The organism is Streptomyces sp. CB02980 (assembly GCF_014451325.2).
GTDB lineage: Bacteria > Actinomycetota > Actinomycetes > Streptomycetales > Streptomycetaceae > Streptomyces.
The window spans coordinates 177,638-226,805 of sequence record NZ_JACSCH020000001.1; the positions used below are offsets into that span (position 1 = coordinate 177,638).

At 71.1% G+C, this 49,168-nt stretch carries 41 protein-coding genes and 5 pseudogenes (1 of these 46 only partly in view); 20 read left to right on the forward strand and 26 right to left on the reverse strand.

The annotated features are described in order from the left end of the window. Positions 1 to 426: the beginning of a hypothetical protein gene (locus E0F75_RS00890; RefSeq protein WP_187620478.1), read on the reverse strand. It extends 702 nt beyond the left edge of the window; the window shows 426 of its 1,128 coding nt (coding positions 1-426); the start codon lies at positions 424 to 426; its stop codon lies beyond the left edge, outside the window. Positions 427 to 1,007: 581 nt separating this feature from the next. Beyond that, on the reverse strand, positions 1,008 to 1,847 hold the full coding sequence (locus E0F75_RS00895) for an SDR family oxidoreductase (protein ID WP_187620984.1): 840 nt from the start codon (positions 1,845 to 1,847) through the stop codon (positions 1,008 to 1,010). Between the two features lie 114 nt (positions 1,848 to 1,961). Between E0F75_RS00895 and E0F75_RS00900 the strand changes: the two genes are divergently transcribed. The 3 genes from E0F75_RS00900 to E0F75_RS00910 all read left to right on the forward strand — a co-directional run bounded on the left by E0F75_RS00900 (position 1,962) and on the right by E0F75_RS00910 (position 3,867). Then, positions 1,962 to 2,309, forward strand: coding sequence for a helix-turn-helix domain-containing protein (locus tag E0F75_RS00900; RefSeq protein WP_187620479.1), 348 nt, complete (start codon positions 1,962 to 1,964; stop codon positions 2,307 to 2,309). A 408-nt stretch (positions 2,310 to 2,717) separates the two neighbouring features. After that, positions 2,718 to 2,840 (forward strand): hypothetical protein, encoded by a 123-nt coding sequence (locus tag E0F75_RS40645; protein WP_374115354.1) that lies wholly within the window; start codon positions 2,718 to 2,720, stop codon positions 2,838 to 2,840. Positions 2,841 to 3,222: 382 nt separating this feature from the next. Then, positions 3,223 to 3,867: a flavoprotein gene (locus tag E0F75_RS00910; protein ID WP_308189528.1), complete on the forward strand. Its 645-nt coding sequence runs from the start codon at positions 3,223 to 3,225 to the stop codon at positions 3,865 to 3,867. Between the two features lie 845 nt (positions 3,868 to 4,712). On the opposite strand, the gene E0F75_RS00915 is transcribed toward E0F75_RS00910, so the two are convergent. Together E0F75_RS00915 and E0F75_RS00920 are read right to left on the reverse strand one after the other, a co-directional pair. Then, a complete protein-coding gene (locus tag E0F75_RS00915; protein ID WP_187620480.1) occupies positions 4,713 to 5,285 on the reverse strand; it encodes a hypothetical protein in 573 nt (190 codons plus the stop codon). Between the two features lie 246 nt (positions 5,286 to 5,531). Beyond that, entirely contained in the window at positions 5,532 to 6,506 is a 975-nt protein-coding gene (locus E0F75_RS00920) for a hypothetical protein (RefSeq protein ID WP_229312409.1), read from the reverse strand. Between the two features lie 588 nt (positions 6,507 to 7,094). On the opposite strand from E0F75_RS00920, the gene E0F75_RS00925 reads away from it, so the two are divergent. Further along, positions 7,095 to 8,141: a hypothetical protein gene (locus tag E0F75_RS00925; protein ID WP_187620481.1), complete on the forward strand. Its 1,047-nt coding sequence runs from the start codon at positions 7,095 to 7,097 to the stop codon at positions 8,139 to 8,141. A gap of 113 nt (positions 8,142 to 8,254) precedes the next feature. Here the strand turns inward: E0F75_RS00925 and E0F75_RS00930 are convergent, their stop codons facing one another. The 8 genes from E0F75_RS00930 to E0F75_RS00970 form a co-directional block, all read right to left on the reverse strand. Further along, entirely contained in the window at positions 8,255 to 8,446 is a 192-nt protein-coding gene (locus E0F75_RS00930; RefSeq protein ID WP_187620482.1) for a ferredoxin, read from the reverse strand. 13 nt (positions 8,447 to 8,459) lie between these two features. Beyond that, a complete protein-coding gene (locus E0F75_RS00935; RefSeq protein ID WP_187620483.1) occupies positions 8,460 to 9,650 on the reverse strand; it encodes a cytochrome P450 in 1,191 nt (396 codons plus the stop codon). 299 nt (positions 9,651 to 9,949) lie between these two features. Next, the gene (locus E0F75_RS00940; RefSeq protein WP_187620484.1) at positions 9,950 to 10,378 is read right to left on the reverse strand and encodes a VOC family protein; all 429 of its coding nucleotides are present in this window, start codon (positions 10,376 to 10,378) and stop codon (positions 9,950 to 9,952) included. Between the two features lie 387 nt (positions 10,379 to 10,765). Beyond that, positions 10,766 to 11,227 carry a DoxX family protein gene (locus E0F75_RS00950; RefSeq protein WP_206706099.1) on the reverse strand — a complete coding sequence of 154 codons (462 nt, stop codon included), beginning with the start codon at positions 11,225 to 11,227 and terminating at the stop codon, positions 10,766 to 10,768. A gap of 82 nt (positions 11,228 to 11,309) precedes the next feature. After that, entirely contained in the window at positions 11,310 to 11,744 is a 435-nt protein-coding gene (locus E0F75_RS00955; RefSeq protein WP_187620485.1) for a YdeI/OmpD-associated family protein, read from the reverse strand. A 43-nt stretch (positions 11,745 to 11,787) separates the two neighbouring features. Then, positions 11,788 to 12,453, reverse strand: coding sequence for a glyoxalase (locus E0F75_RS00960; protein ID WP_187620486.1), 666 nt, complete (start codon positions 12,451 to 12,453; stop codon positions 11,788 to 11,790). Between the two features lie 241 nt (positions 12,454 to 12,694). Then, positions 12,695 to 13,282, reverse strand: a complete 588-nt coding sequence (locus E0F75_RS00965; protein WP_187620487.1) for a GNAT family N-acetyltransferase — start codon at positions 13,280 to 13,282, stop codon at positions 12,695 to 12,697. A 106-nt stretch (positions 13,283 to 13,388) separates the two neighbouring features. Next, complete coding sequence (locus E0F75_RS00970) at positions 13,389 to 13,967, reverse strand: transcriptional regulator (protein ID WP_187620488.1); 579 nt, start codon at positions 13,965 to 13,967, stop codon at positions 13,389 to 13,391. 57 nt (positions 13,968 to 14,024) lie between these two features. Here E0F75_RS00970 and E0F75_RS40295 point away from each other — a divergent pair, with 57 nt between their 5' ends. Next, positions 14,025 to 14,930: a S41 family peptidase gene (locus tag E0F75_RS40295; protein WP_187620489.1), complete on the forward strand. Its 906-nt coding sequence runs from the start codon at positions 14,025 to 14,027 to the stop codon at positions 14,928 to 14,930. A 485-nt stretch (positions 14,931 to 15,415) separates the two neighbouring features. Here the strand turns inward: E0F75_RS40295 and E0F75_RS00980 are convergent, their stop codons facing one another. Beyond that, positions 15,416 to 15,766: a hypothetical protein gene (locus tag E0F75_RS00980; protein WP_187620490.1), complete on the reverse strand. Its 351-nt coding sequence runs from the start codon at positions 15,764 to 15,766 to the stop codon at positions 15,416 to 15,418. A gap of 309 nt (positions 15,767 to 16,075) precedes the next feature. Here E0F75_RS00980 and E0F75_RS00985 point away from each other — a divergent pair, with 309 nt between their 5' ends. Both E0F75_RS00985 and E0F75_RS00990 read left to right on the forward strand, forming a co-directional pair. After that, the gene (locus tag E0F75_RS00985; RefSeq protein ID WP_187620491.1) at positions 16,076 to 19,057 is read left to right on the forward strand and encodes a LodA/GoxA family CTQ-dependent oxidase; all 2,982 of its coding nucleotides are present in this window, start codon (positions 16,076 to 16,078) and stop codon (positions 19,055 to 19,057) included. After that, positions 19,054 to 20,280, forward strand: a complete 1,227-nt coding sequence (locus E0F75_RS00990; RefSeq protein ID WP_187620492.1) for a tryptophan 7-halogenase — start codon at positions 19,054 to 19,056, stop codon at positions 20,278 to 20,280. The genes E0F75_RS00985 and E0F75_RS00990 overlap by 4 nt, the downstream gene beginning before the upstream one ends. On the opposite strand, the gene E0F75_RS00995 is transcribed toward E0F75_RS00990, so the two are convergent. Further along, positions 20,267 to 20,983: a hypothetical protein gene (locus E0F75_RS00995; protein ID WP_187620493.1), complete on the reverse strand. Its 717-nt coding sequence runs from the start codon at positions 20,981 to 20,983 to the stop codon at positions 20,267 to 20,269. The two genes, E0F75_RS00990 and E0F75_RS00995, sit on opposite strands and share 14 nt — an antisense overlap. A gap of 320 nt (positions 20,984 to 21,303) precedes the next feature. Between E0F75_RS00995 and E0F75_RS01000 the strand changes: the two genes are divergently transcribed. Genes E0F75_RS01000 through E0F75_RS01010 form a run of 3 tightly spaced genes read left to right on the forward strand, consistent with a single transcriptional unit; the run spans position 21,304 to position 24,189 of the window. Then, entirely contained in the window at positions 21,304 to 21,966 is a 663-nt protein-coding gene (locus E0F75_RS01000; RefSeq protein WP_229312411.1) for an SARP family transcriptional regulator, read from the forward strand. Next, positions 21,890 to 22,954, forward strand: coding sequence for a ferritin-like protein (locus tag E0F75_RS01005; RefSeq protein ID WP_187620494.1), 1,065 nt, complete (start codon positions 21,890 to 21,892; stop codon positions 22,952 to 22,954). Before E0F75_RS01000 ends, E0F75_RS01005 begins: the two co-directional genes overlap by 77 nt. A 47-nt stretch (positions 22,955 to 23,001) precedes the next feature. Continuing rightward, on the forward strand, positions 23,002 to 24,189 hold the full coding sequence (locus tag E0F75_RS01010; protein ID WP_187620495.1) for a hypothetical protein: 1,188 nt from the start codon (positions 23,002 to 23,004) through the stop codon (positions 24,187 to 24,189). A 174-nt stretch (positions 24,190 to 24,363) separates the two neighbouring features. On the opposite strand, the gene E0F75_RS01015 is transcribed toward E0F75_RS01010, so the two are convergent. The 3 genes and pseudogenes from E0F75_RS01015 to E0F75_RS01025 all read right to left on the reverse strand — a co-directional run. Then, a complete protein-coding gene (locus E0F75_RS01015) occupies positions 24,364 to 26,121 on the reverse strand; it encodes an NAD-binding lipoprotein (protein ID WP_187620496.1) in 1,758 nt (585 codons plus the stop codon). A gap of 444 nt (positions 26,122 to 26,565) precedes the next feature. Continuing rightward, positions 26,566 to 27,666 (reverse strand): annotated as a pseudogene (locus E0F75_RS01020) (SpoIIE family protein phosphatase); the annotation flags it as partial. Positions 27,667 to 27,888: 222 nt separating this feature from the next. Beyond that, a pseudogene (locus E0F75_RS01025) lies at positions 27,889 to 28,617 on the reverse strand (ATP-binding cassette domain-containing protein); the annotation flags it as partial. A gap of 694 nt (positions 28,618 to 29,311) precedes the next feature. Here E0F75_RS01025 and E0F75_RS01030 point away from each other — a divergent pair. Together E0F75_RS01030 and E0F75_RS01035 are read left to right on the forward strand one after the other, a co-directional pair. Then, on the forward strand, positions 29,312 to 31,381 hold the full coding sequence (locus E0F75_RS01030) for an RICIN domain-containing protein (protein WP_229312412.1): 2,070 nt from the start codon (positions 29,312 to 29,314) through the stop codon (positions 31,379 to 31,381). Between the two features lie 234 nt (positions 31,382 to 31,615). Next, positions 31,616 to 32,239: a hypothetical protein gene (locus E0F75_RS01035; RefSeq protein ID WP_187620498.1), complete on the forward strand. Its 624-nt coding sequence runs from the start codon at positions 31,616 to 31,618 to the stop codon at positions 32,237 to 32,239. Positions 32,240 to 32,313: 74 nt separating this feature from the next. On the opposite strand, the gene E0F75_RS01040 is transcribed toward E0F75_RS01035, so the two are convergent. Continuing rightward, positions 32,314 to 33,195: an arginase family protein gene (locus E0F75_RS01040; protein WP_187620499.1), complete on the reverse strand. Its 882-nt coding sequence runs from the start codon at positions 33,193 to 33,195 to the stop codon at positions 32,314 to 32,316. An 88-nt stretch (positions 33,196 to 33,283) separates the two neighbouring features. Here E0F75_RS01040 and E0F75_RS01045 point away from each other — a divergent pair, with 88 nt between their 5' ends. Beyond that, entirely contained in the window at positions 33,284 to 34,492 is a 1,209-nt protein-coding gene (locus E0F75_RS01045) for a hypothetical protein (RefSeq protein WP_187620500.1), read from the forward strand. Positions 34,493 to 34,579: 87 nt separating this feature from the next. Here E0F75_RS01045 and E0F75_RS01050 read toward each other — a convergent pair whose 3' ends face one another. Both E0F75_RS01050 and E0F75_RS01055 read right to left on the reverse strand, forming a co-directional pair. Continuing rightward, positions 34,580 to 35,128 carry a DUF1062 domain-containing protein gene (locus E0F75_RS01050; RefSeq protein WP_187620501.1) on the reverse strand — a complete coding sequence of 183 codons (549 nt, stop codon included), beginning with the start codon at positions 35,126 to 35,128 and terminating at the stop codon, positions 34,580 to 34,582. A 200-nt stretch (positions 35,129 to 35,328) separates the two neighbouring features. After that, a complete protein-coding gene (locus tag E0F75_RS01055) occupies positions 35,329 to 36,432 on the reverse strand; it encodes a tRNA-dependent cyclodipeptide synthase (protein ID WP_308189529.1) in 1,104 nt (367 codons plus the stop codon). Positions 36,433 to 36,650: 218 nt separating this feature from the next. Here E0F75_RS01055 and E0F75_RS01060 point away from each other — a divergent pair, with 218 nt between their 5' ends. The 4 genes and pseudogenes from E0F75_RS01060 to E0F75_RS01075 all read left to right on the forward strand — a co-directional run bounded on the left by E0F75_RS01060 (position 36,651) and on the right by E0F75_RS01075 (position 41,530). Continuing rightward, positions 36,651 to 37,652 (forward strand): helix-turn-helix transcriptional regulator, encoded by a 1,002-nt coding sequence (locus E0F75_RS01060; protein ID WP_229312413.1) that lies wholly within the window; start codon positions 36,651 to 36,653, stop codon positions 37,650 to 37,652. 213 nt (positions 37,653 to 37,865) lie between these two features. Continuing rightward, positions 37,866 to 38,417 carry an RICIN domain-containing protein gene (locus E0F75_RS01065; protein ID WP_187620504.1) on the forward strand — a complete coding sequence of 184 codons (552 nt, stop codon included), beginning with the start codon at positions 37,866 to 37,868 and terminating at the stop codon, positions 38,415 to 38,417. A gap of 89 nt (positions 38,418 to 38,506) precedes the next feature. Further along, positions 38,507 to 38,611: pseudogene (locus tag E0F75_RS01070) on the forward strand (GPP34 family phosphoprotein); the annotation flags it as partial. 576 nt (positions 38,612 to 39,187) lie between these two features. After that, positions 39,188 to 41,530, forward strand: a complete 2,343-nt coding sequence (locus E0F75_RS01075; protein WP_187620505.1) for a M9 family metallopeptidase — start codon at positions 39,188 to 39,190, stop codon at positions 41,528 to 41,530. Between the two features lie 47 nt (positions 41,531 to 41,577). Here the strand turns inward: E0F75_RS01075 and E0F75_RS01080 are convergent. The 4 genes and pseudogenes from E0F75_RS01080 to E0F75_RS01095 form a co-directional block, all read right to left on the reverse strand. Continuing rightward, a pseudogene (locus tag E0F75_RS01080) lies at positions 41,578 to 41,765 on the reverse strand (xanthine dehydrogenase family protein subunit M); the annotation flags it as partial. Between the two features lie 25 nt (positions 41,766 to 41,790). Further along, the gene (locus E0F75_RS01085; RefSeq protein WP_229312414.1) at positions 41,791 to 42,009 is read right to left on the reverse strand and encodes a hypothetical protein; all 219 of its coding nucleotides are present in this window, start codon (positions 42,007 to 42,009) and stop codon (positions 41,791 to 41,793) included. Positions 42,010 to 42,239: 230 nt separating this feature from the next. Continuing rightward, positions 42,240 to 42,641 (reverse strand): hypothetical protein, encoded by a 402-nt coding sequence (locus tag E0F75_RS01090; RefSeq protein ID WP_187620507.1) that lies wholly within the window; start codon positions 42,639 to 42,641, stop codon positions 42,240 to 42,242. A 320-nt stretch (positions 42,642 to 42,961) separates the two neighbouring features. Beyond that, positions 42,962 to 43,675, reverse strand: a complete 714-nt coding sequence (locus E0F75_RS01095) for a TetR/AcrR family transcriptional regulator (protein WP_187620508.1) — start codon at positions 43,673 to 43,675, stop codon at positions 42,962 to 42,964. Positions 43,676 to 43,707: 32 nt separating this feature from the next. Here E0F75_RS01095 and E0F75_RS01100 point away from each other — a divergent pair. The 3 genes and pseudogenes from E0F75_RS01100 to E0F75_RS01110 all read left to right on the forward strand — a co-directional run. Continuing rightward, a pseudogene (locus E0F75_RS01100) lies at positions 43,708 to 43,842 on the forward strand (nitrilase); the annotation flags it as partial. A gap of 68 nt (positions 43,843 to 43,910) precedes the next feature. Continuing rightward, positions 43,911 to 45,176 (forward strand): saccharopine dehydrogenase family protein, encoded by a 1,266-nt coding sequence (locus E0F75_RS01105; RefSeq protein ID WP_187620509.1) that lies wholly within the window; start codon positions 43,911 to 43,913, stop codon positions 45,174 to 45,176. A gap of 452 nt (positions 45,177 to 45,628) precedes the next feature. After that, positions 45,629 to 46,198, forward strand: a complete 570-nt coding sequence (locus E0F75_RS01110) for a TIGR03086 family metal-binding protein (RefSeq protein WP_187620510.1) — start codon at positions 45,629 to 45,631, stop codon at positions 46,196 to 46,198. A gap of 135 nt (positions 46,199 to 46,333) precedes the next feature. Here E0F75_RS01110 and E0F75_RS01115 read toward each other — a convergent pair whose 3' ends face one another. Together E0F75_RS01115 and E0F75_RS01120 are read right to left on the reverse strand one after the other, a co-directional pair. Further along, complete coding sequence (locus E0F75_RS01115) at positions 46,334 to 47,671, reverse strand: alpha/beta hydrolase (RefSeq protein ID WP_229312415.1); 1,338 nt, start codon at positions 47,669 to 47,671, stop codon at positions 46,334 to 46,336. 313 nt (positions 47,672 to 47,984) lie between these two features. Next, positions 47,985 to 49,025: an NAD(P)-dependent alcohol dehydrogenase gene (locus E0F75_RS01120; RefSeq protein ID WP_187620511.1), complete on the reverse strand. Its 1,041-nt coding sequence runs from the start codon at positions 49,023 to 49,025 to the stop codon at positions 47,985 to 47,987. Positions 49,026 to 49,168: the final 143 nt, after the last annotated feature.

Consider the following 49,168-nt stretch of genomic DNA (forward strand, 5'->3'; position numbering starts at 1 on the left):
GGGCAGCTCGACCGCGCTCCAGGCCTTGCCGTTCCAGTGCTGGAGCAGCGCTCGCCCCCGGTCCCAGTCGTCCTCGCCGACGGCTTCGTGGCGGGTGCCCACGGCCCACACCTGGTCGGGCGCGCCGACGGCGAGGTCCTCCAGGCGGCCGTGCTCGGCGGGCTGCGGGGGCGCCTGCCAGCGGGTGCCGGTCCAGCGCAGCGCGACCGGCGCGAAGGGCCGGGTGGTCGCGTCGTCGTGCTTTCCGACGGCCCAGGTCGCGCCGCCCGCGGTCTCGACGTCGAACAGCACGCTGCCGTTGCTGCCCGGCGGGCTGACGTTCCGCCAGTTCTGGGTATCCGCGGCGGCGGGGGCCGCGGCGACGGCGACGAACGAGGCGAGGCCGACGGCGACGGCAGTGGCCGCACGGGGCAGGGAAAGGTTCATGACGGGATTCCTCGCAGGGAGTTGAATGTTGTACGTGCTCTCACCCCATTGACGCGCCGACCCACGGGAGATGTTTCATGATTCTTCGAAACAGCTCAGGGCAGGGAGCGAGCACAGGTCGGGAGCGGCGCCGGGGGGCGGTCCGCGGCGGAGGGCGGCGAGCTCCGCGGGCCGGAGCGGGCCCCGGGCAACCTACGCACCCACCTCCCCGTGAAGTACAGGCGTCCTGTCGCCTTCCGCGGACGGCGCTTCACCCTCCTTCGCGGGCGCTCGTCCTGGCATACGGCGCACCCTGTGGGGAGCAGCTCTCAGTCCACTCCCCACAGGTGAACCCCTGGAGATCCGTCAGGCTCGCCAGCAAGGCACGCACCTTGTCCTCATCCAAGTCCTCATCCAAGTCCTCATCCAACGGCAGGGTCTCCCCCCTCCTCGTCCACCCCACCTGTCAGGAGAACCGGACCGTGTCAACTCTGGTACGTCCGGCCGAAACGCCGGGCGAGCAGCGTCGCCAGCCGGTTCACCGGCTGACGGCAAAGACCCTCATCGTCCAGCGCGCAGCAGGCGCGACGGCCTGGCCGACCTCAGCGGAACGCGGCGACATTGCGGGCCGCCCAGTCGGCGAACCGGCGCGGGGCTCGGCCGATGACCTGCTGGACGTCCGGGCTGACGCGCAGCTCGGCCGGGCTCGGGGAACCAAGGATGTCCAGGGTGTCGTCGGCGAGTTCGGCCGGCATGCTCCGGGCCATGGCGGCCTTGGCCTCGTCGCGGGTGAGGTCGTCGAACCGTACGGGCGAGCCCAGCGCGGCGCCGATGGCCTCGGCCTGCCGGCGCGGCGTGATGACCTCCGGGCCGGTCAACTCGTACACGCCGCCGGCGTACCGGTCGTCCAGCAGGCACGCAGCCGCCACCTCGGCGATGTCTGCCGGGTCGATGACAGGCACTCCGACGTCACCGTAGGGCGCTGCGACGACCCGCCGCGCTCGGACGGACCCGGCCCACCACAGGGCGTTGGAGGCGAAGCCGCCCGGCCGCAGGATGGCCCACTCGACTCCTGACTCCCGCAGGGTGTCCTCCACCGCGCGCAACGCGACCCGTGTAGGGCCGAACGGCCTGGTCGCCACGCCCTGTGAGGACAGCAGAACGATCCGACGGACCCCGCCGGCGGCAGCTTCGCCGATGATGGAGGCCGGGGTGGCTCCGGCGGCATGCAGATCGCCGGAGAGCAGCACGAACAACGCCTTCGCACCGGCCAACACGGGCTCAAGGCCCGCCGGCTCGGCCAGGTCGGCCACCACATGGCGGACGCCGTCCGGCATCGCCGCCGCATGCCGCGAAACCGTCGTCACTTCCCGGCCCGCCTCGACCAGCGCCCGCGTCAGCGGCCGCCCCACGTTCCCGGTAGCTCCGGTCACCACGATCATGATCAGCTCCTGATTCCGTCGTCCTGTGTTGGTCTTCACGCTAGACAGGGGGCTAACCTTCAGTAAGGGCATACCTTTTGGTAAGCCCATAACGCGGCGGGAGGCGCGCAGCTCATGCAGACCGAGACAGGCAGGGCGTATGAGGTGTTTCACACCGACTGCCCCGCACGCGACACGGTCGACCACGTGACCAGCAGATGGGGCGTGTGGGTGCTGATCTCCTTGCAGGCCAACGACCTCCGCTTCTACGAGCTGCGCGAGAGCATTCGGGGCATCAGCGAGAAGATGCTCGCCCAGACCCTGCGCACACTCGTGCAGGACGGCCTCGTCTGGCGGAATGTCCAGCCGACCACACCGCCCCAGGTCACCTACGGACTCACGGAGTTCGGCCAGGACGTCGGCGAACCCCTGAAGGAGCTTTTCGACCGGATCACACGGCGGCTGCCACCACGCGACGTGTGACAGCCAGTCACGGGCTGACCTTCGAACCCCGTCTGTCGGAGCGTCGGCGAGGGCGCGGTGCCGGTCCGGTCGGCGGGTTCCGCCGCTACCTTCCCGTCGCCCACCCCGGCTTGCCCGTACGCCCGTACGCCCGTACGCCCGTACGCCCGTACGGCATCATCCGAGGTGAACTGAGGGGAAAGACGGGGGTGGAGCCGGACGAGGCAGTGACGGAACCCGCCGCGGCCCGGCTCGGCGCCGATGGCCCCTCCGAGCGCCTGGAGACCCTGCGGGCGAAGGCCGGGCGGCCACTTCCTTCCCGACCGGTGAGCCGATCGCACCGACATCCCGGCCGACAGCGGCTACGCCCCGTTCGCCGGGCCGGAGCGGCGGGCGGGGCGCAGCCGCGCCTGCCGCACATCCACCGCCGTGTCCGAGCCCGCGCCGAGCGACGGCGGCGCAGTCGACGAACGGCTCGGGGACCATGCCGGCCGGGAGCGCCGGTTCCCCGGCGACCAGCGGGGCGTGGACGAGGCCTCGTCGAAGTCCTGAGCGAAACTCGACGGTCGCAGGGCGGTCCACCCAGTGCCGAGCGACGTACCGCATCCTCGACCGAACACATGTCCAGGCCGAAGGTGGAGTCTCGCCCCGGATATCGGCGCCGCGCCCGGAGAGCAGGACCAGCCGCTGCACCCCGGCGCATTCGGCCCGGGCCACGAACTCGTGAACCGGGCCCGGCACGCTGGGGGCCACCACATGGGCGACGGGGATGCCCGGCAGGGCCGCATCCCAGCCTCCGGGGTCGGACCGGTCGAACCGGGTCGGACTCGATCGGGAGGCAGCGCGGACCGGTGCGCCGCGCAGCCTGAGCCGGGCGGCGATCCGCCGGTCGATCTTGCCTGATGCTCCGAGGACGAGAGTGATGCCGTTGCCCATGACGTCTGAAACACCACTCGCGCCCCACACCGCGCGAGACGATTTCGACCCCGACTCCCCCACTTCGGAGGCATTTCCATATGATCAGATAAGGATCATGAGCACTAGGATCCTGTACCTGTTCAGCAGCGCGGCCACACCGGTCTTTGACGTCGCCCGGGTCATCGAGGAGGCGCAGGCCGACGGCTGGGACGTGTGTCTCGGCCTCACGCCGACGGCAGCGCACTGGCTCAGCGAATCCTTGGACGGCCTGGCCGTGCTCACCGGCCACCCGGTCAGGTGGGACTACCGGATGCCGGGTCAACCGGACATCTGGCCCGAGCCCGACGCCATCGTGGTCGCGCCGGCACCCTTCAGCACGGTGAACGCCTGGGCCCTCGGGATCACGGACAAGTGGCTTGTCGACGTTGTCGCCGAAGGCATCGGGAAGACGATCCCGATCGCCGTAATGCCGTGCGTGAACCGGGCCCACACCGCACATCCTCAGTGGGACCGATCGCTCGAGACACTCAGGAGCGCCGGTGTCCGTGTGGTCTACGGCGAGGGTGGGTTCATGCCGAACGAACCGGGGCAGGGCGACCCGTCGGCGTACCCCTGGCAGGCGGCTCTGGAGGCGGTCGCCGACGTCCTGGATGGGGCGTAGTCCCGCATTCGACCAGTCGCGGCCAGTGGTACTGCTGGTCCGAACGTCACGCCTCCGGCCGGACATGACCGATCGCCACAGATCTCAGGGGGCGTTCTCACGTGGTTCCGCAGCGCAAAAGTGGCACGATCGCCCGACGAGGCACGAGCCGCGAAGGAGGAGCTGACCAGGCCACCGAGAGCGCCGGCCCCCGCTCGGGGAAACAAGGGGCCGGCGGCAACCGATGGGGCGCCCGTCCTGTGCGCCGCCCTCACGACGTTACGAGCCCGGCCTCGCCGACGCAGCTTCTGATGGGGCACCAGTGGTGATCCGGTCGCCAGGCCTCTCCGGTCCCGGCCGAGGGCTGAGGCGCCATTGCTCCCCGCGCAGCGAACGGTTCCCCGGGCCGCCTGGTCCTGGCGAACGGGAACGAGGACGCGCCGAACCGGCGGACCACCCAGCCCGCCGTCCACGGCATCGGCATTCAGCGGCCCGTCGGCGGCCGCAACGACCACGCCTTTTCTCCCGATGCTCCGGCGTCTTCCCCACGAACAATGGCCTGGCGGGCGATCGGCTGGGCCCAAAACCAGGCTCTGCTCCTCGCGCGGTGATCCGCGCCGCGCGAGCGGGCGACGCCGTCTGAGCGGCACGTCGTCCCGGGTCGGACCTGCTGGTTCTCGCAGGTCCGACCGGGGCTGCAGAGACTTCCAGCTGTCATCCCTCGCCGGAGTAGCCTTCCTGTCCCTTCGCCGGGGTGTAGCCGGTGGCTGAGCCGTGGTACGTGGACGTGACCTGGTTCCGGCGGGAGGGATCCGCGCTGACGCCGGTGATGATGAAGGAGGAGACCTCGTTGTCAAACCCGTCGGTCAGGTTGTACTGATCCCCTCCGACCCCGTCGCGCCGAGGGCCGATGGTCGTCCTCTCGCCGGAGAACCCCGCAGCCGTGAAGAGAGTGATGCTCCATCCCTTGGCGATGGCCAGGCTGGAGATCGCATCGTTGCCGATCTGCCTCGCGATGTCGTCCATGTCATGCCGGCCGCCACCAAACCCTGCGTGCTTGCCCTTGCAGTTCCTCCGGTGAAGACATACACCCCGTTGGTGGGGTTGAGGATCCTCTCCGCATCGGCGGCCTTCGTGGCGGCTTCCCTTCCGGCCCGCTCGCTCTCGATGCTCTGGTTCACCAAGATGACCTGCAAGAACTCGGCGAGGTCCTCGTCGTGGGCCGCCCTGTCCTTCAGGCCGGTCATGCCCTCGTGGAAGGTGCCCCCCTTTGCGTAGAGGGCCATCACACGTTTGGCAAGATCCAGGTCGACGAGGGACTCATCGACAAGGAGCGTGGCGATGAGTTCGTCGGCGAGGGCCTTGTTGCCCATGAGCTTGTCTGCGAAGGCCTTGTCGTCGAGGGTCTTGTTGACGAAGGTTTTGTCCTTGATGTCCATGGAGCAGAAGCTACGTGCCTGTTCGGGGCAGGTTCTGCTCTGACACCCAGGAACGCGGCCGAGTTGACGACGCTATTCGCCCACCTGCAGGCCGACGGCAACAGCCCGAACTCCTCACCGACTCCAGGCTCAGGCGCAGGCTGCTGATCACGGGGTGAGGACGAAACCCTGACGGCCGCGCCTTCCAGCGGACCGGCGCGGCCGTCGCGACGATGGAACCGTCCGGCCGGTCCGGTGTGGGTTGAGTCAGGGGACGCGTACGGGACTGGGCGAGCTCCCGGGCACCGCCCCAAGGCCTTCCGGCGCGTCCCCTACCTCCGCCCCAAGGCCTTCCGGCACGTCCCCTACCTCCGCCCCGTGGCCCTCCGGCGCGCCGAACCACGCCACCGCGACCGCGCCCACGACCGCGAGGACAAAGCCGAGGACAGCGAGCCAGGCGAAACCCGGACGCGAGGCATCACCCAGCCACCACACCCCGATCATGCCGGGGAGCACCGTCTCGCCCACCACCAACGCCGCCGTCGCCCCGTTCACCGAACCGATCTGGAGCGCGACGGTGTGCAGATACATGCCGCCGATCCCCGCGACGAGAATCGCGTACAGCGCCGGATCGGTAAGGAGCGTGCCGAGGTCGAAGGGTTCGACGCCGTTCAGGATCCGCACCCCGACACCCAGCGCGCCGAAGCCGAGCCCAGAAAGCAGACCGGCCAGGATCGCCGCCCGCGCGCCAAGGAGACGTACGAGAACTGTGCCGCCCACCATGAGGAGCAGGGCGATCGCAAGCAGCCACCAGTGCGTGGCGGCCTGAGTGTGCCCACTGCCCTCCGGGCCCGCGGCGCTCGCCAGGAGCACCAGCGCGGAGCAGACCACACCGATCGATGTCCACTCCGCGCGGGTGAGCCGGATCCCGAGCAGCCGGACGCTCAGGACCGCCGTGACGACCAGATTCGCGCTGATCACGGTCTGGGACAGGAAGAGCGGCAGCAGCCGGGCCGCAAGCGCCCCGAGACCGAAACCGATGAAGTCCAGGATCGTGCCGACGACGAACTCCCAGGTCGTCGCCGCCTTCGCCGTGGAGGACAGACTCGGCCCCCCGCGCTCCGTGAGCCGACCCGCGGCCGCCTCACGCCGGGCGGACTTGCGCGACCCGACGGCCTGCAGGACGGAACCCGTGCCGTAACAGATCGAGGCGGCGATGGCGGTCAGCAGTCCTATGAGCACCGAGTGGCTCCGTTCTAAAAGGGTTGGTACGGACTGCCAGACGTGGCATCGGGCGTCGAAGTTGCCTCCCGTAGCCACCCAGTGATCTGCCCCACCAGCCCCCTGCCGGGATGCCGCCGGCCCCCTTTCAAGGCTTCCAGCTTCAGCGGCCAACCGAAGAAGTAGTGTCGACCCACTCCCCCGGTTCTGCTCTTCGTCGCGTTGACAGGCCGCTTGGGCACCCTGCCGTGCCCACCCGTGGGGAGCACCCATGTCCGCCGGCGTGCCCGCGCCGGCGTGGTGATGTGCCTGTCTACCCGAGGAGGGCGGCACCGGCCTTGTAGTCGGCAGCCTGAGTCGGGGTCAGGTAGTGGCTGACGCGAACGAGCACGGTGCCGCTGACATAGTCGTACTCGACAAGCATGGGCATGCCCGCGAACAGGGAGCAGCACATGGTGGGGGTCGACCAGGGTTCCGGGGAGCGGGTAGCGGTCGGGGCGAAGGCGTCCGCGCTCGCGCGGCTGCTCGCGGAGACGGGGCGGGACCCTACCGGTTTCGTGCGGCCGAGAGGATCGGCCGGCTGTCAGTGACCCTTCTTATGCTGACGTCATGGAGATCACCAAGTCGATACTTGCGGAGGCCTGGCGGCGGACGGCTGCCGGACACGCCCTGCTCCACGAGGTCGGGTTGCCGCCCGTGGCCCTCTCGGACGACGAGCTGGAGGCATGTGCCGAGCGCGCTGAGGAGACGGAGGACGGCGGCCTGTGTCTGTTGCTTGACGAGGACGGCACGGTGCGTGGCCATCACGGCGCCTACCGGGAGGTCTTTGCGACCCGAGACCTCGAACAGGTGCTTTACCTGATCGCCGAGGCCGCGATGAGCCGGCACGGCCGCAGCCCCGAGGAGACGGCAGTCGCGCTGGACCGGATCGATCCGGCCTGGGGCAGACGGTTCCGCAGTGGCGGCCTGGACGACACGGGGGCGGTCGAGGTGTGCGGACGCGACCCGCTGGAGGGGCTTGCCTGGATAGCCGGGTCCTGGCGTGACCAGGCCCCGTACACGACGCTCGCCTTCTACCGCGCGGCGCCCGGGCAACTCGTCGACGCCGAGCGGCTGGCCTTGCTGTACGGGGCCGACCCCGCGCAGGTCGAAGCCGGTACGCGTCTGAAGGACCTGCTGGCTGTGGACAACGGCCGGGCCTACTGGGACCGCCAGTGGGAGAGCTGCTGCTTCGGGCAGGCGGGCGGGTGGACGTTCCTGCTGCACCACGACACGCCGCCGGGGGCTTACGCCGACAAGGAGGCGTACGCCGCGCTCGGGATCAAGGAGAACGTCTGGCTGACCGCCACCTCCGCGAAGGCCATCTACACCCTCGACTACATGCGGGACGGCCGCCGCGTCGACGACGACTGGGGGATGCTGGAGCTGATCTGGTACGAGCGCGGCCGTGCCCCCTATCTGCGGGGCGGCGAGCTGGACTTCCTCAACCAGGCACTGCGGCGTGCCGAGCTGGACCACCCCGAACTGACCAACACGTTCGAGCTGTACTTCCACGCCTTGGAGGAATCGCTCGGTCTACGTCTGCCGCGCCGGGACTTCGCGGAGGGAGACGTGCGGGTCGCGTACTGGGCCGAGTCCAAACCGCCACGCAGGTAAGACGGCGAGCTCGCGTTCCGCCCCCGACCCGTCGTCTCGCTCAGCGGCCCGGGAATGACGCGGTCCTCCTGATGGAACGGCTGCCGAGTCCACTCCTGTCACCTGCCCCTTGCCTACCCCTCGACGCTGATCGCCCGGACCGGACAGGCGCGGGCGGCCTCGCGGACCAGCGGGCCTTCGCCGCCCCCGTCCTGGCCCGGAAGCACCTTCCCGAACCCGTCGTCGTCCTGGGTGAAGACGTCCGGGGAGGTCAGGGCGCACTGCCCGGCGCCGATACAGAGTTCCCCGTCGATGGAGATGCGCATCCGTGCGGTCCTTTCACCATGTGACGGGGAGCTCGAGCATCCCCTGGATCGTGTCGCCGGGCTTGAAAAGGATCTCTTCGGTGGGGACGGCCAGCCGCAGCCCCGGCAGCCGGCGGAGCAGCGTCCCGAGCGCGATCTCCATCTCCGCGCGCGCCAGGTTCTGCCCCAGGCACTGATGGATGCCGAAGCCGAAGGCCAGGTGGTGCCGTGCCGAGCGCGACCAGTCCAGGGTGTCGGGATCGGCGTAGGCGGCGGCGTCCCGGTTGATGACGGAGGTCGAGAAGACCACGCCCTCACCCGCGCGGATGGTCGTGCCGTCGATCTCCACGTCCTCTCGCGCGACCCGCAGAAGCCCGTCCGCGATGGACAGGAATCGCAGCAGTTCCTCGACGGCCGCCGGTACGAGACCGGGATCGGCCTGGAGTTCGGCCAGTCGCTCGGGGTGGCGCAGCAGTGTGTACGTACCGAGGGAAATCATGTTCGCGGTGGTCTCGTGCCCCGCAGTCAAAAGGATCGTGGCGAGCTGTACCAGCTCCTCGCGGTCGGGCCCGCCATCCTCCGGCTGCCGCGCCACCAGGTCGTCGAGCACGCCCTCGCCGGGCTTGCGCCGTTTGCGTTCGATCAAGTCGCCCAGATAGCCCTCGAGCCGGGCGAGCGCGTCCTCGGTGTCCTCGACCGTCGGTCCGCGGAGCAGCCGAGCGGACTGCTCCTCGAAGAAGTCGTGGTCCTCGTACGGGACTCCGAGCAGGTCGCAGATCACGATCGAGGGCACCGGCAGCGCGAACGCGCTCACCAGCTCGGCCGGCGGGCCCGCAGCCTCCATCGCGTCGAGGAGCCGGTCCACGGTCTCCTGAATGCGCGGGCGCAGCCGCTCGGCACGCTTGAGCGTGAAACTCGGGATCAGCATCCGGCGCTGGACGTTGTGCTCAGGGTCGTCCCAGCCGAGCAGCGCGGCGCGTCGGCGTCGGCGCACGGCCGAGGCCCGCTCGGTCGTGAGCGGGAAGTCGGGCCGGGTGGAGTCGGTGGACAGACGCGGGTCCGAGAGCAGCGCCCGGCCGGCTGAGTGTCCGCTGACGAGCCACACGGAGCGCCCGTCCCACAGGGTCACCCGCGACAACGGGCGCTCCTCGCGCAACGGGTCGTAGGCAGTGGGCGGGTGGTAGGGGCAGGTCCGGCTCTGGGGGAACGCCACGGCTTCCGTCATGAGGGCCTCGCAAGGGGCGAATCGGCGGCTTCGAGATTGATGCCGTTCCCACTACATGCCTCAGGCACCTATCTGGTCTACGCACAGTTCGGCCAATCCACCGGAACGGGGTCATCCATTCGGCAGCAGCCCGGGAGCACGTGGTCAGCACGCGCCATGCGTGAGCTCGACAGCTCTCGCTACCCTCTCCGTGCGCACGCGGAAGCCGTGCGCCACTCGTCGGCGGGTCGGGTCCGTCCGCGGACCCGACCCGACCCGACCCGGGCAGCGGCCTGGAACGGCAGGCGCCGTTCAAGAGGTCAGGAGCGCTGCACGGGCGGGCCGGAATCGACGGGGGACATCGCGGCCAGGACGAAGGCGTGCCCACCGGGATCGGTGTAGCGGCGCACGTCCGTGCGCCCGTCGGTCCGAGTTCCGTCGATCTCGGCGGCGATGGGCCGAGCTCCGAGCGACACCGCCTCGCGCTCCGCCTCATCGAGGGCATCAGGGGCCACGAAGATCTGCAGATGAGCCTGCTGGGAGTCCTCGGGGCGCGGCCAACTCGGCGGCGCCTGCCCGAGGTCACGGCGGATCCCGAGTACCACTCCGGCGCGACCGGAGACGAGGAGCAGGTCGTGGTCGTCTCTCGCGGGTTGCACGGTGGCTCCGAGCAGGGTCGCGTAGAAGCGCGCGAGGGGTTCCGGATCGGTGGAATCGAGGACGAGGACGCTGGTCTTGAGAACAGGCATGCATCCCGTCTGCCCCGCGGGTCCGTGGCCATGCTCCCCAGGCCATGTCCGGAGAGAGTCATGGGCGGCAGCGGCAGAGGCAGGCGTGGTGAGCATGACCTGGTAGTGGGTGGCTCGTCTGTCGTAGCGGGTGGCCAGGGCCGGGTTCTGCTTGAGCCGGCTGAGGCAGCGTTCCACGAGTTACTCCGTCGACAGGCCGTCATGTCGAGGCGGCGGCGGGGCGATCGTGGTCCGGCTCCCTGCTGATGGTTGGGTGGTGCCGAGTTCATCGGCAGGCCGTCGAGGCGGCCGCGGGCCGGTGCGGGTGCGGGCCGGTGCGGGTGCGGCCGCGGGCCGGTGCGGGTGCGGGCCGGTGCGGGTGCGGGCCGGTGCGGGTGCGGCCGCGGGTCAGGGGTTGCCTGTGAGGTGCTGCGCCCTTGTCATGTCGTGAGGTGCATGAGTTGTTCGGGGTGTCGGCGCGGTGGGAGTCCGCAGGAGGTCTCGCCAGTCGGCCTGCCAGTTGGCCAGCGCGAGGATGCCCATGATGAGGAGGTGGGCCGGTGCGGCCCAGCTCTCCACCGCCGGGTCGTGGTTGACGATGTGGGTGGTGGCCGCGCCGGTGAGGACGAACATCAGCGTCGTGGCACCCAGGAAGCGTGTGCGCCGGTCGGGGATCACGAGCAGGACCGCGGCGATACCTTCCAGGGCACCGACCACGAACCGCATCCAGGGCGGGTAGCCCCAGTCGGCGAACTTCGTGGAGTACGCCGAGCTGAATATCGTGTCGCCCGGCCAGTACTTGGTCACGGCGCCCAGGGCGAACTCCAAGGCCAGGAACCAGTACAGACCGGTCATCAGTCGCTTCGACATGCGTGTCCCTTCAGGGGGAAGTGGGCAGGATCGGGCCGCCGCGCGGCGATCTGCGGTGCCGCGGGGTCTTTGCTTCCGCAGGTCAGCCCTGCAGGGTGGTGATGGCCTTCTCGATGCGCCGACGGCGCGTCTCGGGCCTCTTCGCGCTCTCGATGGCGCGCACGTGCTCACGCTTGCGGCTGTAGGTGAGGCTGTCGTATGCGGCGCGGGCGACGGGGTCGTCGTCCAGGGCGCGCGCGAAGTCCGGGGGCTCGACGACGACGCGCGGCTCGGTGTCGAGCTCCAGCTCGACCTCGACCTCCTCGCCGATTCCGACACCCGCGGCCTGCCGGTTGGCGTTGCTGAGGCCCAGGAGGTGACGGCCTCGCAGGAGAGCGACCCGGCTCTTCCAGGAATGCCCGTTGAGCGTGATCGTCACGGGCGGCCGCGCGCCCCCGCCGAGCGCCGCCACCACCCCGGGCGGTACTTCCAGGCCCCGCATGGGCTCGGGCGGCTCGACGAGGGTGCGAAACTTCATGATCTTCCTCCTGTTGTTCTGCCATCTCACGGGGGGCGGGGAGTCAGGACGGCGTAGGGGCGAGGAAGGCGGCAGCCTCCCAGGCGAACCCGTCCAGGTCGGCGAAGGGGCCGGCGGTGCCGCCGAGGACAATGCGGTGCGAGCCGGCGCCATCGGCCGGAACGCCGAGGTCCTTGGCCAGAGCACGGCGCTTGTACAGCGCCAGCTTGATCGGGTTGGAGTGGCCGGGGGTGAACTCGGCGTACTTGCCACCGAAGCTCTTCGCCACGCTCAGGCCCCGGCCGACGTAGAACTCCTTGGTGGCCTTCACGCTCTCGACGCCGATCAGCAGGACGACCTCGTCGATCTCACGGGTGGCGGGGCCGGTGTCCTTCTTCGCCGAGGTCGCGATCTTCCAGATCGTCCCGTCCGGGGCCTGGACGACGCCGCCGTAACCCCACAACGACTTCGCCGCGGGCTTCAGCACCGTGGCGCCGGCCTCAACGGCGGCGCCGACGAAGTTGTCGACGGTGCCCGGACCGGACACCGTGAGCGCCAGGGTGAAGCCACGGAAGCCGGTGGCGTGTGCCTCGGACGCCCTCAGGCGGATGTACGTGTCCACGCCGAAGGCGCTGTAGAAGCGGCGAGCGGCCTCAAGATCAGCCACCTCAAGAGTGACGGACGTGAGGGACGTGTGGGCTGCGGTGGAAGCGGTGGTTGCCATGACCATCACGCTAGAGGCCGGGCGGCACCCGGGGCTTCTCGAATCCTGACCGGTCGGTCGACGGCCGGCTCGGTGAAGCCGATGGTGAACGTCCCCAGCGACACGCAGGCGGCAACGGCCGATACGGCTGGAACCCGCACCCGGCCAGCAACCCATCCCTACGTGGAGGCGCTCCCATCCTCAGGAAGAAAGCATCCGCTGGGGCGGACGACGTCTCTCGGAAGCGGCCCGACCGTCTGCCGCACGATCAGACATCACCCTGGACGAGGGCATGCAGGTGCTCGTCATGCCATCCGTCTGCGTGCAGCAGCGCGCTGCGCATGGTGCCTTCGAGGGAGTATCCAGCCTTGTCCGCAACACGACAGGATGCCTGGTTGGCCACCGAGTGACACAGTCGCAGGCGATGCAGGCCAAGGTCTTTCAAGGCCCACTCGCTGACGCGCTTCGTGGCTTCGACCACCACACCGCCCCCGCGCGCTGCGGGGAGGATCCAGTAGACGATCTCGGCGCTGCCACCGCTGAGGTCGATGTCGCCCCACCCGATCAGGCCGACGGCCTCCTCCTCAGGTCGAGCGATGGCCCAGATCGCACTCAGCTCGGCCTGCCAACGCTCGTGCATGCGTTCAATCCTCTTGCACGCGTCCTCCGGTGTCTCCACCAGCAGGCGGTTCCACTGGCGAACCCCGGGATCCTGACTGCCGGCCACCAGGACGGCGGCGTCGGAGAGACGCCAGGGACGCAGCTCCAGGCCGCTTGGAAGGCCGAGCACCGGCTGGTCCATCTTGGCCATCTGCCCGGCCGGAACGACTGCTGGTATGCCTGAGCTGGAGATCATCGCGGCATCCTGCCACAGTCCTCAGCCGCGAAACCCGTCACCTGATGCCCGGTGCCCGGTGCCCGGTGCCCAACCATCAACCCGGCGAACCCATGCGGTCGCAGCGCTAGGCGGAACTGGTGGTGCCGGTAGTGCTGGTGGTTCCTGTGGCGCCAGTGGTGCTGGTGGGCGGGGCCTGCTGGTAGAGCGCCACCAGCACGCCGTGCACGGGCTGGCCCTCTCCGTCCTCCTCGGCCTCGTCGACCAGTCGGGTGAGGGTTTCGCCGAGTTCTCTTGCCTTCGCGGGGCTGAGATGCAGGTGGCGCAGTGTCAGGTGGGTCTCGGTGGGAGAGCGGTCCAGTTCCTGGGCGATCGCGGTGAGCATCGCGGTGGTGCCTGCTGCCTGGGGGTGGGCGACGATCATGTGGCGGGCCGTTCGCTGGAAGTACTGCTCCGTGCCGCCGCGGACCTGGCGGGTCTCGGCGATGTGGATCAGCCCGGCTTCGCGGAGGACTTTGAGGTGGTGGGCGACGTTGCCCTTCTTCGCGTCGAGTTGCACCGCGAGCTGGCTGGTGGTGGCGGGCCGGTGGCCCAGGGCGAAGAGCAGCCGCTGGCGCAGGGGGTGGGCGAGTGCGGCAAACTGCTCGGGCGCACCGATCTCCAGGACGTCCTCGGGGGGCGGCTGGTAGGAGGGCTGATCACGCATACCGAAAGTGTCTAAACTCTTTGACGCTTACGCAAGGGCAATGCTGTACTTCCTGCCGTGACGACTTCAACGAAGCTTGCGCCGGCCCCTGTTATCGACGAGACAGCCCGGCTCGTGATCGAGCAGTACGTGTTCCCCGAGATAGCCGAGCAGGTCGCCGGCCTGCTGCAACGGCGCCTCGCCGATGGCGCCTACGACGTCGACAGTGCCGAGGACCTGGCCCGTCTGGTCACCGCGGACCTGCAGTCCGTCAACGGCGACCGGCACCTGAGGCTCAAGCACCACACCGACCCGGTGTCCCCCAAGCAGGGTGCCGCCACCCTGGACGCCATGCGCCGGGACTTCGACACCTCACTCGGCGGTGCCCCCCGGGTGCAGCTGCTCGACGGCGGCGTCGCCGTGGTGGAGCTGGCACCGATGCTGTTTCCGCTGGAGTGGGCCGCCGAACCGCTGGGCGCCGCGCTCACCGTGGCCTCCCGCGCCCGGGCGCTGATCGTGGACCTCCGCGGCAACCGCGGCGGCGACCCCGACACGGTCGCCTTCGTCTGCAGCTACCTCCTTGACCAGCGCACCCACCTCAACACCATGCACTGGCGCAGCGGCGAACGCATCGAGCAGTCCTGGAGCCTGCCGCACGTTCCCGGCGCACGCTTCGGCGGCAGCAAGCCGCTGTACGTGCTGTCCAGCGACAGCACCTTCTCCGCCGCTGAAGAGCTGGCGTACAACCTCCAGCAGCTCGGCCGCGCCGTGGTCGTCGGCGAACGCACCCGCGGCGGCGCACACCCCTGCAAAGGCTGGACGGTGCATCCGCACCTGGAAGTCACCGTCCCCATGGGCCGGGCCGTCAATCCCGTCTCCGGCACGAACTGGGAAGGCACCGGAGTCCAGCCGGACATCCCCTGCACTGCTGCCGACGCCCTCGACCACGCGCACGCACTGGCCAAAGCCCGGCTGACAGACTGACCCGGACCACCGGTCCAGCCCACCGACCTCTGCGCCCGCGAACGTTCCGAGGGTAAGAGCCACGAGCAGGCGTTCCTCGCCCTCGCCCATCGACGTCCTGTGGACCTCATCCGCGACCGGCGAACCTGTGGCGACCGAAGCGTTCTCCCTGGTCTCGGCCAGGGAGTCGGACGGGGAGAGCAGGGCGTCGGTCGGCGGTCGGTAGCGGCGGCGGGCCTGTGGCGGTAGCAACCGGAAGAACGCGGACCTCGTGGACGACGGGCCCGCCGCCAGCTCGTACACCGCCGCCTTCATCACTGGCCGGCTTGCGCCGACGGACGGTGGGTCGAGGACGAGCCGGCAGTCAGCAGCCGTGGGCCTCAAGACAAGGTCCGGCGAAGAACTCCTGAACCCCCTGTGGCAAGCAGCACAGCGAACGCATCTGCCACCAGGGTCCTTCTCCGCCGAACCTCGCTGACTTTTCAACGAACTTGTGGCGCGGGACGCTAGAGCTCGCAGCTGATGCTGACGCCCCAGCCTCCACTGCCGTCGCTGTGGACCTCGACGTGGACACCGAAGGACTGGGTCGTGGAGTCGATGCCGATGTTGGCTCCCTCGACCAGCGCCTGACTCAGGAGCGCCCGCCACCGGAAGCCGTCGGCGGGGTCCGCCGTGGCCGTGTTCAGCTGGTCGCGCTGCTTGTCCGTGAGCACGAAGTACTCGTCCCCGAAGGCGAGGACGCCACGGGTCTGGATGATGTCGATCGCCCGGCGCCGCTCCTGCTCCTCCTCCTTCAGCCGCTGGATCAGCTCCTCGAAGGTCTGCGGGTTGAGCGCGGGCTTGGTGTACGTGGCCATGGTGTCTCCTCGAAGCCCATGGGTGGTGGTGTGGGCGCACAGCGGCATACGTCGGCGTACCTCGGACGCGACGGAGAACCGGTGCAAGGAAGCCGGCCAGAGTGAAGCCCGAAATCTTCCTTATTGCCCCTTTTTCACCGTACGCGCAACTCGCCTGCCCTGCACGGCGGAAGCCGCGCCGGGAGCCCCCTCACTCCCCTGGGCGCGGCGGACTGGCGACCGTGCAACCGCCCCCGGACAGTGGCTGGAGAGACAGCCCGCCAGGAGAGACCCGACCGAGAAGTCAGCCCCGCCCCGGAAGGCCGCCCCATGTCCGGACCCGTGGAACCGCTGCCCGACTGCGCAGACGACCCCACCGGCGCGCTACGCGCCATGTTCGTGGACCTCGTGCAAGGCAGGCGGATCGCGCAGGGGCAGGAACCCGCGCTGCGGCCCGTCTTCCTGAAGGCCCACGGCTCCGCCCGGGGCCTCCTCACGGTCGACGCCGACCTGCCCGAGGAGCTGCGCGTCGGCTTCCTGGAGGCGGCCAGGGCCCAGGGCGGGCTGACCGCGTGGGTGCGGTTCTCCAGCGACACCGTGCCCTCCCGGTCCGACCTGCGCACCACCCTCGGCGTCGGGATCAAACTCTTCGGGGTCCCCGGCACGAAGCTCCTGGCGGACGAGAGTGCCTCGGACACCCAGGACCTGCTGCTCCAGAACCACGACGTGTTCTTCGTCGACACCGCCCGCGACATGTGCGAATTCACCCGGGCCGGGGTGGTCGACAACAGCCTCCAGGCCTATCTGGACAGCCATCCGGTCACCCGAACGGTCCTCCAGGACATGGCCAAGGCCGAGAAGAGCACGCTGACGGCCACGTACGGGAGCGTGCTGCCGTACGGCTTCGGGGACGAGCGGCACGTCAAGTACAAGCTCGTCCCGGCCGGCTGCCCGGACGGCGATCCACAGGCCGTGCCGCCTGACGAGGACCCGTCCTTCTTCCGTGGCGACCTGCGGCACCGGCTGGCCGCCGGGGAGGCGGTTTTCGACCTGTTCGTGCAGGTGCGCGCCGACCCGGAGCGTATGCCCCTGGACCGGGCCACCGTCCGCTGGGAGGAGGCGGAGAGCGCCCCGGTCCGGGTGGCCCGGCTGACCCTGCATCAGCAGAACACGGAGGCCCGCGGCCAGGCGGCGTACGGCGAGAACCTCGCCTTCAACCCCTGGCACTCCCTGCCCGAGCACCGCCCGGTCGGCAGCATCGCCGAGGCCCGCCGCGAGGTGTACCGCGCCTCGGCAACCCGGCGGCGCGACGCCAACGGCGTCCCGGCGACCGAGCCCGGCCCCGCCCGGCCCGCCTCCACCGAGCCGCTCGGCCGCGACACCCACATCGTCCGTGCCGCGATCCACCCGGCGATCGGCGTGGCCCGGGTCGGCGACAGCGCCGAGGGCTTCTTCCTCGCCCCCGAGGTCGACGACGCGCCCGCCGAGGCGTCCTACAAGGACGCGACCGGAGCCCTGAAACGACAGGCGGTCCGATTCAGGGTGTACGGCTTCAACGCGGCCGGGCAGCCGGTCGCGGAGCTGACCGCGGACAACGCCGACCTGCGATGGACCGTGCACGTGGCCAACAAGAAAGGGGCCTGGTACCAGTTCCAGCTGGCACTGGACATCCCGGAGGCCGACGACGCGCCCCCGAGCAGGCTGCGCAACGCCCTGGTCCGGCCCCGGAGCCGGCTGGCCATCGACCCGGGCTCCCGGTCGGTGCGCGGCCGCGACCGGGCCGGACTCCCCGAGCTCCGGTTCGACACCGGCACGTTCCTCGGCACCCCCGTCTACCTGGGCGAGCTGCGCACCGACCGGGCCGGCCGGCTCCTCTTCCTCGGCGGCCGGGGCAAGGCGGCCTCGGCGGACAACCTCCCGGCGAAGGACTTCGCCAACAATGACGGCTGGCACGACGACATCGCCGACGGGCCGGTGCGGGCCGAGGTCCGGATCGACGGACGCTCCATCCCCGTCGAACCCGCCTGGGTCGTCGTCGCGCCACCGGACTACGCGCCCGGGCTCAAGTCCGTCCGCACGCTGTACGACCTGCTCCGCGACACGTACGTGAAGGCCGGCCTGCTGCCGCGCCCGCGGCTCGTCTCCTTCACCCAGGACGTCCTTCCGGTGCTGCGGCGGCTGTGCGACCTCCAGTGGGTCAACCAAGGGCTCGCCGTCCAGTTCGGCCACGGCGGCCGCGACCATCTGCTGGCGCCCGAGCGGCTCGCCCGGCTGGCGAGCAAGGACCCGGCTCACAAGGAACTGCGCCGCCAGGTCTGGGCGTCCCTGCGACACCTCGACCGCGACGGCATGTCCACCGTTCCCTGGCCTTCGGTGTACGGCGACGCCATGAATCTGCCGCCGGTCTCCCCGCGCCAGCACTTCGCCCTCTCGCCGCTCCAGTACGACCTGCTGACGCGCTGGATGAACGGCTCCTTCGTCGAGGACTTCCGGCCGGCCGCCACGCCGGTGACGAGGCTGGAGGACGTACCGCTCGCCGAGCGCCCCGCGACGCTCGACCGGGTCGCGCTGTCGTTCTGCCTCGCCGACGCCTTCCACCCCGGCTGCGAACTCACCTGGCCGATGCGGCACGCCACGCTGTACTCGACGCCGTTCCGGATCAAGCACCGCGAGACGGAGCTGCCCGACCAGCTGTACGGGAGCGTGCTCACCCCTCAGGCCGCGCTCGCTGTCGACGGCCCGCTGTACGCGCAGGGCCCCGGCTACCTCACCCGGTGGATGGCCGTTCCCTGGCACACCGACACGGCGAGTTGCCGCTCCGGCTACGACCAGGGGTTCGGGCCACGCTACGACCCGTACCTGCCGACGTTCTGGCCGGCCCGGGTGCCCAATCACGTCCTGGCCGAGGAGGACTACGCGATCGCGATGGATCCCGCGCGGCCGCAGGAGGAGCGCCGGCTCGCCTTCGAGCGCCGGTCGGTGTGGCTGCGCTGGCTCCCCACCGACTACGAGACCCAGATCAATGAGATGGTCCGGGACTTCGGCAAGCTCGGGATCGTCGAACGCCGCCCCGGCCCGCAGGACACCCCGGGGCTCCCGGAGACGATGCTGGTGGAGTCCGAGGTCACCTTCGCTCCTGACGCGGCACCGCCCCGCGAACGCAATCTGATCACCGTGCACGTGCAGGAAGCCGCGGATCCGGAGAGGCGGACCGACGCGGTGGCCGCGGCCGCGGCGCTGGCCGAGCCCCCCGACGAGGAGGTCTCGACCGGGTTCATCACCAAGATCACCCGCTTCCCGGGCCACCGGTGACGGGCGGCTGCGACGCGGTCGTGGCGGGCGCCGGGCCGGCCGGGTCGGTCGCAGCGCTGTGCCTGGCCCGCGCGGGCCGCGGCGTCCTGCTCCTCGACCCCCGGCCCGGTGACCGTCCGGCGGGGCCCGCCGGGGCGGCGGCCGCGACCGACTCCGACGGCTCGCCGCGAGACCTCCCGTACCACCGGCCGCGGGGGGCGGGCCCGTACCGGATCGGCGAGACCCTGCCGCCCGCCGCACGCATCTTGCTGCATGACCTCGGGCTGCTGGCCGGGCTCGGCGCCGACGGACACCTGCCCTGCACCGGCACCGAAGCGGCGTGGGGCTCCGGGGAGCTGTACGGGCGCGGGAACGTCCTGGACCCGCACGGGCCCGGCTGGCATCTGGACCGCGTCCGGTTCGACGCGTTTCTGCGCGGCGCAGCCGAGAACGCCGGAGCCCGGCCCGTGTGCGGCGTGGCGGTGCGCCGGACCGGGCAGCCGGGAGAGTGGCGGCTGGTGGTGCGGGAGCACGGGGAGGAGCGGGAGCTGCCCTGCGCGTGGGTGGTGGACGCCACCGGCCGACGCGCGGTGATCGCCCGGCAAGGCGCCGTACGCCTGCGGCAGGACCGGCTCGTCGCCGTGTACACCGTGCTGTCCGGCCCCGCACCGGCCGACCAGGACCTGCGCACGCTCGTCGAGGCGGCGCCGGACGGCTGGTGGTACACCGCGCGCGTGCCGGCCGGACGGCTGGTCGCCCATCTCACCGACCTCGACCTCGCCGATCCCCGGCTGCGCACCACCGCCGGGTTCCTGGAGCGGGTGGCCGGCACCCGGCACGTACGGACCCGGTTGGACGGCTACCCGGCCGGGCGGCGGCCGGACCCGCGGTGGGCTCCGGCCCATGGGCAGCGGCTCACCCCGCCGGCCGGGCCGGGCTGGGTGGCCGCCGGGGACGCCGCGCTCGCCTGCGACCCGCTCTCCTCCCAGGGGATCCTGACGGCCCTGCACACCGGCGTCCGCGCGGCGCGGGCCGTCGACCGCTGTCTGCGCGGCGGCGGTCGCGGCGACGAGGACGCGCTCGCGGAGTACAGCGCGTTCGTCGACGGGGTCACGGCCCGCTACCTCACGCACCACGCCCGGGCCTACGCGGACGAACACCGCTGGCCGTCGGCCCCGTTCTGGGCACGGCGCCGCCCCGTGGTCCTCGCGGGCACCCCCTTGGGGGCCCTCACGCCGGGTTGAGGCAGATGTTCTGCGTGGTACCGGCCATGGTCGCCTGGTCCAGGACGACGAGCCGGTTGACGTACCCCTCGCGCATGACGAGCAGCGAGTACCCCGACCAGATGCCGTCGATGAGGGCGATGAACTGGGCGTTCGCGTCGAAGGTGTAGGTGTTGAACCCATCCGTGATCCAGGACCACGGCAGCAGCTGCTCGTTGGAGCAGTCCCGCAGGATCAGGGTCACGACCCACGGGAAGTGGATGTCCGGGACGGTGGTGTCGCCCCGCTCGGCCCCCAGCAGGGAACCGTCCTCGAAGACTCCGCTCTTGCGCCCGCTGCCGGTGGCCTGTTCCGCGACCGTGGCGAACCGCTTGTGCATCGGGCTCCGCAGCCGCGCGGTCGAGCCGTGGCCCTCCGCCTGACGCAGGGAGATGCGGACGAACGCGGTGAGTTTCGCGGCGAGGTCGGCCTCGTCGTACACGGGGAAGAGCTCGGGGGGCACACACGGATCGACGGGGAGGGGCGGGAACCCGAGTGTGCCCGGCTCCGGGTCCTGGGTGCTCAACTTCTTGAGGAGGTCGTCCCAGTCCACGATGGGCATGGGCAGGCCCCGAAGCAGGGCACCCAGCTCGTAGATGAGTGCGGTCTCGGGGTGGGCCATCAGCAGCTGGGCCTCGAAGGACGACCCCTGAGACCCGCCGGCGTTCTGGTTCACCATCACCATCACCAGCTCCTGGTTGACGGGTGTACGGGTTGGAGGACGAGGAGCCCGGGCGCGGCAATCGATCGAGGCGGGCCGGGGCCGGGCGCGAGAACGCGCCAAGGGCCGGGGATGGCCGCTGCCTTCCGGGGGCCACGGCAGCCTGCGCTGGGGCGCTCCGCGTGCGGACACTCCCAGTCTCACCCTGGCTGTTCAGGCCCGCAAACGCGGTCCGCGCCGGGCTTCGGCCCGCACGGCGCGCCGCCACCAGCCTCCTGCCGTACGCTGGAAGACGCCTGCTCGGCTCGGTCGTGCCCCGCCAACGCACCCTGGGAGAAGGGCAGATGTCGACCCTCACTCCTCCTCAGCTACGGCTGCTCGGCCCGTTCCGTCTGGAGTCCGCCGCCGGACCGGTCGACCTGTGCGACAACACGCAACGGCTTCTCGCCTTCGTGGGGCTGCGCAGGCGCGTCAGCCGCAGCGTCCTCGCCGGGACGCTCTGGCCGGACGTCACCGAGGAGCACGCGCGGGGCAGTCTGCGCACGACCTCGTGGAAGCTGCCGCACGGCGACCGCCCGCTCGTGCGGTGCGGCGGCGAGTCCGTGGAGCTCACCGACGCTCTGCTGGTGGACGCCCACACGCTGGCCGAGACGGCGCTCAGTGTGGTGCGCGCCGCGGGGCCGCGCCAGCCCGGCCCCGCGCCACTGGTGCTGCTGGGCGGCGGTGAGCTACTGCCCGGCTGGGACGAGGACTGGGTGCTGCTTGAGCGTGAGCGGCTGCGCCAGCTGCGGCTGCACGCGCTGGACGCGCCGGCGGAGGCGCTGACCCGGCAGGGCAGCCCGGCCCTGGCCCTGGAGGCGGCGCTGGCGGCGTCGAACTACCCTTTTTCATGGACGAAAGTGCACAAAACAGGCACGAAAGGGGCTTTCCATGACGGCACTTCTCGAGTACCGGAGCAACCGGATCGTCGAACTGATGGAGGAGCCCGCCGAGCGCCGCGACGCTGACTGGCTGAAGGAGTCGCTCCAGCAGGCGATGATGCTGGAACTCGCCACGCTGCCCCCGTACTTGTCCGCAATGTGGTCCATCGAGCCGCAGAGCGGGGAGGTGTTCAAGGCGTTCAGGCGGATCGTCTTCGACGAGATGTCCCACCTCGGCCTCGCCGGGAACATGCTCACCACCATCGGCGGAGTCCCCCGCCTCGCCGACGCTCATACGGTTCCGACATACCCCGGTCCGCTGCCCGGCGGCGTACGTCCGTCGCTGACTGTCTTCCTGAGCGGGCTGACGAAGCAGTCACTGGATCTGTTCGCGCAGATCGAGGAACCCGACGACCCGGTCGCGGAGGCCCGTTCGCACACCTCCATCGGCGCGTTCTACACCGCGATCCTGGAGGCGTTCCAGAACCACGCGGAGCTGATCACCGGGGCCCATCAGCTTGAGCGGGACATGGAGCACCACGGCGCGGGCAACAGCCTCGTTGCCCTGAACTCGCTGGCGGACGTCGAGGCGGCCATCGACGTGATCAAGGAGCAGGGCGAGGGCACCTCAGCCTCGCCGGAGAACCCCCACCCCGGAGAGAGTGGCGAGCTCGCCCACTTCTACGTCTTCCGGCAGCTCTTCCACGGCCGCAAGCTGGTCAAGGTCGCCGAGAACCCGGACCGGTGGGAGTTCACCGGGGACGTGATCGCGATGCCGGCCACCCGCCCGATGGGCACGGTGCCCGACGGCGGCTGGGGAGCACCCGGGCAGCCGACCCCCGACGCCGACACGCAGGACCTGCTGGGGCGAGGCAACCAGACGTACAGCAGGATGCTGCGCTCGCTGGAGGATGCCTGGCAGGCAGGGGACCCGGACACGGCGGGCGGTCTGCTCGGCGACGCCGTCGGCGAGATGATCGGCCTCAAGGGCCCGGCCCGGTCCCTGATGAGCCGCGAGGTCCCGGGCAGCGGCGGCAAGACCTACGGACCGGAGTTCCGGTACGTCGACGCATAGGACCGGTCGACGCATGGGGCCGTCCGGCCCGGTGAGGAACGAGTGCCATGAGCGAACAGGGCTTGGGACCAGGTGAGGGACGTTTCGAGGTCCCTCCGGATCACCCCGTCGACGGGAGGCCGGACCAGGAACCGGAGGGCTTCCGGGTGCCCCCGTACCCACCGCCGGAGGAGAGCCGCGCGGCGCTGGAGCGGGCGAGTGGCCTGCGGGACACCAGGATCAGAGACGCCCAGGAAGCCGTGACCGAGGCCCTGTTCACCGATGCGAGGGCCCGGTACGGGAGCGGCGCGCCACGGACGGCGGACACCCTGCAGGGGGTCGGCATCATCCAGGGCGTCGGCGCGGGCATGAGCGGACCCGGCGCAGGGACGCCCGGCACGGAGGTCCTGAGCGTGTGCGTGGCGGAGGCCATGCCGGCGGACCAGGTCCGGGAACTCGTCGTCGACGCGTTCGGCGTCCGCGCGGCCGGAGACCTTCCGCTGCGGGTGGTGCACAGCGGCCTGATCCGGCTGCAGACCCACACCCACCGCCAGCGGCGGGCGCCCGGCGGAATCTCCGTGGGCCATCACACCGGTGTGCAGGGCACTCTGGGATTCATCGCGAAGGGGCGCGCCGCCGCGGACGCGAACAAGTTCTTCCTGGTCAGCGCCAACCACGTCATCGCCAACAAGAACGCCGCCGCCTTCGGCTCCTGCATCGTGCAGCCGTCCCCCGCCGACGGCGGCCGCTGCCCCACCGACCGGGTCGCGGTGCTGGACCGCATCCTGGCACTGGACCTGACCTTCACCTCACCGAACTGGGCCGACTGCGCCAGGGCCTGGTGCTATCCGGACGAGGTGGTGCAGAGCCCGTCCCAGGTCCACATCGTGCCCGGGTTCGGTCCTCAACTCTTCGGCATCGGCAGTACGGCGCAGTTCCCCGTCGTGAACACGGTGGTCGGCAAGAGCGGGTGCATCACGCAGATGACGTACGGGAGGGTCGACGTCCCCTTCTGGAACGGCCTCGTCTACGACGAGACCACATCTCCCCCCACGGCGCTCCCCTTCAACGGTCAGACGCTCATCGTCAGCCAGGGCTACGCCTTCTCCTGGCCTGGGGACTCCGGGGCGGTCGTGTGGAACTACGACGCGGCCGTGAACCCGATCGGCCTGCTCATCGCGGGCAGCCCCACCGGCGTCTCGGTCTCCACGCCCCTGCCGTGGGTCCTCGACTATCTGGACGTCAAACTGGTCTGACGAGCTCATGCATGCGTGGTCGGCGGCGAGATGCCGAAGGGTTAGGCGACGACCGCGAAGGGCCCGTACACGTAGCCGCGGCCCTGCGTGTCCCGCACGCACAGGTGCCCTGCGTGTCCCGCACGCACAGGGCCACCATCGCCACGATCAGCAGCACGGTGAGGGGCCGGCGTCTCAGGGAAAGGCCGGTGTAGCGGCCGGCCTGGCAGGGCCCTCATGGGGCTGGAGGGTTCCGGCCGTGGTGACGACGACAAGGGTGTCCTCGTGCGACCAACGGCGCGTTCCGGTTTTGGGCGGGTTGAGCAGCGGGATCGGGGAGTCGCCGGGGCGGTAGCCGAGGGCGGTGTCGCCCTGCTGTCCGGCGGCCTCCACGAGCGTGGCGAAGGGCGCCTCGGTCCCGGCGGGGACGTAGTCGGTGGCGGGGCGGAGGCGGACCGCGTTGCCCGCCGGGGAGAAGAGCTCGTCGAAGGCCGCCGCGAGTTCCACGGTCTGCGAGATCTGGGCCATGAGCAGGCCGACGAGCCGTGCGCCGACCACGAGGTCCGTGTGCGGGCCGGCCGGCGCGAGGGGGCGGTGCTGGGCATCCGTCAGTTCGGCGACCGTGGGGCTGTGGCGGCCCGACTCGCGCTCGGCTGCGCGGAGCCGAAGGAGGGTGACGAGGGTGTGCTCGTCGGGGTCGGGGTGGCCGTCGGGGCCACCGAGGACGAGGACGTGGTGGGCTGGGTCAGGGGCGGGGAGGGCCTCCTCACGGACCGCCTCCCAGCCGTTGCGGGCGAGGCCGTCGACGATCTCCGGGCCGCGCCGGTTCCAGCCGAGGACGAGGACCCGGCGGGGGGCGGCGCGGACGTCGGCGGCGGTCGCGGCCTTCACGGACGAGAGCGGCGGGAGCGGTGGTGGAGGGGTCGCGGTCCAGGTCGGTGGGGTCTCGTCCTCGGCCAGGACGACGACGGCGTCGCCGGGGCCGAGGGCTGTCTGCGGCGGCGGGTTGAGGAGCGGCGAGCCGTCCGGGCGTACGAGGCCCACCACACACGCGTCCACGCAGGCCGCCCGCAGGTCGGCGAAGGTCCGGCCGCCGAGCCCGGGGACACGGTGGACGTGCAGCTCGGCACCGGCGAAGTCGAGCAGGTCCTCCAGGACGCGCGACACTCCGGGTTCGAGGACGCACTGGACGAGGGTCCGGGCAGCGATGCCGTCGGCGTCGAGGACGACCGCGCCGGGCCCGGCGGCGAGCCGGGCGGTGGCGACGTGCTGGGTCTGCCGGACCGCCGCCACGACGCGTACCGGGCTCGCGTCACCGACCACGGCCCGCAGCGCGAGCAGCGTCTTGACGACCTGGGTGTCGGCCTCGGGGGTGTCCGGCGGCAGCACCACGACCGCCCCGGCGGCGGCCGGGCTGACACGGGCGAGAGCCGCCGGGTCTGCGGGGCGGCCACGGCGACAGAGCAGCCGGACGCGTCGGCCGCCGACGGCGGTGAGAACCGCCCGCAACTCCTGCTCCATGTCGAGCTTGTCGCGGTCGGCGAGGACCACGACCGCACTGTTCCGCCGCTGGGCATGAGCGGCGAGCAGCTCGGCGACGAGCGTCGGGGTCTGCTCGGACCAACCGAGGACCAGTGAGTGACCGCGCTCCACGACCGTCGACTGGCCGCGCTGAAGCTCGGTCAGCCGGTCCGTGATCGCGGTGGTGACGAGGCCGACGAGGGTTGAGACGTAGAGCAGGGAGACGAGGGCCAGCAGGACGGAGAGGACCATCCGCAGGGGCGGGCCGACCTCGCCGCCGAGCCGGAGGGTCTGGCCGACGGTCCGCCAGACGGTCGCCACCTTGCCCTGGACGGTGTCGGGCGAGCGGTTGTCGGTCCAGACGAGGAGGGCGCTCGCCGGTGCCACCACGGCCAGGCAGACCAGCGCGAGCCAGCCCGCGGCCGTGGTCATGCCCTTCACCACGGTGCGGTCCACCCAGTACCGCGTCCGGTCCCGCAGCGACGCCGCGGGCCGGTGGCGGGGCGGGCCGGAGGTAGACGGGGCCGGGACGGCTGCGGGACGGGACGGCCGCTGGGGCGGGACCGTAAATTCGGGCTCCTTGCGCACGTCAGCAGGGTGACGGCGGCACCGGGGCGAAACGCCGTCGACGGGCGCCGTTCATCCTTTCGGGCAGGCGGCCGGGAGTCAGGCGTTCGACCCGCAGGCGCCACCGCGCTCCTCCGCGCGCCTGGGCGCCGGGTCGGGCCGTGGTTCCTCAGACGCTGAGGTACGAGGCTGCGCTGAGGCGGAGGACGGTGTCGGGGCCGCCTGATCGGCGGCGGCGATGGGGCTGTCCGCCGCGTGGGCGCCAACCTGCATCACGGCGAGCCGCCGCGAGCACGCGGCGCCTTGTGGTCAGGGCACCTGCTGTTCGGTCCAGATGATCTTCCCGGACTCGGTGTACCGCGTCCCCCAGCGCTGGGCGATCTGCCCGACCAGGAACAGACCCCGCCCGCCCTCGTCAGTGTCCGCGGCCAGGCGCACGCGCGGCGAGGTACTGCTGGTGTCGGCGACCTGGCAGATCAGCGTCCGCGCGTACACCAGACGCACGCCGATCGGGCTGCCACCATGCCGGATGGCATTGGTGACCAGTTCACTCAGGATCAGCTCCGTACCGAGGACCAGTTCCTCCAGACCCCAGCGGCGCAGCTGGGCCGTGGCAGCGGCCCGGCTGGCGGCCACCGCCGAAGGGTCGGGCGGGACGTTCCACTCGGCGACCCTGTCGCCCGGCAACGCGCGGGTACGCGCAACCAGCAGGGCGATGTCGTCGGCCGAATCCGCCGGAAGCATCCCCCTGAGCACGGCCTGGCAGGTCTCCTCCGGACTGCGCCCGGGGTGGGACAGGACCGTGCGCAGCCGCTCGAGGCCCACGTCGATGTCGTGGGTCCGTGACTCCACCAGCCCGTCGGTGTAGAAGACCAGCTGGCTGCCTTCGGGGACGTCGAACTCGACCGTGGTGAAAGGCAGCCCGCGCAGCCCCAACGGCGGTCCGACCGGCGTTTCGGGGATGTCCGTGGTGCCGTCGGGGCTCACCAGCATGGCCGGCAGGTGCCCGGCGCGGGCAAGCTGACAGCGGCAGGTGACCGGGTCGTAGATCGCGTAAAGACAGGTGGCGCCGATCACAGCGTCCTCGCGGCCGCCGGCCGTCTGCTCGTCGTCGATGCGGGCAACGACCTCGTCGAGGTGGGTGAGGAGTTCGTCAGGCGGCAGATCAAGCATCGCGAGGTTGTGCACGGCGGTGCGCAGTCGCCCCATGGTGGCGGCGGCGTGCAGGCCGTGTCCGACGACGTCACCGACCACGAGTGCGACCCGGGCGCCGGACAGCGGGATCACGTCGAACCAGTCTCCGCCCACCCCCGAATGTGCGGGAAGGTACCGGTGGGCGGCCTCGACGGCGTCCTGCGCCGGCAGCCCGCGCGGCAGCAGGCTCTGCTGGAGAGTCACCGCGAGCGGATGGCCGCCGCTGATGGCGGCCGCGAGCTGCTCCTGGCTGGTGTACCGGGATTCGAACTCGCCTCCGTTGCAGCCCAGCCGGAGCACGGTGATGCGATCAGCGACAGCTTGCACGTCGTCAAGGTTGTGACTGACCATGATCACCGCGTGACCCTGGTCCCGCAGCCGGCGGATCAGGTCAAGCATCCGCGAGGTCTGTTCCACGGTGAGCGTGGCGGTCGGCTCGTCGAGGACGACCAGCTGAGGACTGCCCAGCAGCGCCCGTGCAATGGCGACCGTTTGACGCTGGCCCAGGGTGAGCGCCTTCACGGGAGTTCGGATACTGGGAAGGCTGATGGCGAGTCGTTCGAGCAGTGCAATGGACCGCTTCTCTATTTCGATCTGCCGCAGAACCCCGAACCTGCGCAGTTCGCGGCCGAGGTAGAGATTGGCGACCACGTCCAGGCGGTCGACCAGCGACAGGTCTTGGTAGACGGTGGCAATGCCGAGCCGCTGGGCATCGGCGGGCCGGCGTAGCTCGACGGGGACGCCCTGCCACTCGATGGTCCCCCCATCCGGCGGAGCCACCCCGGAAACCGCCTTGACCAGCGTGCTCTTGCCGGCTCCGCTGTCACCCACCAGACCGAGCACCTGTCCCCGCTCCACCCGGAGGTCGACCGAGTCGAGAGCGACGACCCCGCCGAAGTGCTTGGTGATCCCGCGCAGGGACAAGAGCGGCCCCCTGGGCACTCGCCCACCTCCACCCTCTCCGCAACCCATCAGACGGCACCCGGTCCGCCGCCCGACCGGGCGACCCTTCCGAGGAACCTGCAGCAAGGGTTGTCCACCCCGGCGCCTGCCCAGTGAACGGTGGTGACGGGACACGCGAGAACGCCCCGTTCGGCGGCACGTTCTTTCCGACTCGTCCCACCGTCCAGGGACGTCCTCGCTGTTCTTGTCGCCCGTCCGGCTCATCACACCGCTTCCGCCGCGGCGGTCATGGCGCGTCCTCCGGCAGCCGGGTCAGGTGAGCAACCGAGACCGCCTCCCCCATCGCACCGTGGCCCCCGACGTGCTGCCGGGAACCACGGTCCTTTTTGCGCACGCTCCACCAGGCTCCCATGCCTGGTGCCGCATGGGAGGGCGGCCAGGGCGTCCTCGACGCGGCCGAGATCGACGAGGCAGGCAGCCAGGTTGCGGACGTCGGCCTGACGGCGCATCACCGTCGATGGCTTCGTTGCCCCTGCCGTGCCGGGCCAGGACCTGGGCGACTCGAAAGCCGAGTGGGCCGGGTGCTCACGGGTGGTGATCGAAGGGATTCGCGAGGTGAGAAATTAGGTGAATCCTTCACTGAATTCGCGTCAATAACCGTCAGCATTTATTTCAATTACATAACAGGATCACCGGAAAGGCCTGGACCAAGACTCTGCGATACGACCAACTCTCCTTAATTCAAAGCTAATTGAGTGTTCGTCAGATACGGTGGCGTAGGTAACGGAATGGATTCTTTGAGCGCTCTCCCCTTTGTCCGAATTCTTCACCGGGAGGTTCTGACAGGCTTCCGCGCACCCAGTCTTCTGACCAAAGAGTTGAGGTGCGCATGCCTAGACATAGGAAGCCGAAGGAGAGTCAGGCACGCGGGGCACGGCCCCGCAGACCCTTCATAGGCGTGACCGCCGCGATGGCCATCGCGGCGGTCATAGCCGGGGGGATCGCCTACGGCGCGGGACGCGCGGACTCGGGCAGGACTCCACTCGCCCGCCTCGAGACCCCCGTCACCGACATCGCCGACACCGCCGTCCCCGCCGCTGCGCCGGCCAGGAGTGTGGAGCCCGAGCCGATCCAGAAGAAGCCGACCAACGAGCCGGCCCGGGGCATGGTGTACGACGGGCTCAAGGTGGCCCCTGAGGGAGACCGCTGCGCGGGCGTCTACGCCACGGCCACCGGTCTGTGCACCCACGGCCCCGACGCACCGCCCAAGGGCGTCGACATCAAGAAGGACACTCCCCCCGCGGTCAAGTCCGTGACACCCGCGGCCGATCCCGCCAAGCCGGCCGCCCCGCGGCCCGCTCCCCGTAAGAGCCAGGGACCCTCGCAGGACACGCCCGCCGTCGACGCGCAGGCCCCGCGCACCACGGCCGCCGCCGCGGCGCCGAGCCCCTCCACCTCCACCGCTCCGGCCGCCACCGGGACCACGACGACCGCCGCGGGGCCCGCCGGGCAGACCGTCCAGTGCGACAGCGACGGCAGCACCGGCAACCGGGTCCAGGTCGTGTATGTCCACGGCCCGGGACGCGACCGGTACTCCGAGTACCTCGCCTCCTTCCGCAAGTGGGCCGCCGACGCGGACCTCATCTACTCGGCCAGCGCCGAGGAGACCGGCGGGGTCCGCCACATCCGGTACGTGACGGCCGCGGACTGCACGCCCACCGTCCTCAACATCGAACTCACCGACTCCGCACTGGCCGAGTTCAGCGCCACCAACCGCGCGCTCGCCGCCAAGGGCCTCGACCGACGCGACCGCAAGTACATGATCTTCGCCGAAGCGCAGGTGTACTGCGGCATCGGCACCTTCGCCGGGGACGAGCGGCCGGCCCAGTCCAACCTGAGCAACTTCGGCCCCTCGTACGGACGTACTGACAGCGGCTGCTGGGGCGGGCACACCGCGGCCCACGAACTCGGCCACAACCTGGGCGCGGTCAACAACAGCGCGCCCAACACCAGCCGGGGTGCGCACTGTACGGACGAGTGGGACGTGATGTGCTACTCGGACAGCCCGCACTACCCGCAGATGCGCAACGTCTGCACCAACCGGGCCTCCGAGAACATCCTCGACTGCAACCACGACGACTACTTCCACACCAGCCCGCGGCCCGGCACCTATCTCGCCACGCACTGGAACATCGCCGACAATCAGTTCCTCATGCGGGCCAAGGGCGGCGGTACCGGACCGGACCCGACACCGAACCCCACACCCAGCCCGACGTCCACCCCCACCCCCACGCCCACCCCTACGCCCACGCCCACGCCGACCGGGCCACGGCCGGGCGCCGGACCGGACGTGACGGTCGGCCAGATCCAGGCGGACTCCGTCGTGGTGAGCTGGCCGCGGGTCAGCGGAGCGTCCTGGTACCAGGTACTCCTCGACGGGAGGCACCTGACCTGGGTCCAGGGCACCGCGCTGCGGATCTACAACCTGCGGCCGGGCACCTCGCACACCGCCGCCGTCTCCGTCCGCGACGGCCAGGGCCGTGACAGCGGACCGGGCCGGGCGACGAGCTTCCGTACCGCCGGGGCGGGCGGCACCACCACCCCCGGCACCCGCTATCTGCTCTCCAACGGCAGCACCGGGCTGAGCGCCCAGCTGTGGGGCGGCCGGAGCGCCGACGGCACGGTCCTGGTCGGTGCTCAGAGCAACGGGTACGAGCAGCAGCAGTGGTACTTCGACGACGCGGGCAGTGGTCTCGTGCGCGTCCGGTCGGCGGCCTCCGCCAAGTGCCTGCAGCCCGGCGACACGCCTGCCCCCGGCATGTGGGTGGCCCAGCAGCCCTGTGCCGCCGGCTCCTCTGCCCAGCAGTGGCGGATGACGGTCGTCAACGGCGCGGTCACGCTCACCGACCGGAGCGGGTCCTACGCCCTGACCGTCAGCAGCCGCCCGTACTACGGAGCCTGGCTGCTCGACCTCCAGCGCGTGGACGGTCGGCCGGCGCAGATCTGGACGGCCCGCCGGGCGGGCTGAGCCGGCCCGCAGGTCGCATCCGCGTCGCACCTCGGGCGGGCCGCCGATCGGCGGCCCGCCCTCGCGAGCCCTCGCGCCGCGCGAGCCCACGCCTCGCGAGCCCACGCCTCGCGGCCCCACACCTCGCGGCCCCATGCCTCGCGAGCCCCCAACCCGCGCGGGCGCCCGCGCCTCGTCAGCCCCCGCCGCACAAGCCCACGCACCTTCCCTCCAGCACCGGACCGGAGCACCGCCATGCACACCGCCACCCGACCCGCACTCGTCCTCAGCGCAGCGCTCGTCCTCGGCCTCGCTCTGCCGCAGGCCGCCGCCGCACACGGCGACAACCTGGAAGTGGTCATCACCGGTCACCGGGACGGCCACGTCCTGACCGAGGTGACCTGGGAGAACGACGGCGACGCCGTCGACGAGCGGGTCGCCGCACTGGTCAGCGCCGTCAGCGCGGACGGCCGCCGTACGGCGGGCCCTTGGAAACTCGTCCGCGGCGCCCGACCGACCGACTGGACCACCGCCGAAGCCCTGCCGACCGGCGTCTGGAAGGTCACGGTCGCAGCCGGACAGCCCGCACTGGGCCACGCCGAGCGGCAGTTGACGGTTGCGGCGGTCCCCTCGTCGCCCGGTGCCTCGTCGGTTCCGGGCGGGACCGCTGCCACGCCGACCCACACCCCTCCAGGGATGCAGGAGACATCGCCGGCTCCGGAGGCTTCCCGGCCCCCGTCGACGTCCCGCTCCGCGGCCGAAGACGAGGACGAGCAGAGCTGGGGTCCCTGGCTGACCACGGTCGGGCTCGCAGTCGCCTCACTCGCCGGAGCCGCCGCCGGGATCTGGATACGACGCAGGCGGGGAGGGAGGCGCTGACGGCGACCGGGTCGCCGCGCCATGCTCGAACCTGACCAGGCCCCGGGCGGGCAGGGCTCCAGACCGTCAGGGCACTACACGGGTGGGCCCTCGACCACCAGGGCCCGTTGCAGGCAGTCGGTCAGGCGGCCGGCGATCGTCCCGTCGGGGTCGAGCCGCGGGTTGAAGATCGTGACGTCGAACCCGACGGCACGCTCGTGGCCCAGGGCCGTCCTCAGGACGTCCTCCAACTCGGCCCAGCTCAGCCCGCCGGGCTGCCGGTAGTCGACGGCGGGCATGATCGCGTCGTCCAGGACGTCGACGTCGAGGTGGACCCAGAACCCGTCCCGCTCGGCGAGCCGCGCGACGGCGCCGCGCGCGGCCTCACCCGCGCCGGCCGCGCGCACGTCGTCGAGGGCGAGGGCGTACAGCCGCGGCGGGAGCGGCCGGCTCCCCGCCGCGGCGGACTCGTCGGCGTCCCGGAACCCGAACGCGACGACGTCCTCGTCCCGCACCAGCGGCCCCCGCCCCTCCAGGTCGGCGAGCGGCCGGGGGCCGCGCCCGGTGGCCAGGGCGAGTTCCATCGACGCGACCTCGCCGGTGGGCTCGGCGGACGGCTGGTAGAAGTCCGTGTGTCCGTCGAGGAACAGCAGCCCGTACCGCCCCCTGCGCCGCAGGGCGAGCAGGTTCCCGAGCAGGATGCTGCAGTCGCCGCCCAGGACGACGGGAAGGCGCCCGGAGTCGAGCACCTCGCCGACGACGTCCGCCAGCTGTACGGAGTACCGCGCGATCCCGCCCGGGTTGAGCACCCCGGTCCCGGCATCCCGCACCGGGTCGTACACGGGCGGTTCGACCCGCGCGACCCGCGCCACTCCCCCGAGCACGGCATCCGGCAGCTCCTGCACCCCGGACGGCCGCAACCCGAGCACGGACGGCGCCTCGACGACGGCGAGGCCACGCTCGCCGGGCAGCGTCATACGTCCATGGTGTCCCCATCGGGCCGACCGTGCGCGCGCCGGTGAAATCGGCCTGCTCAGGGCGTTGCCGGGGCAGTAGCATCCCCGGATGCGAAGCATCGAGGCCCTGATACCGAAGGCCGGATTCGACGACACCGCAGGCCTGCGGGAGGTCGGCGCGGAGGAACTCGCCCGGTACGTGGCGGACCCCGGGCACCCGTGGTGGCGGCGCAGGCCGTGCGTGATCGCGCTGACCGGCCGGGTCCCCGAGCGATACGTCCCCGAGCTGATCGCATGCGTCCAGGACCCCCAGGACACCCCCGAGGTGCGCAGGGCCCTCCTCGACCTGCTCGCCGACCGGGTGGAGCTGCTGCCGTGGCTGCGGCACGAGGATCGTGCGTCCGACACCTCGTACGGCATGGGAGAGGCCTTCCTCAAGGCGCGGGGCCTGCTCGGCGACCGTTCGGCCGCGCGCGAGCTGGCGACGCTCGCCGCCTCGCCGTGGCGGAGCGCCCGCGACGCGGGCGATGCCGGTCTGGACGGGCTGGTGGACCGGTACGGAGCGGACGTGATCCTGGCCGAACTCGGCGAGGACCGGCCCGAGGACCGGGAGTTCCGCGTCTGGATGCGGTACCGCGCCGACGAGGACGTGACGTACGCGCTCGCGGACCCGGACCGGCGGGTCGCGTACGTCGCCCAGTCGCTCGCGACCGACGCGGACCGTCTGCGCGCCTACCTCGAAGAGGCGCCGACGACCGAGGCGAAGGTCTGGGCGGCGTACGCGCTGTACGGCCTCACCGAGGACAGGGCCGAGGCCCGGGCGGTCTACGAACGTCTGGGGCGCCCCCGGGTCGAGGTCGAGGGCCTGGACGAGGAGCTCCGCGGTGCGATCGTCCACGAGTACGGTCCCGGCTGCGAGCGCCTGAGCGACCCGCGGTGGCGGATCGAGGCCGTGTGCGCCGAGCCGCCCGCCCGCCCCGACGTGGACGACCGGCTCCGCCGGGCGACGGCCGCCCTCACGGCGGCCGGCCTGGCGCCGAAGCCCCCGGTCTCCTGCGGCGAGGACAATCAGCAGGGGGACGGGACGTACCACGTGATCGAGGTCGGCGGGGACCGGCTCCTGATCAGCACCCTCGGCCCGTTCGCGACCGCCGAGGAGGACGCTCCCGACGCCGCCTGGCGTGCCCTCGAATCGGCGGGCTTCCGCTGGATCGACGGGGAGACGGGAGCGATCCGGGTCACGGACCTCTGCGTCTACTACTTCGGCGGACGGAACCCCCTCACGGTCGACGCGCTGCTCTTCTACTGGCAGGACTAGGGCCTGTCCGACCCTGATCCGCCGGACAGACCCTAGGGGCCTGTCCGACCGTGATCCGCCGGACAGGCCCCTGGTCCCGTGGAGGGCTCAGCGTTTGAGCATGAAGGTGAAGTCGCCGGAGAGCCGGCCGCTCAGCCGGTCCGCCGAGACGAGCCTGCCCTCCGCGATCAGTCTCTCGACCTCGGCCCGTGACAGACCGAAGCCTTCGGCGATCAGCCGGACGGGCCGTACGGGAATCCGCGCGGCGAGGCGGACCGAGACGTGGACGGCCTCGCCGCCCAGGTGATCCGATCCGCCGGTGTCGAGCCGCCAGGCACCGTCCCAGTCGAGGGCGACGCGGTTGCGGCGCCGGAGCACCGGATCCTGGAGCAACTCGGCCGCCAGGCTTCGGTCGTTGTCGTGCATCCGGTCGAGCAGCTCGGGTCGTACGGAGCGGACGTTCGCCCGCTCCAGGACCGTGAGCTTCGCCGTCTCCCCGCAGGAGGTGCAGAGCACGAGGAGCCAGGCGTCGAGGAGCTTGTGGTTCGCGTTGACGCGGAACTTGCCGTTCGCCCGGAAGCGTTCGGATCCGCAGGTGTGGCAACGGCGGAGGACGACAGGAAGGCAGGTGGGCATGACCACCCAGCTGTTGAGCACAGGAGTACACCGGTTTCAGTGAGAAATCCGCAGCAAGAAGGAGCGCGGCGCGCAGTGCGCGACGCGCGACGATTCAGCGCTCGGGGGGTCTCAGACGGTGTACAACGGCCTGCCCTTGGATCGACGACGTGGCTCGGCAGCACGGTACGGGCGCACGGTGCCGCCGTTCCACAGGTTTTCGCGGGGATGTACGGGCTGCCCTACCGGCCCTGGACGCGGAGGGAGACGAGGGTCAGGTCGCGGAGTTCGTCGGGGGCCCGGGGATGGTGCCCGGCGGCGATCTCGGCGAGGGTGCTGAACTGCCCGGGGTAGACCATGACCGGCAGGTCGCGGCGGGTGAGGCAGCAGAAGACGGCGAACTCCTCCAGGAAGTAGGCGCTGGAGGTGTCGACGCGTCGCCGGAGTTCCGCGTCATCGACCGTGGCGGAGTACTTGGCGTGATAGGCGCGGCCGAAGGCCTCCACCGAGGCTCGGAAGGCGTCGTCCTTGGCGAACAAGGTGCGCAGCTCGTGGTGGAACTCGGCGTACTCCACGGTCTCCTGGACCTCGCCGCACGTGACGAAGGTGAACTCCGTCGTCGCCCGGTAGGCGTCCAGGGCCGGCTGCTGGGCCTGGACGAACTGCCGGCCGAGATCGAGGGCGTGCGCGAGGGCCCGGTCGGGGTCCATGCCGCGGGTCGAGGCCAGGGTGAGGCGGTGGATGCTGTCGCCGATCAGCACGGTGCAGCGGCTGTAGCGGCGCGAGACCCACTTGAGCATGGCGTCGAACCTGGCGGGGCTGAAGCTGCTGTTGTCCAGGCTGACTCCGAGGAAGCACGCCTCGTGCTCGTCGGAGGTGTTGCGGTGGGCCACGGGGGAAACGGAGTCGACGGTGGCCCGGTAGCTGGTCCGGCGTCTCCCCTCCGAGGGTGCGGACGAGAGGGAAGGGACAGGGAGAACGGAGGGATTGTCCACGGTGGTCTTCCGCCTGAAGGGATCGCCTGGCACGGGTAGTTGCCCTGTTTGATGACCGCCGATGCAGAAACGTTGCTTCAGTCTCCGGGTGGAGGGCCCGCCGGTCGGCAGAAGCGCATGCCGTGGGCGGTACGCGGCCGCCGCGGCCCCACGCCCGCGACGCCGGGACGGCGAAGGAGAGGAACTCGAGGGGCGCAGGCCCACGAAGAGGCACACGCGAATCACCGGCCCCGCGAGAATCGGAGCCTTCTCGAAGCCGTTGCTGCTCACCCGGACGTGAGCGCGGCCCGGCCGGCCTCGCACGCCGTCGTTCCGACGCGGGCGCCGAACCGGGCCTCCGGATGCGGGCACCGTTCGTCCCCTTCGGAGCCTGATCGGCCTTGGCCGGGCCGGCTCGCGTCATCCGCCGTCCGCCGTCCGCAGGCCGCCGTCCGCAGGCCCTCCGGTACGTCACAGCTCGTTCACCGCACGGGCTGCGGGTGGCGTCTGGCCTGATTGGTCGTTGTGCGGCCACCAGCCCGCACCCGAGACTGATGTGTGCGAACGGGAACGCGGGAACGGCATGTTCGGTGAAACGGATCCACTTCACGGGCCAGGATCTGATGCGGATCCGAGTGGCCGGGACGATCGGTACGGCAGCCGAGACATTCGACAGCGTGAAGCTGCTGCACGCCACTGACGTCGGCCTCGGTTTCCGGCGCTGGCAGGTTTCGGTCCGAGGACGTCTGGACGAACGGGTACGTCCCCTCCTCGCGCTGCTGCCGTCCCAGGGGCCCGATGTCGACGTGTGGAGCCTGGCGGGCGACTCGGTGTGCATCGAGGAGGCGGTGGACCGACTGCTCGGCGCTCCCCGGAATCTGCTCCGCATCGAGTTCGAGAACATCCACTTCCGTCCCGCGCACCGCGTCTGGGCACGCAACCTGGTGGACGGCGACCGCGAAGCATGGCTTCAGGTCACCACGGCCTTGCGGGCCTGCCACGGCGTGACCGTCGATCCGTACTGGGGCAGGGTGCGCTCGCATCTGGCCGAGGTCCGCGCCACGTATGCGAACGCGATGGCCGAAGGCGGGATCGACCAGCTGCTCAAGACCCTGTGCGGCCCGATGCTGCACTGGCGGCCACCGGTCCTCGAACTGGAGCATCCGCACGAGGCGGACGTCCATCTGAACGGACGCGGTCTCGTCATCGCCCCCACGATGTTCTCCGCACGGCAGGCCGAGCTGATGCAGCCCATGCTGGATCCGACCGAGGCCCCCGTCCTTGCCGTCCCGACCGTCACGGATGCCATGGTGGGCAGCACGCTGTGGGACGGCAGCGGCGCGTCCACCGGTCAGGCGCTGGAGGACCTTCTGGGACGCACACGCGCCGCGATCCTGGAGGCGGTGGCAGTCGGCCGCAGCACCACGGATCTGGCACGTCGGCTCAGCATCTCACCGGCGACCGTGAGTCACCACACCTCCGTGCTCCGCAACTCCGGCCTGGTCACCACCCGAAGGGAAGGCAAGGCGGTCCTCCACACCGTGACCTCGATGGGCATGGCCTTGCTGGAGCCGGGCTCGCGCCCACGGTGACCGACCGCCCGCGGACGAGTTCCACGGCGGATTCCACGCCACTCGTTCCCATGCTTTCGACGGAGCTCGAAAGCATGGCCCCGCCACCGATCCCGAACCTACGGTGAGGGCGAGTCAACCGGCCACGCCACGAGTCGACCGGCGTGCTGCAGAGCCTGGTTGGCGAAGGGCCGCCGGAGTCGCTCGCGGCGGCATGACGAGAGGACGAAAGAGATGCGTTCGCATTCCTTCCACAGGGGGACCCTCGCCCTTCTGACCGCGGCTGGACTCCTTGGCGTCGGCGCCACAGCGGTGTCGGCGCAGCCGGTGACCCAGCCTGCCGCCCACACCGAGACGGCCGCCACCGTCCCTGTCCTGCAGGGCGAGCTGCAGACGACAGGCGCTACCGCCGGTGCCCTGCGCGCGGCCGACGTGGTCCAGACGTTCGCGAACATGGCCACCGGCTCCTGCCTCGACGACAGCCAGCAGTACGGCCTGCGCGGCTACGCCTGCAACGGTGGTGTCTACCAGAAGTGGAACGTGCACGTGTGGGGTGACGGCACCCGTCAGCTCCGGAACCTCGCGACCAACGAGTGCCTCTTCGACGACGGCTTCACGCTCGACACCCGCGGCTGCAACTCGTCGCGCGAGCAGAGCTGGTTCGCGCACAAGAGCGGTGACCGGGTGACCTTCCAGAGCCAGGCCACGGGCGAGTGCCTGGACGACAGCCAGTACGGGCTGCGGACGATCCAGTGCTACTACAACCGTAACCAGACCTGGCGCTGATTCAGGACCCGCCCGGTCAGGAGACCTGTCCACACGGGGGTCAGGGACAGGACCTGGCCGGGCGGCACCAGGTGTGCTGAAGCGGAGGCACGACTGGGGTGGTGGCAGTCCACGACGCGGTGATGGGATGTGAGGCCGTACGGCAAAGGTGGACCATCGAGAACTCGGCCTTCGCCAACCTCTGGCGCGAGTGAGCCGAGTTCAGGAGTCCGGTCGACGACGTCGGCTGGGGAGAGGAGGGCGTGTGTCCCAGGAGGAACGTGACTTCAGGCTGGGCCTTACGGGCTTGACCAGTGCGGAGCGTGAAGCTCGGGTACGTCTACTGACCGAGCAGGTGGCACAGGAGGCCGATGCGGCGAGAGCCGCACTGCGGGCCAGGCGTTCAGGGCCCCGCTTGACGCGGGACCACGCGGCGGAGACGGACTGAGCCACGCCGGGGGGCAGGAGATCCGGGCGCTCGCCCAGTGAGGTCGGGCGGGTCCCGGCCCCCTCGGGGCCGTGCCCGTCGTCGCACTCCGGGGACCGTTCGCGGCGGCTCCTGCGCGCCGCTTGCACCGGCGTACATCCAGGCATCGAGCGCCCCCAGCTCGTAGGCCGCGGGGGCGGTCGGCGGAGTTCCCCCGCCGGAGTTGACGGTGTTTCCGTTGCTGAGGCCGATGAATCCGGCCGAAACCCTTCCTACACATGGAGGTCTATGCAATTTTACATGTCACACATCATCGCCACGTTTCCCCGACGCGTGGCTTCAACGGCCCCGGAGGCCCCCACAGATGCATCCGTTCCGGATATCAAGAGCCAACGCGCGCCGACTTCCTGCACTCGGCGCAGCCGTCTTCATCGCGCTCGGCCTGCTCACCCCGCAGAGCCAAGCCGCCTCCGCCGCCTCCGCCGGCACCACCGCGCCGGCCCGTGCGACCGCGCAGGGATCCGCGGCCTCGGCGCCGCGGTCGATCCCGGTGCCCAGGTCGCCCGACGCGATGAGCAACAGCCCCCGCTTCCGGATCTCCTCGCAGGACAGCACCAAGGAATCCGCACAGGCACCCGCCCCGACCGTCACATCCGTCAAGGTCGACAAGCAGTCCTCCGCCGCCGCAGCGGACGAGTGCGGTGACCTCTCCGGCGTCATCAACGCCACGGGCAGCGCGTTGGTCCAGCAGCTCAAGTCCCTCCCCCGGATCAACTGCACCTACCCGCTGTTCGGCCTCACCGGGGAGAACGCCCGCAAGGCCTTCCACGAGGCCCAGATGGTGACCGTCGCCAACGCGCTGCGCGACGCCTCCGCCACGTACTCGGGCAGCAACAGCGCAGCGATCGGCCAGCTGGTGCTGTTCCTGCGCGCCGGCTACTACGTGCAGGACAACAACGCGGACACCGTCGGCGACTACGGCACGGCGCTGGACACCGCCGCGCGTGGCGCGCTGGACGCGTTCTTCGCCTCCCCCCGCAGCAAGAACGTCACCGACGCCAACGGCGAGATCCTCAACGAGGTCGTCACGCTGATCGACAGCACCCACACGGCCGGGCGGTACGCCGGTGTCGTCAAGTGGATGCTCGGCAGCTACGACGGCACCTGGCCCGGCCAGATGAACCTGGCCATGCAGCACGTCGAGTGGGTCGTCGAGAACGGCTTCAAGGCCAAGGACGACGGCCGTGGCTGGCGGGCTGCCCTCAAGGCTGACCCGACGATCCTCGACACCTGGTCCGGCTTCATCACGCGCAACGGCGCGCAGCTGAACCGCCTGGACGTCGTCAGCAACGTCGGCCGCTACCTCGGCTACGCCCTCGACGTCCCCGAGTTGAAGGACCGGCTCCGGCCGCTGCTCAGGGACCTGATCAACCGCTACCCGAACGTCGGCCCCACCGCGCCGATCACCATGAACCTCGGCTGGTACACGCGCCAGTACGACAGGAGCAACTGCGCGGCCTACGCCATCTGCGACCTGGGCGAGCGCGTGCTCCCGGCGATCCTGCCGATCCAGCACACCTGCACCCGGGACCTGAAGATCCGCGCCCAGGACGTGTCCCCGGGCCAGCTGGCGAGCACCTGTACCAGCCTCGTCAACCAGGACGCCTACTTCCACCGGATCATCGGCGACAAGGGCGCGATCCCCGGTGACGTGAACACCAACCTGGAGGTCGTCGTCTTCGACGACTACACCCAGTACGCCCTGTACGCCTGGGCCATCTACAACATCGACGTCGACAACGGCGGCATGTACGAGGAGGGCGACCCGGCCACCGCCGGCAACCAGGCCCGCTTCATCGCCCACGAGGCCCACTGGCTGCGCCCGGACTTCCAGATCTGGAACCTCAACCACGAGTACACCCACTACCTCGACGGCCGCTACAACATGTACGGCGACTTCGAGGCAGGCATGACCACGCCGACCATCTGGTGGGTCGAGGGCATCGCCGAGAACATCTCGTTCGGCTACCGCAGCGAGCGCAACACCGACGCGATCGCCGAGGCCCGCAAGAACACGTACAAGCTGAGCGACCTGTTCGACACCGTCTACGGCCAGGACGAGGACCCCGAGGTCAACTCGAACCGGGTCTACCGCTGGGGCTTCCTCGCGGTCCGCTACATGCTCCAGGCGCACCCGGCCGACGTCGAGACCGTGCTGAACAAGTACCGCGCCGGTGACTGGACCGGGGCGCGTTCCTTCCTGAAGGGGACCATCGGCACCCGCTACGACGCGGGGTTCGCGAGCTGGCTGACGACCACCTGCGCGACCGACGACTGCGGTCCGCTGCCGGAGGCCGCCTCGACCGCGCCCGCTCCGCTCTGCACGATCAGCGACTCCCGCCAGTTCGACCAGAACTGCCGTCGGGACGATCTCGCGGCCGCCACCGGCAACTACAGCTACCACTTCGTGTACCTGCCCGCCGGCGTCAAGCAGCTGACCATCACGAGCAGCGGCGGCACCGGCAACGCCGACCTGTACTACGGCGGCAGCAACTGGGCCACCACCGGCACATACGAAGCGAAGTCCGTCAAAGCCGGCAACGGCGAGACGCTGACGATCGACAACCCGCCGTCCGGCTGGGTCTACTTCAGCCTCGCCGCCGCGCAGAACTTCAGCGGTGTGAGCCTCTCCACGCAGTCCAAGTGAGCCGGTTCGCCGGGGCCGGCCGGGCCGGACCCACCCGCCCGGCCCCGGCGAACGGCCGCGGAGACGGAGACGAGCGCGAAGGCGTACGAGGCGCGGTCGCCGGCCTTCGGCAGGCGCTGTGGGCTCCGGCGGGCGGCGGGAGTGTCACCGCCGTGACGCGTTCACCGGGCCGGACGACGGTGTCGTGCTCCGTCGTGTCACCTGGCAGCCGGTGACACTCGGTGAAGGGTACGGCGCTCGCGGTCGAGCCGGTAGGAGCACTAGCCGGGGGGCCTCGGCAGACGCTGCTCGCGCGCCGCTCGGCCCGCGTCGCGCATCCGGCGCCCTTCGGCTCGCAGGGAGGGATTCCGCAGAGCCTTGCCGTCGGACTCCTTCATGAGCCCCCGGACCTGCATGTACGCGGCTTTTACGACGCCCATCGGTTGCTGCCCTTCCGGCTCGGCTCCCGGGACGGGCTTGCCCTCAGGAGTTTCGCCCATTGGTTGTTTTGTACGGTTTGCCCATGTTCTGGCGGCGGAAACGTGCCGAGGCGTCGGCACTGCCGTGATCCGGACTTCTCGCGGGGGCGCAGGGCTCACAGGAGCCGTTGCGGGAGGCAGACGGCCGGGACCGCGGTGAGCGGGGACGTGCGGAGGATGCGGGTGCTGCCGAGGCCGGCGGTGAGCGGGTCGCGTTCGGGGGGCGCGGTGCGTGAAGCCCTCTGTCCTGTTCACGGGGTCGTTGAGGACGGCGGCGAGGAAGCCGCGAGCGAGGCCAGGCAGGCCGCCGAGGCGTCCCGCAGCCGGGACAGGTAGGTGTCGACCACCATGAGGAACGCGCCGGGACTTCCGGAACTCCGGGGCGGCCCGAAGGAGTCCGGAGCATCGATGGACACCAAGTCCGGGGAACCCGGGAACGGGAACGTGAACTGCCCCTGCACCGGCCAGAGTTCGGGGGCGTGCGGCGTGGCCCTGATGTCCAGGAAGCTCGTCCCGTCGTCGACCTGGAACTCGGCGGGGACCGGCGTGGCGGTGGACGCCGGGCGAAAGGCACCGCCGTCGACGGCTACGGCGTAGTCGCACGGCTCCGTCACCGCGCCGTCGATGATCGTGGCGAGCCACAAGGTGTGCATGGGTACGCGTCCTCCCTGTGCGCCTGCCAGGGGACTGCCGTTCGTCTCCCTTCAGGCTACGACGCTCCCCGCGCCGCGGCAGCAGGAGCTGAACGAAGTGACCCGGCCGATGAAAGCGAGGCCAGGCCAGGGATCACCGGCGTCGTGAGCGGATCTCAGGCGTCTGACTGGAGCTGTCCTGAGGTGTTCTGAGGTGTTCTGAGGTGTTCTGAGGTCACCCAAGAGAAGGTCGCACCGCAGTCGGGACCGGACCGCTTCAGGTCGTAGAACGCGAAGGCTGCCGCACAGGGGTCAATGGTCTTGACACAAGCGCCGCCCGGTCAGCCGCCGGTGCCCTCGGCCACCAGCTGACATGCGGCGCTCTCAAGCAGCATGTCCAGCGCGACCGGGTACGCGCTGTGGGGCATGCGCTCGGCCAGCAGCCCAGCGGTGGCCGCGATGTTCGGGTACGCCTCGGCCGGCAGCCGGGCATACGTCGACTCCCACATCTCCTCGTCCGCCTCGCGCACCTTCGCCGACAGTGCGAGCGCCCCCGCGTCGAGCGCCGCGAAGGCCAGGCACTGGTCGATGTAGGCGTGATAGATCCGCACCGCGTCCACATCTGCGAACCCCGCGCCGCGAAGGCTGTCGAGAATCGCCTCGTCGGCGGCGATCTCCCTCGGCCGGCCGGTCACCCGGCTCGCGGTCAGCAGCGCGGCCTGTGGATGGGCGAGGTAGGCGCCGTGGATGCGCAGGCCCAGTGAGCGCAGATCCGCACGCCACTGCCCCGTCGCGACCCAGCCGGCCAGCGCCCGGCCGATCAGCTCCTCGCCGATGGCGCGTGTGAGCCCGTCCATGCCGTCGAAGTACCGGTACAGGGTGCTGGGGTCCGCCCCCAGCGCGGCGCCGAGCCGCCGGGCGGACAGGCCCGCGCTCCCGTGCTCGCGCACCATCCGCAGCGCCGTCTCGACTATGAGCCGCTCGGAGAGCACCGTCCCCTGCCGAGTGGGGCGCCGCCGTCTGCGGGCCTCCTCAGGGACCACTTCCTTCGCCATCGCCACGCTCTTCCGTGTCGCCGTCCGGGCCGGGCGTCGCGCACATCCGTACGGAGGCGGAGGTCGTCGCGGACGCGGTGGGGCGCTACGCGGAGCGCTACGGGCGCACGCCGGCGGAGAACCCGGACCGGGTCGTCATCGACGCCGCCTTATGCCAACATCATTGACCTTAACTCGCAGCGCCGGGTTCCATCAGCCCCCAGAGGCACCCGCCTCACCGAGAAAGGACTGTGCCATGCGTGTTCTGCTTGTGGGCGCCGGCGGCGTCGGGAGCGCGATCACCAAGATCGCCGCCCGCCGCGGCTTCTTCGACCGCTTCGTCGTCGCCGACTACGACCTGGGCCGGGCCGAGGCCGCGGTCGCGGCCCTGGGCGGCGAGGAGACACGGTTCAGCGCCTGCCGCGTCGACGCCTCCGACGAGGCGGCGGTCACCCGGCTGCTCACCGAGGCCGGATGCGACGTCCTGATGAACGCCACCGATCCGCGCTTCGTGATGCCCCTGTTCAACGCCGCGCTGGCGGCGGGCAGCCACTACGTCGACATGGCCATGTCCCTCTCCCGCCCGCACCCCGACGATCCGCACAGCATCTGCGGGGTGAAGCTCGGCGACGAGCAGTTCGAACAGGCCGCCGAGTGGGAGAAGTCGGGCCGCATCGCGCTCGTCGGCATGGGCGTCGAGCCCGGGCTCTCGGACGTCTTCGCCCGCTACGCGGCCGACGACCTCTTCGACGACATCGAGGAGATCGGCATCCGCGACGGCGCCGACCTGTCCGTCGAGGGCTACGACTTCGCGCCGTCCTTCAACATCTGGACAACGATCGAGGAATGCCTCAACCCTCCCGTGGTGTACGAGCGAGAGCGCGGCTGGTTCACCACCGCCCCGTTCAGCGAGCCGGAGGTCTTCGACTTCCCCGAGGGCATCGGCCCCGTCGAGTGCGTCAACGTCGAGCACGAGGAGGTGCTCCTGATCCCGCGCTGGGTCGGAGCCCGTCGGGTCACCTTCAAGTACGGCCTCGGGCAGGACTTCATCGGCAAGCTCAAGACCCTGCACGCCCTGGGCCTGGACTCCACCGTGCCGGTCACGGTCCGCGGCGAGGACGGCAGCCCCGCCCGCGTCTCGCCCCGCGACGTGGTCGCCGCCTGCCTGCCGGACCCGGCGGCGCTCGGGGAGCGGATGACCGGAAAGACCTGCGCCGGGACCTGGGTCAAGGGCACGAAGGACGGCCTGCCCCGCGAGGTGTACCTCTACCACGTCGTCGACAACGAGTGGTCCATGCGCGAGTACGGCTCCCAGGCCGTCGTCTGGCAGACCGCCGTCAACCCGGTGGTGGCCCTCGAACTGCTCGCCACCGGCGTCTGGTCCGGGCCCGGAGTCCTGGGCCCCGAGGCCCTCCCGCCACGCCCCTTCCTCGACCTCCTCACCGCATACGGCTCCCCCTGGGCCGTACGCGAACAGGAACCCACCCGCACCACGTCCGGCGGCGCCCCCGGCCCCGTCTGACAACCCCTGGCCCAAGCCCCCCCCCGCACCCATGAGCAACCGGGCAAGCCCGGACCCGGCAGGCGACGGCCGTTCCGAAGGGAAGTCGCCCCCACGCTCGTGAGGCCTGGAGTGGGTGCCTCGTCCGCCGCGGATCACGTGGCGCTCGCTGCCTGCATCGGTCCGCCGACGACCGGCGACGGACCGATGCCGGCACCCGCCGTTTTTCGCCCCTGTGGTTTCGCCGATGTGGGGCACCCGCTCCAGCTTCCCCCCAGGCCCTGTCCCCCGCGCCCAGGGCCGACGCCTTCGCGGCACGCCCCACCCCGTCCCGCACAAGCGCCGCCCAGGCATCCTCGGCGGCCACGCCCATCCGGAACGCAGAGACTCGGCAGGCCCCATCCGAAGACGTGCCCGAAGACGTGTCGGAAAAGTTCAAGACCGACGCGGGCGCGGTCCCTAGCGTGGGCGGCATGAACGAGATCCACGCACACCTCTCCAGCAGCGCCGCCGAAGCCGCCCGGGTCGCCCGTGGCATCAGCCCGGAGCAGCTCGCCGGACCCTCCGGCTGCACCGGCTGGACCGTCCGCGAACTCGCCAACCACCTCGTCCTCTACACCGCACACGGCCTCGAACACCGCGCCCTGCGCACCCAGCTCCCCGACAACCTGGTCGCACGCGACTTCACCGCCGACACCGACTGGCCCGAGCAGTACGCCGCCCAGCTCGACCGAGCGCTCGCCGCCTGGGCACAACCCGAAGCCTGGAAGGGCGACGTCGACCTCGGTGGCGGCAACACGATGCCCGCCGACGAGATCGCCGCCATGCTCCTCGCCGAGCTCGCCCTGCACGGCTGGGACCTGGCGCGTGCGACAGGCCAGGACTTCACACTGCCCGAGGACACCGGCACGTACCTCCTCGACGTCGTCGAGCGCTACGCCGAGATGTATCGCACGTACGAAGGCTTCGCCGCCCCGGCCCCGGTGGACGCCGACGCCCCCGCCTTCAACCGCGCCCTCGCGACCAGCGGCCGCACCCCCTGAAACAGCACGGCACCCGGCACCGCATGGCCCGCAGAGGAATCGCGTCCTCGCCCTGGCTCGCCCGGACGGGCCGCAACGAGAAGGCGTCAGCCCTCGTCAGAGCCGGATCAGGCGCCAGACCACGGAACGCACCTCCTAGCCGTGCGCCAGCCTGTCGAACCAGCGCACGATCTGCGGACCCGCCAGCTTGAAGGAGCCGTTGTGGTCGGCCTTCCCGTGGTCGATCACGGGGGCCTTCACGCCGTTGCGGGCCAGGTCGGCCGCGCAGCTGACGGAGTTGGCGATCGCCACGTCCGTGTCGCCGGCCGCGGTGTGCAGCCGTACCGGAACGTCGGGCTTCCAGTCGCAGGTGCCGTCCTGTGCCTTGAGCGCGGCCAGCAGGCCGCCGGTCGGGTGGCCCAGCCGCTCGTAGAAGTCGTCGGTCAGCAGTTCCTTCACCGAGCCGGGGAGTTTGGTGACGATGTCCTCCTCGGTGTGCCGGGTGTCGAAGAGCTGCTCCACGTACCCCGCGTACGGCTGCCGGAAGGCCTCGGCCGGGTCGGCGTAGACGGGGTGGAGCCGGTTCTGCGCGGTGAGGAAGTACGCCATGTAGAAGACGCCGCTGATGTCGTTGACCCGGCCGTCGAGCAGGGCGGGGACCTCGGCGCCCCGAAGGTCGTACGGTCCGGCGACCGGCGCGAGGGCCCGCAGCCTGAAGTGCCGGTCCGCGCCCCGAGCCAGCTCGCGGCCGAGCGCCATGGCGACCTGGCCGCCCTGCGAGAACCCGGTGCCGTACACGTCCCCGGTGAGCGGTCTGCCGAGCGCGGCCGCGGCAGTCCGGGAGGCCCGCAGCATGTCGAGCGAGGCCGAGACGGAGGAGGCGGTGTCCATGTACGGGTGGAGGCCGGGGCCCTTGCCGAGCCCGAGATAGTCCGGGGCGGCGACGGCACGGCCCGCGGCGGCGTGCAGGTAGGGCGCGTAGAGGCCGAAGTCCTCGGCGACGGACGGCGCGTAGTCGCGGTGGACCATCGTGCCGTGCGTGTCCGCCACCAGGTCGAGCCGCCGCTCGCCGCCCTTGGGGAGCACCAGCAGGCCGGTGGCGGTCGTCGGCGCCCCCTGCGGCGTCAGTGTCCGGTAGGTGAGCCGGTAGCCCCGTACGCCGTGGCGCACGGTCGACGCGTCGATGCCGGCGCCCTTGAGGAACGCGGCCACCTCCGCCCGGCTCAGGTCCCCGGCGGGGGTGACACCGAGGAGGGTTCCGCGCCCGATGGTCTGCTGGGCCGGGATGGGGACCGGGACCGGTGTGGGACGGAGTTCGGACGTGGCGAACGCCGGGGCGGCGGCCAGGGCGGTGACGACGGCGGCAGTCGCAGCGGCGAGGGACTGGCGTGCCCTCCGGCGCCGCACGGACCGACCCGAGCGGGTGCGCGTCGTGGTGTGGGGCGTGGCCTGACTCGTGGTGCGGGGCGTCGTGGCGGGTGTCGTCTGGGTCATGACGAAGACGCTACGGAGCCGGTGATCACCGCGACATCCGACGGCCCCCCGGCGAGGAGGGTGGCCAGCCCCACCCCGGAACCGGGGAATCCCCCTGAACGGGGGCGGCCGCACCTTGCGGTGACGGGCGATCAAAGCCGCCGCTCGTGGGAACACACGGGGCCGTCCCCGGATCCCGTGCCGGCCGCAGCAGAGCGAGATCACCAGCCCTGCTACCGCCGAGGGGCCCTGGAAGGGGGAGAACGTCGTCCCCGTGTCAGGGGAGTGCGCGGACGCGGTCCTGCCACGCCGGCCACCGAGTCCTCGGCTGTCGTCATCCCCGGATACGGGCCCGCGGGGAGGCGTGGGAGTGGCTGACGACCACCTTGCCGAAGGGACCGCCGGCCGCGTAGTGACGGTAGGCGTCCGCCGCCGCGTCGAAGGGGAAGACGCGGTCGATCACGGGCCGCAGTCCGTGCGTCCCGATGAAGGCGTTCATCGCGGTGAACTGAGCGCGGCTGCCGACGGCGACTGTCCGGACGGTGGCACCGGAGGCGAACAGGGCACCGGTGTCGAGGGGCGTGGCGGCATTGCCGACGAAACCGACGCACGCGATGGTGCCCGCCAGGGCGATCGCACGGATCGACTCGTGGAGCAGTCCCGCGACGTCGACGATGCGGTCGGCGCCCCGGCCGCCGGTGAAGGTGCGGACCTCAGTGGCCCAGTCGGGCGTGGCCGAGTAGTCGACGACCTCGTCGGCGCCGAGCTCGCGCAGCCGCGCGGCCTTGGCGGGACCGCTGGTCGTGGCGATCACGCGCGCGCCGAGGGCCTTGGCGAACTGGAGCGCGAACAGGGATACCCCGCCGGACCCCTGCACTACGACGGTGTCGCCGGGCCCGAGGCCCGCTCCGTCGCCGGTGAGCGCGTTCCACGCCGTAACCGCCACGCACGGCAGGGTCGCCGCCTCCTCGTACGACAAGTGCGCCGGGACGGCCACCAGCGAGTCGGTGTCGAGCAGCGCGAACTCGGTGAGCAGGCCGTCCAGCGAGCCGCCGCGCTGCGCGAGGTGCTCGAGGGCGAACGGGCCGTCCTGCCAGGAAGGGAAGAGCGTGGCGGCCACGCGGTCACCGACGCGTACGGTGTCGGCGCCCGGGCCGAGCGCGACGACCTCGCCGGCCCCGTCCGAGACGGGGACCACGTCGGGCTTGACCGGCAGCACGTAGGTCCCGTCGAGCACCATGAGTTCGCGGAAGCTCAGGGACGTCGCTCGCACCGCCACCAGGGCCTGGCCGGGACCGGGCACGGGCATGTCGTGCTCGCGGACTGCAAGGCCGGACAGCCCGGCACCACTGTGCGACAGGTGGTAACTCAGCATCTGGGGAGTGCCCTTCTCATGACGTGGGTGGTACGCAGGTCATCGGAGGTGCGGGTGCGCCGGAGCCGGATCCGGGGTCGGATCCGGGGTCGGATCCGGGGTCGGATCCGGGGTCGGATCCGGGGTCGGATCCGGGGTCGGAT

Bases quoted from the DNA above. Each gene is read 5' to 3' on its own strand.
- E0F75_RS00895 (WP_187620984.1), bottom strand. From the start codon at position 1,847: ATGATCGTGGTGACCGGAGCTACCGGGAACGTGGGGCGGCCGCTGACG.
- E0F75_RS00900 (WP_187620479.1), top strand. From the start codon at position 1,962: ATGCAGACCGAGACAGGCAGGGCGTATGAGGTGTTTCACACCGACTGC.
- E0F75_RS00910 (WP_308189528.1), top strand. From the start codon at position 3,223: ATGACGTCTGAAACACCACTCGCGCCCCACACCGCGCGAGACGATTTC.
- E0F75_RS00915 (WP_187620480.1), bottom strand. From the start codon at position 5,285: ATGGACATCAAGGACAAAACCTTCGTCAACAAGACCCTCGACGACAAG.
- E0F75_RS00925 (WP_187620481.1), top strand. From the start codon at position 7,095: ATGGAGATCACCAAGTCGATACTTGCGGAGGCCTGGCGGCGGACGGCT.
- E0F75_RS00930 (WP_187620482.1), bottom strand. From the start codon at position 8,446: ATGCGCATCTCCATCGACGGGGAACTCTGTATCGGCGCCGGGCAGTGC.
- E0F75_RS00935 (WP_187620483.1), bottom strand. From the start codon at position 9,650: ATGACGGAAGCCGTGGCGTTCCCCCAGAGCCGGACCTGCCCCTACCAC.
- E0F75_RS00940 (WP_187620484.1), bottom strand. From the start codon at position 10,378: ATGCCTGTTCTCAAGACCAGCGTCCTCGTCCTCGATTCCACCGATCCG.
- E0F75_RS00950 (WP_206706099.1), bottom strand. From the start codon at position 11,227: ATGTCGAAGCGACTGATGACCGGTCTGTACTGGTTCCTGGCCTTGGAG.
- E0F75_RS00955 (WP_187620485.1), bottom strand. From the start codon at position 11,744: ATGAAGTTTCGCACCCTCGTCGAGCCGCCCGAGCCCATGCGGGGCCTG.
- E0F75_RS00960 (WP_187620486.1), bottom strand. From the start codon at position 12,453: ATGGTCATGGCAACCACCGCTTCCACCGCAGCCCACACGTCCCTCACG.
- E0F75_RS00965 (WP_187620487.1), bottom strand. From the start codon at position 13,282: ATGATCTCCAGCTCAGGCATACCAGCAGTCGTTCCGGCCGGGCAGATG.
- E0F75_RS00970 (WP_187620488.1), bottom strand. From the start codon at position 13,967: ATGCGTGATCAGCCCTCCTACCAGCCGCCCCCCGAGGACGTCCTGGAG.
- E0F75_RS00980 (WP_187620490.1), bottom strand. From the start codon at position 15,766: ATGGCCACGTACACCAAGCCCGCGCTCAACCCGCAGACCTTCGAGGAG.
- E0F75_RS00985 (WP_187620491.1), top strand. From the start codon at position 16,076: ATGTCCGGACCCGTGGAACCGCTGCCCGACTGCGCAGACGACCCCACC.
- E0F75_RS00995 (WP_187620493.1), bottom strand. From the start codon at position 20,983: ATGGTGATGGTGAACCAGAACGCCGGCGGGTCTCAGGGGTCGTCCTTC.
- E0F75_RS01000 (WP_229312411.1), top strand. From the start codon at position 21,304: ATGTCGACCCTCACTCCTCCTCAGCTACGGCTGCTCGGCCCGTTCCGT.
- E0F75_RS01005 (WP_187620494.1), top strand. From the start codon at position 21,890: ATGACGGCACTTCTCGAGTACCGGAGCAACCGGATCGTCGAACTGATG.
- E0F75_RS01010 (WP_187620495.1), top strand. From the start codon at position 23,002: ATGAGCGAACAGGGCTTGGGACCAGGTGAGGGACGTTTCGAGGTCCCT.
- E0F75_RS01015 (WP_187620496.1), bottom strand. From the start codon at position 26,121: ATGACCACGGCCGCGGGCTGGCTCGCGCTGGTCTGCCTGGCCGTGGTG.
- E0F75_RS01035 (WP_187620498.1), top strand. From the start codon at position 31,616: ATGCACACCGCCACCCGACCCGCACTCGTCCTCAGCGCAGCGCTCGTC.
- E0F75_RS01040 (WP_187620499.1), bottom strand. From the start codon at position 33,195: ATGACGCTGCCCGGCGAGCGTGGCCTCGCCGTCGTCGAGGCGCCGTCC.
- E0F75_RS01045 (WP_187620500.1), top strand. From the start codon at position 33,284: ATGCGAAGCATCGAGGCCCTGATACCGAAGGCCGGATTCGACGACACC.
- E0F75_RS01065 (WP_187620504.1), top strand. From the start codon at position 37,866: ATGCGTTCGCATTCCTTCCACAGGGGGACCCTCGCCCTTCTGACCGCG.
- E0F75_RS01075 (WP_187620505.1), top strand. From the start codon at position 39,188: ATGCATCCGTTCCGGATATCAAGAGCCAACGCGCGCCGACTTCCTGCA.
- E0F75_RS01085 (WP_229312414.1), bottom strand. From the start codon at position 42,009: ATGGGCGAAACTCCTGAGGGCAAGCCCGTCCCGGGAGCCGAGCCGGAA.
- E0F75_RS01090 (WP_187620507.1), bottom strand. From the start codon at position 42,641: ATGCACACCTTGTGGCTCGCCACGATCATCGACGGCGCGGTGACGGAG.
- E0F75_RS01095 (WP_187620508.1), bottom strand. From the start codon at position 43,675: ATGGCGAAGGAAGTGGTCCCTGAGGAGGCCCGCAGACGGCGGCGCCCC.
- E0F75_RS01105 (WP_187620509.1), top strand. From the start codon at position 43,911: ATGCGTGTTCTGCTTGTGGGCGCCGGCGGCGTCGGGAGCGCGATCACC.
- E0F75_RS01110 (WP_187620510.1), top strand. From the start codon at position 45,629: ATGAACGAGATCCACGCACACCTCTCCAGCAGCGCCGCCGAAGCCGCC.
- E0F75_RS01115 (WP_229312415.1), bottom strand. From the start codon at position 47,671: ATGACCCAGACGACACCCGCCACGACGCCCCGCACCACGAGTCAGGCC.
- E0F75_RS01120 (WP_187620511.1), bottom strand. From the start codon at position 49,025: ATGCTGAGTTACCACCTGTCGCACAGTGGTGCCGGGCTGTCCGGCCTT.